Source organism: Roseobacter weihaiensis, from assembly GCF_020622345.1.
Taxonomy (GTDB): Bacteria; Pseudomonadota; Alphaproteobacteria; order Rhodobacterales; family Rhodobacteraceae; genus Roseobacter; species Roseobacter weihaiensis.
The window spans coordinates 1-54,080 of sequence record NZ_JACNMO010000029.1; the positions used below are offsets into that span (position 1 = coordinate 1).

Genomic DNA, 54,080 nt, shown 5'->3' on the forward strand with positions numbered 1-54,080 from the left:
GGGCGACAACGTGAGCTTTGGCGTTGAGCTGATCGCGCCGATTGCGATGGAGAACGGTCTGCGCTTTGCGATCCGCGAAGGCGGCCGCACGGTCGGCGCCGGCGTTGTCTCCAAGATCACCGAGTAAGGAGACCCGGGCGGACCTCAAACGTCGCCCGACCAACCCAAAGGCCGCAGCAAAACTGCGGCCTTTTTTGCGCCCAGATCCCGCATCGCCCCCTCAGGCAATACAAACAAACCGCCGGAAATCTGGGTGCCGCTTTTCCTTGAGCGCTTTCTTTCATGAGGGCAGATCGCCGATCGTCACTCGGGTTTTTCTATCGCAAAACCATCTGAATAATGCAGTGGTCTTTGCCGTTTGATCTTGCATCTCGACGGCGCTTTGGTTGCGTGGAAATGACAGTTTGGTTGCCAAAACTTCAGATTCTAGTATTGCCGCCGTCGGCCAGAATTCCCACCGGTGTTGCGCAAATGATCTGGCACTATGCGCTTTAATGCGTAGTATGGGCGCAATAAGAGTATAGAAAGAAACGTGTTTTCCGCGATGGCGACCTCAAGATTTTTCGTCGGCAATACGCCGCCCTGCAAAAAACCTAGATCTCGTGCTCCGGAAATCTACCGGGATAATTGCGATGACGACAAAAGAACGTCTGGCCTCAGATCAGGGTACATCTGCACGGCTGATTGGAAAGCGTGTGTTTTTTCTCCTGATCGGGGTCTTTGCCTTGGCGATGATCGCAGCAGTGCCTCAGGCTACCGCGTCCGATTTGATTCTAGGTATCGGCCAAGACAATATCGATAGCGATCAGTCCTCCGCGACGACTCTTCAGGTGGAATATCATGCAAACCCGTTGCGGGAATACACATGGGGGCAGGTTTCACCTTTGGCGGTCATCGACATTGACAGCGACGGCGATGGCTATGCGGGCATTGGGCTGGCGGCCTTGTGGAACACTTCTGAGAAATGGTTTGTCGAGGGAAGCGTTGCAGCAGGGTATTACGACAGGGGCAGTGACGGCGTGAATCTGGGCGGCAATCTGCAGTTCAGAACACTGGTGGGTTTTGGCTTTCGCACATCGGTGTCCTCACGGGTGTCCGTGGCGGTCGATCATTTGTCAAATGCCGGGCTGAACGACATCAACCCCGGACGAAATGCGATCACGGTTCGCTACGCCAGATCCTTTTGATCGCATTCCGCCGCCGGGCTCTATAAGACAGTGCAGCGGGGACAAAAAAACATAAACCCCATTGCCTTTTGTCGCGACTCCCCCTAAACGCACGACAGTTCTTGAAAGGGTGCGTCTCGGCGCGCCCTTATCAGTTCTTAAAAGACGCGATGAAGGTGTGCGATGAGCGTTCATCTTCCTCTCCGATCTGAGCCCTTACCAAGGGATGATGACATATGGCCGTACAAAGCCAAAACATCCGTATTCGCCTCAAGGCGTTTGACTATCGGGTGCTGGATGCCTCCACACAAGAAATCGTCAACACTGCCAAGCGCACCGGCGCGTCTGTTCGCGGCCCGATTCCGCTGCCGAACAAGATCGAGAAATTCACCGTTCTGCGTGGTCCTCACGTGGACAAGAAATCCCGTGACCAGTTCGAAATCCGCACGCACAAGCGTCTGCTGGACATCGTCGATCCGACCCCCCAGACCGTGGACGCGCTGATGAAGCTCGACCTGGCCGCTGGTGTGGACGTCGAGATCAAGCTGCAATCATAAGCTTCAGGAGGGTAATATCATGTTGCGCTCAGGCGTTATTGCAAAAAAGGTCGGGATGACCCGGCTGTTCATGGAAGACGGCAAGCAGATCCCTGTAACCGTTCTTCAACTCGACAAGCTGCAGGTCGTGGCCCAGCGGACCGTTGAAAAGGATGGCTACACAGCTGTTCAACTCGGTGCGGGTGTTGCCAAAGCCAAGCGGACATCTCAGGCCATGCGCGGTCACTTCGCTTCCGCGAAGGTGGAACCCAAGCGCAAGGTTGCGGAATTCCGCGTGGACGAAGAGAACCTGATCGGGGTCGGCGAAGAGATCATCGCGGATCACTACTTCGAAGGTCAGTTCGTTGATGTGGCCGGCACCTCCATCGGTAAGGGCTTTGCCGGTGCGATGAAGCGTCACAACTTCGGTGGCCTGCGCGCCTCGCACGGGGTGTCGATCTCTCACCGGTCGCACGGCTCCACCGGTCAGTGTCAGGATCCGGGCAAGGTTTTCAAAGGCAAGAAAATGGCCGGTCACATGGGCGCTGCCCGTGTCACCACGCAAAACCTGCAGGTTGTGCGCACGGATACAGACCGTGGTCTGATCATGGTGAAAGGCGCTGTCCCCGGCTCCAAAGGCGGTTGGGTGACGGTCAAGGATGCGGTAAAAAAGCCGTTTCCTGAGAATGCGATCCTGCCTGCAGCCCTGAAATCCGCAGCCGAAGAAGCCGCGAAAGCCGCTGAGGAAGCCGCCGCAGCGGCAGCCGCGGAAGCCGAAGCCGAAGCCAAGCGCCTGGCCGAAGAGCAAGCCGCGCAAGAAGCCGAGGCGCTGAAGGCAGCCGAAGCCGATATTGAAGCAGAAAAGTCTGATGACGCGCCTGCCGCGGAAGAAGACAAGAAAGAAGGTGACGCATGAAACTCGATGTCATCAAACTCGACGGCAAGAAGGCCGGTTCGGTAGATTTGGACGAAGCTCTGTTCGGTCTCGAACCCCGTGCCGACATCCTGCACCGCGTCGTGCGCTGGCAGCGCAACAACGCGCAGGCCGGCACGCATAAGGTCAAGACCCGGTCCGAGGTCAGCTATTCGACCAAGAAGATCTACCGCCAGAAAGGCACCGGTGGCGCACGCCATGGCGCACGTTCTGCCCCGATCTTCCGCGGCGGTGGCGTCTACAAGGGCCCGAAAGTCCGCAGCCACGGCCACGAGCTGACCAAGAAGTTCCGCAAGCTGGGCCTGTGCCATGCGCTCAGCGCCAAGATGAAAGCGGGCGAGCTGGTCATCATCGACGAGGCCTCCTCCGAAGGCAAAACCGCCGCTCTGGCCAAGCAGGTTGCAAACCTGGGCTGGAAACGCGCGCTGGTCATCGACGGGGCGTCCGTGGACGAGGGTTTCGCCCAGGCCGCGCGCAACATCGACGGTCTGGATATCCTGCCGACGATGGGCGCAAACGTATATGACATCCTCAAGCGTGACACCCTGGTGATCACGAAGGCGGGTGTCGAAGCACTGGAGGCTCGTTTGAAATGAACGCCAAGGCAGAACATTACGATGTGATCCGCAAGCCGATCATCACCGAGAAAGCCACCATGTCGTCCGAGAATGGCGCCGTGGTGTTCGAAGTGGCGATCGACAGCAACAAACCCCAGATCAAGGAAGCTGTCGAGGCGCTCTTTGGTGTGAAGGTCAAAGCGGTCAACACCACGATCACCAAAGGCAAAGTGAAGCGCTTCCGTGGCCAGCTTGGCAAACGGAAAGACGTCAAGAAAGCCTATGTGACGCTGGAAGCTGGCAACACGATTGACGTGTCCACCGGGCTTTGAACCGGAGGACCTGCGAACAAGGAAGGCTCTCGCGGAAGCGGGGGCCTTTTTAGTGGGATCTGACAAAATCCGTTGTCTTCTTTTGCGGTGGGCCAGAGAAATCCATATCTGGCGATACTCCGCAAACAGTCTTAGTGTGTCATATGCCGGATGTGATTGATCAGGGGACAGGACCGGTTGTGGTTTTTCTGCATGGTGCCGGAGTTGACAACAGGCTCTGGGATCCCCAGGTCGCCGCTTTTGAGCAGACCCACAGGGTCATTGTGCCGAATTTGCCGGGGCATGGTGGGGTTCCCGCGGTCACGGACGTGACCCAGATGGCAGATCATGTCAGAGCGGTGCTGAAGGACCTTGGGATTACGCGTTATGCTGTTGTCGGCCTATCCCTTGGGGGCATGGTCGCATTGGATATGGCGGGCCGATGGCCAGAGGAAGTGACCCATCTTGCCATGATCGAATCCGTTCCCATTGTGACGGACCATCCCGCGTTGCGTGCTTTTGGAAAGCTGGTGATCGGAATGTTTCGTTTCGTACCGCCCAAGCTTCTGGCCAAGCTGCCGGCTCGGCAGATGGGTGCTGAGTCAACCGATGCGGCCAGGTATCTCAAACAAGCGCTCTCCAAAGGCACCGCGCATAACACATACCAAGTATTGCGTGCTGCTCTGGCTTATGACGGGCGTGCGTATCTGCCAATGATCCAAATGCCAACGATGGTTCTCGTGGGTGAAAGGAACAAGGCCACGCATGCGCGGGCGCAGGGCATGTGTGATGTGATCGTGCATTCCGAGTTTTTCGTCGTGCCGGCTGCGGGGCATATTGCCAATCTTGACGCGCCGGAGTTTGTCACCACCCGCTTGAAAGTGCTGCTGACTTAAATCTGGCGTGACGGTGTTGTTGGGGGCTTTGCGTATTTCGCGCACTAGCGCCTTGACCCTCACCTATTGCTCCCCTAAACGAACGCATCGGTAAGGCCCCGGATTCGTCCGGGGCTTCGCCTTTGTCCATATGGACATCCAAGTCGGGCACCTACGGGGGCCTTTATACCATAGGCGTCGCGAGGCGCCGCACAGCAAAACGGAAGACAGACAACATGGCACTCAAGTCGTATAAACCGACGACGCCGGGCCAGCGTGGGCTGGTACTGATCGACCGTTCGGAGCTCTGGAAAGGCCGCCCGGTCAAAGCCCTCACGGAAGGCTTGACCAAGCATGGCGGACGGAACAACACCGGACGGATCACGATGCGCCGCAAAGGCGGCGGGGCCAAGCGCCTCTACCGGATCGTTGACTTCAAACGGAACAAGATGGATGTGACGGCCACGGTCGAGCGCATCGAATATGACCCCAACCGCACAGCTTTCATCGCCCTCGTGAAATACGAAGATGGCGAGCAGGCCTATATCCTGGCACCACAGCGTCTGGCCGTGGGTGACACAGTGATTGCGTCGCAAAAAGCGGACATCAAGCCCGGCAATGCGATGCCCTTCTCTGGCATGCCGATCGGGACGATTATCCACAACATCGAGATGAAGCCCGGCAAAGGCGGTCAGATCGCCCGTGCCGCCGGCACCTACGCCCAGTTTGTGGGCCGCGACGGGGGCTACGCTCAGATCCGTCTGAGCTCCGGCGAACTGCGTCTTGTGCGTCAGGAATGCATGGCCACTGTTGGTGCCGTGTCTAACCCCGACAACTCGAACCAGAACTACGGCAAAGCGGGCCGCATGCGCCACAAGGGCATCCGCCCGTCGGTGCGTGGTGTCGTGATGAACCCGATCGATCACCCGCACGGTGGTGGTGAAGGCCGGACCTCTGGTGGTCGTCATCCGGTGACCCCCTGGGGCAAGCCGACAAAGGGTGCAAAAACCCGTAACAAGAAAAAAGCGTCCAGCAAGCTCATACTGCGCTCGCGGCACGCCAAGAAGAAGGGGCGTTAATTTATGTCTCGTTCAGTATGGAAAGGTCCTTTTGTCGACAGCTACGTGTTGAAAAAGGCCGAAGCGTCTCGCGAGAGCGGCCGCAACGAAGTGATCAAGATCTGGTCACGCCGCTCGACGATCCTGCCCCAGTTCGTGGGCCTGACGTTTGGTGTGTACAACGGTCACAAGCACATCCCCGTGAACATTTCCGAGGACATGATCGGTCAGAAGTTCGGGGAATATTCGCCCACGCGGACCTACTATGGTCACGCCGCTGACAAGAAGGCGAAACGCAAATGAGCAAGGATAAGAATCCCCGCCGCGTGGCGGACAACGAAGCAATGGCAAAGCTGCGCATGCTTCGCACAAGCCCGCAGAAACTGAACCTCGTCGCCGCAATGATCCGCGGCAAGAAGGTGGACAAGGCCCTGACGGACCTGACCTTCTCCAAGAAACGGATCGCACTGGACGTGAAGAAATGCCTTCAGTCCGCGATTGCGAATGGCGAAAACAATCACAACCTGGACGTGGACGAGCTGGTCGTCGCAGAGGCTTACGTGGGTAAGAACCTGACAATGAAACGCGGTCGTCCACGGGCACGTGGCCGGTTCGGCAAGATCATCAAGCCGTTCTCGGAAATCACGATTGTCGTACGCCAAGTTGAGGAGCAAGCCTAATGGGTAACAAAGTCAATCCGATTGGCATGCGCCTGCAGGTGAACCGCACCTGGGACAGCCGCTGGTATGCCGACACGAAGGATTACGGGGACCTCCTGCTGGAAGACCTCGCGATCCGTGAATTCATCAAGAAAGAATGTCATCAGGCCGGTGTGGCCCGTGTGATCATCGAACGCCCGCACAAGAAGTGCCGCGTCACGATCCACACAGCCCGCCCCGGTGTCATCATCGGCAAGAAAGGTGCAGACATCGAAGGTCTGCGCCAGAAGATTGCCAAGATGACCGACAGCGAGCTGCACCTCAACATCGTTGAAGTGCGCAAGCCCGAACTGGACGCGGCATTGGTCGGTGAGAGCATTGCACAACAGCTGGAACGCCGGGTGTCTTTCCGCCGCGCCATGAAGCGTGCGGTGCAGAACGCCATGCGTATGGGGGCCCTGGGCATCCGTGTGAACGTCGCAGGCCGCCTTGGCGGTGCCGAGATCGCGCGGACCGAATGGTACCGTGAAGGCCGCGTGCCTTTGCACACGCTGCGCGCCGACATCGATTACGCACATGTGGAAGCCACGACCGCATACGGGATCATCGGGATCAAGACCTGGATCTTCAAAGGCGAGATCATGGAACACGACCCAGCCGCGCGGGATCGCAAAGCCCAGGAACTCCAGGATGGTCCGGCCCCACGTGGCGCCGGTGGCCGTCGCTAAGGGGGAATGACAGATGCTACAACCAAAACGCACGAAATTCCGCAAGCAGTTCAAGGGCTCGATCAAGGGTCTGGCGAAGGGCGGGTCTGACCTGAACTTCGGCACCTACGGTCTTAAGGCACTTGAGCCCGAGCGGGTCACGGCCCGTCAGATCGAAGCGGCACGCCGCGCGATGACCCGTCACATGAAACGTCAGGGCCGGGTCTGGATCCGAATTTTCCCGGACGTACCGGTGACGGCCAAGCCCATCGAAGTTCGAATGGGTAAAGGCAAAGGCTCCGTCGACCGTTGGGCGGCGAAGGTCAAGCCGGGCCGTGTGATGTTCGAGATCGACGGCGTCGGGGATGACGTTGCCCGCGAGGCTCTGCGTCTGGCGGCGATGAAACTGCCGATCAAGACACGCGTTGTTGTCCGCGAGGATTGGTAAGCAGCGGGATTTCTGTTGCTACGTGAGCAGATGACGAAGCCCCGATCCATCCAGGTCGGGGCTTTTTCTATGCAGCCGTTTCCATATCCCGCCCACCTACTGTCAGGTGCCGGCACTCAGAAGGGCGGAGTTGTGATCTGCACGGTCTCCTATCGCATAGGAGCTATGGGACACCTGCCAGCATTCGCCATTGAATTTGAGGATTGAAAACACGGCAAAAGGCGCCTGCGTGATGACATTCCTGCTGATGAGCCGTGTTTCATGGGTCGCAGCAACCGTGTTGGCGTCTTTGAAACGGGCCTCGACGCAATGTCGCGCCATGTCTGTGACCCCGCATCTGTCGTAATGCGCCAGAACTGCCTGAAAGACCTGCCGCAGCTCTTCAACCGTGTTGATTGTCCGATGCCCATCAAAGGTCTCCAACACCGTCGGCAGCGCGAAATGAGGCCGAAAACTCTCAAAATCCTTGGCCAGAAGAGCATCACCAGTCCGTTCGAGTAGATATTCAGAAACGTCTCGCGCGGTCTCGAAGTCGTATTTTGCTATATCATGCAGGACGCTCTCCGTCTCATGCCGTAGGTCTGGGCAACAACCTCCTTGGAAAAACCTTGCAAATCAAGTCTATGCTACAGATCGTGTGTCAAATCGGTCGAATATTGCCCGACTTTTCGCCCAGGTGGCGGTCTTGAGCCCGATCGCTGGCGACGATCCCGTCAGGCACATTAAGCCCAGGCGTAGTTGAAGCTGACGCTGATGCGTTCATCCTCGGCCATGTTGACGGGCACCTCATGGCGCAACCAGCTTTCCCACAGCAAGACATCGCCTGGTGCGGGTTGTTGGTAGTGAAAGCTCTGCAACTCTCTGCGGGCGCTCTTGAGCCGCGGCGGCGCAGCCATCATCATCTGCAGCCGGGGATCCTCGAACTTGATGGCACTGGCGCCATCCGGAACCGCCACATAGGTCGTACCGCTAATCACTGAATGGGGATGTATGTGGGAGGTATGCACACCGCCTGTGGGCAGGATGTTGATCCAGATGTCTTCTAACACCAGTTTGCGACCGTCGAGGTCAAGCTCCAGATCCTTGGCGAAGATCCTGACGTGTTTGTTCAGCACCTTCACCAGATCTTTGAAGATCGGGAACCGGTAGGGCAGGTCGGTCAGCGAAGCGTAGCTGGTATATCCAGGGTAGCCGTTTTCATCGCACCAGTTCTGACCCGCTTCATCGTCTTGGGCGATGGACCAGCAAGAGGCTTCAAGATCGGAGGTATCCATTGGCTTGCCTTGTTCCGCCAAGGCCGCGCGATAGATCCGGGTGACAAAGAGGGATTCGATACTGGACATGGGATTGTCTTACCGGAGCCATCGGATCAACGCGAGGCCTGTCTTTCGATCCGATACAGTCGATGTGGCTAGGCTGCTGCTGTCCATACTCTTGAACAAATGGAACCGAAAACGGGGGATTTCTTGACTCTGAGCGTGTCAACGTTAACAATTATTAATATTTGGTTAACAGGTGATAGTTTAATGCGCTACCTTTTCCCGTCTTTATTGATGATTTTCGTTTTTGTAGGTGCGACTGCTGTAACAGCCGCAACTTACACTTATAAATATACTGGTCAGGCTTTCAGCACGGAGGGATTGAAGCCCTGGGAGATTGCCTTTCTGAACAACGCGTACACCGGCGATGGTCCGACGGCGGGGCGCCTGTCGTTTGAGATCGAAGTGAACTGTGGCGATAATGATATTCTTTGCTCGAATACCACAATGGATAGCGGGTGGACCGACAACTATGACTACACCGACCTCAGGGCGGTGAATTTTTTAGATTCCGGTGGCTTCTGGCCGGGTCAGACAGATGTATATCTGTCTTTTGACCGCCACGGCATGATCAAGTCATGGGGCCTGACAGGCCACGAGGCCGGGTTTCTGGGAGACTATGCCTCGTCCACTTCCGGTGACAGCTTTTCGTGGTTCGAGTTTGCGGTGGATGATTGGGATAGCACCCGCGCCTTCTATTGCCATCACGTCTTTGGCGAGCGTCTCTACGGCAACAGTGGCGGCGGGTCAGGTCGCACCTGCGAGAATGGTGAGGTGGCCGAGTATTTTCGCGGGCAAGGCGGCTTGCTTTCTGTTGAAACGGGTCCGGGGTCTTGGGCGCGATATGACGAGAATGGGGTGCTGAGCCAACCGCTCCCGTCGGTGCCGCTCCCGGCTTCGGGCTTGTTGCTGGTGTTTGGGTTTGCCGTTTTTGGCTATGTCGGGAAGGGTATAAGGCCCCGGAACGAGCCTTTGGCTATTTCTCTAAAGGAAAGAGGCCAAATTCGATGTCGCTGTCACGTCGGTGCTTGCGGAGGTGCTTGAGTGGATTTGCGGGTTACGAGGGCATGCGGCGGGAAAGATTGATGAGGGGTGAATATTTGACACCGAAGTATGGGGTCCATTCGGAAGATCGTTTATGCTGCCAAACGCGGAACGCCTCCTCTGGAGGCCAAGCCGCAGCTGAATGATGTCATGGATTCGCGAACCCTGTTAACCAAGTCAAACAGACATCACGCTGATCGTCGGCTCCGCACTTGCAATCTGCAAGCGCGGGCACCATCGTCAGTCCAATTGATAAGATAGATTTGCAGGTTATTCTATGTGCGCGCATTTGGTACGACTTTCGTTGGTTTTGTGTTTTGCTATGGCGGTCAATCCCGCCGCAGCACAAAGGTTAAGTTCCCTTCAAATCGACGACAGCTTCGTGGTCACCCCGTTTGGCCCAGGCGATAAAGCCGGGGGACAACAGACTTACGTCATGCTTGCACTGCATAAAGTCGTTAATTTTGATGGCCGGACTTTTGTTTGCGGCGGCCTTTACGGGACAGCACTCCTGAATAAAAAATTCATCCAGCAGGCACAAATCATTGCCTCAGACGGTACGAGGATCAAGCAAGGCCTGACCCGCTTGTCGAGGCTTTCGCAAACAAATGAACAGAGGGCGGAAGTGCAACGTGGCGTCAGACCAACTGGGTCGCTGACAGATATTCTCATGAGACCTATCACGCCCGGCGCGAACCAGTTTTCTGGCCAAGAGGCAAAGTGCATAAGGAGCTGGAAGTCTTGGCGCGCTGTTTTTGGCGATGGGAAGTCGGTATTCACCATGCCGTCCAGAGTTCTTGTCAGGGTACCAGATTGACGTAACCGCTGGAGCACTTCTTATCGAAAGCCCCAAATTTAGTCTTCCGACTGTTCCGTTCTTTGTCGAGGCCGTGCTTTTTTGAGGATGGCTCCCGTCCGGGCGAAAAAATCTTCGATGAAGTCCGAAACACTCGTCTTCGTCAGTCCGCGGGCATCGCGCCGACACGGCAAAGATGGTTCCGGCGCGGGTCGGTGTCCGGAGGATTTGGCAAAGTTTCCGGGCGGAAGCTTTTCCCAAAGGAATAAGGGCTTGCCATAGGCCGGTAACCCTCCTATACGGCCCCTTCATCATGGACTCCACGAGAATCAGGGTGACGCATTTGCTGCGGCCTACTCGTGATGTTGAAAGGAATAGGGCGATGGACGCCAAGGAATTGCATGACAAAACGCCGGACCAGCTGCGTGAAGAGCTGGCCAATCTGAAGAAAACCTCCTTTAACCTGCGTTTTCAACAAGCGACAGGCCAGTTGGAGAACCCTGCACAGATCCGCAAGGCGCGCCGGGATGCGGCGCGTGTGAAAACTGTGTTGAACCAAAAAGCAGCCCAAGCTGCTGCGTCCGAGTAAGGAGAGCCCCCATGCCAAAGCGTATTCTGTCCGGCGTCGTGACCTCCGATGCTAACGCTCAAACCGTGACCGTCAGCGTTGAGCGCCGTTTCACGCACCCGGTTCTGAAAAAGACCATCCGTAAGTCCAAGAAGTACCGGGCACACGATGAGAAGAACACGTTCAAAGTGGGCGACAGCGTCCGCATCATTGAATGTGCACCGAAGTCCAAGACCAAACGTTGGGAAGTGCTGGAAGCCGCTGAGGCCTAAGCACCAACCGCTTAATCGAAACCCTGGGGATATGGCCACGCATCGGTCCCCCAAAGGTCGGGAGAAACCAAATGATCCAGATGCAGACCAACCTGGATGTTGCTGACAACAGCGGCGCACGCCGTGTTCAGTGCATCAAGGTCCTGGGTGGTTCCAAGCGTAAATACGCCTCCGTCGGCGACGTCATCGTCGTGTCGGTCAAGGAAGCCATCCCCCGCGGTCGTGTGAAGAAAGGGGACGTGCGCAAGGCCGTCGTCGTTCGCACCGCCAAGGAAGTGCGCCGTGAAGACGGCACCGCGATCCGCTTTGATCGCAACGCTGCCGTCATCCTCAACAACAACAACGAGCCGATCGGGACACGTATCTTTGGCCCGGTTGTGCGTGAGCTGCGCGCCAAGAACTTCATGAAAATCATCTCGCTCGCGCCGGAGGTGCTGTAATCATGGCTGCTAAGCTGAAAAAAGGTGACAAGGTCATCGTACTGGCCGGCAAGGACAAGGGTAAGACAGGGACAATCTCCTCTGTTGATCCGCAGGCCCGCAAGGCGATTGTGGAGGGTGTGAACATCTCGATCCGCGCCACGCGCCAGTCTCAGACAACCCAGGGCGGCCGCATTCCCAAGGCGATGCCGATTGACCTGAGCAATCTTGCCTATGTGGATGCCAACGGCAAAGCCACGCGGGTTGGGTTCAAAATGGAAGGCGACAAGAAAGTGCGCTTTGCCAAGACGACAGGGGACGTGATCGATGCTTGATAGTGCAACCTACACCCCCCGCCTCAAGACCGCGTATAAGGATACGATCCGCCCCGCGCTGAAAGAAGAGTTCGGCTACAAGAACGACATGCAGATCCCGCGTCTGGACAAGATCGTCCTGAACATCGGCTGCGGTGCCGAGGCCGTGCGCGACAGCAAGAAGGCGAAATCAGCGGTCGAAGATCTGACGCTGATTGCAGGTCAGAAGGCGTTGACCACAACAGCCAAGAAATCCATCGCGGGTTTCCGTGTACGTGAAGAAATGCCATTGGGGGCCAAGGTGACCCTGCGTGGTGACCGCATGTATGAATTCCTCGACCGTCTTATCACGATTGCGATGCCTCGTATCCGCGACTTCCGCGGTGTTTCAGGGCAAAGCTTTGATGGTCGTGGCAACTATGCCATGGGCCTCAAAGAGCATCTCGTGTTCCCCGAGATCGACTTCGACAAGATCGATGAGAACTGGGGAATGGATATTGTGATCGCCACAACGGCGCAAACCGACGCTGAAGCAAAGAGCCTGTTGAAAGCCTTCAACATGCCTTTCAATTCATAAGCGCGGGAAGGATTTAGATATGGCTAAGAAATCTATGATCGCACGTGAGAAGAAGCGCGAACGTCTGGTGGCGAAATATGCCGCCAAGCGCGCCGAACTCAAAGCAATCGTGAACGACCAGGAAAAGCCGATGGAAGAGCGTTTCCGCGCCTCCCTGAAGCTGGCGAAACTGCCGCGCAACTCCAGCGCTGTGCGTCTGCACAACCGCTGCCAGCTGACCGGTCGTCCGCATGCTTATTATCGTAAACTCAAAATTTCGCGGATCGCGCTACGGGATCTTGGCTCGAACGGCCAGATCCCCGGCATGGTCAAGTCGAGCTGGTAAAAGGAGCGCATCACATGAACGATCCCATCGCAGATATGCTGACACGCATCCGGAACTCGCAACTGCGCGGCAAATCCACCGTCATGACCCCGGCGTCGAAGCTGCGGGCATGGGTGCTGGATGTGCTGGCGGACGAGGGCTACATCCGCGGCTATGAGAAGGTCACGGGCGCTGACGGGCACCCAGGCCTGGAGATCAGCCTGAAGTATTACGAAGGCGAACCTGTCATTCGCGAGCTCAAGCGGGTCTCCAAGCCCGGGCGCCGCGTCTACATGGGCGTCAATGACATTCCGGTGGTCCGTCAGGGCCTCGGTGTGTCGATAGTCTCCACCCCCAAGGGTGTGATGTCGGACCAAGCAGCACGCAGCGCCAACGTTGGTGGCGAAGTGCTCTGCACCGTCTTCTAAGGAGGGGCTTATGTCTCGTATTGGTAAAAAACCGGTCGACCTGCCCAGCGGTGTTTCCGCCTCCGTGAGCGGTCAGACCATCGAAGTGAAGGGCCCCAAGGGCACCCGCAGCTTCAAGGCCACGGATGACGTGACCCTGAAGGTCGAGGACAACGTGATCAACATCGAGCCGCGTGGCAAATCCAAGCGCGCGCGCCAGCAGTGGGGCATGTCCCGCACACAGGTGCAAAACTGCGTGACCGGCGTGACGACAGGCTTCAAGAAAGAGCTGGAGATTCAGGGTGTGGGCTACCGGGCGCAGATGCAGGGTAATACGCTCAAGCTGAACCTCGGTTTGTCCCATGACGTGGACTACACTGCGCCCGAGGGTGTGACTGTGACCGCGCCGAAACAGACCGAGATTGTGGTGGAAGGCATCGACGAACAGCTTGTTGGTCAGGTTGCCGCGAACATTCGCGCTTGGCGCAAGCCCGAGCCCTACAAGGGCAAAGGCATCCGCTACAAGGGCGAGTTCATCTTCCGCAAAGAAGGCAAGAAGAAATAGGAACGCGACAATGGCAAACAGCAAAAGACAACTGTTCATCAAACGCCGCTTGCGCGTTCGGAACAAACTGCGCCGCACCAATGCAGGCCGTATGCGCCTGAGCGTGCACCGCTCCAACAAGAACATCTCCGTTCAGCTGATCGACGATGTGGCGGGCAAAACCTTGGCATCGGCGTCTTCGCTCGAAAAAGCTTTGGGCGTCGTGGGCAAAAACAACATCGAAGCGGCCACAAAAGTGGGTGCAGCCATCGCGGAACGCGCGAAAAAGGCCGGTGTTGAAACCGCCTATTTCGACCGGGGCGGTTTCCTCTTTCACGGCAAGGTGAAGGCTGTTGCCGACGCCGCGCGTGAAGGCGGTTTGAAGATCTAAGACTTGTAGGTCGCCCGGACTGGGCGACCTCGATGATCCGGGGGCGCGTCCAAAGATCGGGCGGCCCACCTGGATTGAAATAACCGGGCGTCCTGTTCCAAATCGGGCCCAAAAACAGAGGATGTTCTCAATGGCAGAACGTGAAAACCGTCGCGGCCCCCGCCGTGACCGTGACGAAGCACCGGAATTCGCCGACCGTCTGGTCGCGATCAACCGCGTGTCCAAGACCGTTAAAGGTGGTAAGCGCTTTGGCTTTGCAGCTCTTGTGGTTGTGGGGGATCAGAAGGGCCGTGTGGGCTTTGGCAAGGGCAAGGCGAAAGAGGTGCCCGAGGCCATTCGCAAAGCCACTGAGCAGGCCAAGCGCCAGATGATCCGCGTGCAGCTGCGCGAAGGTCGGACGCTGCACCACGACATGGAAGGCCGTCACGGCGCTGGTAAAGTGGTCATGCGCACAGCGCCTGAAGGGACGGGGATCATCGCCGGTGGTCCGATGCGGGCCGTCTTCGAGATGCTGGGCGTCAAGGACGTTGTGTCCAAATCCATCGGCTCGCAGAACCCCTACAACATGATCCGCGCCACCATGGATGGGTTGCGCAAAGAGTCGAGCCCGCGGTCTGTTGCGCAACGTCGCGGCAAGAAAGTGGCCGACATCCTGCCCAAGCGTGAGGATGCTGTCGATACATCCGCACAAGTGGCTGAGGAGGCTTGAGCATGGCCAAGACACTCGTGATCAAGCAGATCGGCTCCCCGATCCGTCGCCCCGCCAAGCAGCGCGCTACGCTGATCGGCCTGGGCCTGAACAAGATGCACAAGACCCGCGAGCTGGAAGACACACCTTCCGTGCGAGGCATGATCAACTCCATCCCACATATGGTGGAGATCGTGGAAGAGCGCGACTGAGCGTTCCCCGAATATTTTTGAGAGCGCCCTGCAGGAAATTGTGGGGCGTTTTTGTTAGAAAAGGCGGCTCTGATCAGTAAAGACCTCAATCGAGTTGAAAGAGCCCAGAACGATTTCTAGTTCCTCGGAACTCAACTCTTCCGATAGAGTTTCATCGTTGAATTCTAGCACCCTCAAAACACGGCGGTTCTTGGGACGGCCATTTGAAATTTGATAAGCCCACTGAACTTTTAGGCGATCTAGAACATTTACGCTTAGGTCATTGTCGCGGACGTGACTCCAGAATTTGTCGTCTTCAATAATGAAGTAACAATCCTTACGAATTGAATCCTTTCCTTTCCAATGTCGGGCCAGTTGATCATTTTTGTCCCAGTTTGGTGATGTGACATAGATGTTCTCGACATCTATAATCCAGGGTTGCTCTTTCTCTTCATCGATTTTTCGGGTGCCCCGAATTGCCCTTTCAGGAAAACGGTTTCTCGGTATTGGAAAATCATGTTCGGGGGCGAAACCGACGCCTCTTACATCCGAATCTTGCATGCAAGCTTCGTAAAACTCGCTCCTCGCGTCTAGAGCATCGTCTGGACCGATATTCTGTAGCCCGGTACTTTCCAAGTCATCGCGACTAATTTCAAGAAGCCCCTTGGTCATTTGAATCACTAGCTGCGAACAAATTTTGTTTTCTGTTGGGTCCCGAGCGCTCATGCCCTTCAGATTAACATCTTCGAGATACTCCGCATGGCTTTCCCCGATCTGTTCCGTCCATTGTGAAGGATCTTGACCTGTAAGTCCGCGAAAGTAGGCTTTTCCCATATCGCTTTCTAGGAAGGCAAAGACGGATACGACTCCCCCCGACGCCCACAAAGCGAGCTTCTTTAGGAAACTCCCTTCCTCCGATGCCAGAACAACCAACTCATAATGCAGTTCGCCGTCGAATAACTCGTGATTTAACGCTGCAATGATTTTCTGAGCACTGGCCGCGGAGGCCAAAAAGGTTTGGAGTCTGATGTGGTGCTCAGGAACGTCAAAGTGAATATACAGAATGTCCGAATCCGCCTCAGACAAAATCAACTCTGATACGTCCATGCTACCCCCTATGAAAAATAGAGGTAGCATAGAACCAAAGGAGAGCGATACTCAATGAATTGTGCGGGTATCAGACAGCACTTGATCCAAACTAGACTCCCGTCTATACGCCAACGGTCACCTCATGAGGTGACAGAATCGAAATGCCGTGTTTGCCCGCTCCCGTCGCTGGGGGGTACATCCGGCCAAAGGAGAAGCGACAATGAAACTGAATGAACTGTCTGACAACGCAGGCGCCACCAAGAAACGCAAGCGCGTGGGTCGTGGCCCCGGTTCCGGCACCGGTAAGATGGGTGGCCGTGGGATCAAAGGTCAGAAATCCCGCTCGGGCGTGGCGATCAACGGGTATGAAGGCGGGCAGATGCCGCTCTACCAACGTCTGCCGAAGCGGGGCTTCAACAAGCCGAACCGCAAGCAATATGCCGTCGTGAACCTCGGGTTGATCCAGAAATTCATCGACGCCAAGAAGATCGACGCCAAAAAAGCGATCACCGAAGATGTGCTGGTCGAAAGCGGCCTTGTGCGCCGCAAGCGGGACGGCATCCGCATCCTGGCCAAGGGCGAGGTGACGGGCAAACTCACCCTTGAGGTCACAGGGGCGTCGAAATCTGCTATTGAAGCGGTCGAAAAAGCGGGTGGGTCATTGACCGTGGCGGCACCCGTCGCGGAAACGTCAGAGGCCTAGGCCCAAGATCAGGCTTGTGGGCGGCGGCTGCGCCGCTTACATACGTCTACAAGTTTTCCATGACGCCGCCCCGCCGGAAAACGGCTCGGGCGGCGCATTTTGTTACGAAAGAGAGCCCTTCATGGTTTCTGCTGTCGAGAGCATGGCTGCCAACACCAGCTGGTCTGCGCTGGGTAAAGCCACCGACCTGCGCAATCGCATCCTTTTCACGCTTGGCCTGTTGATCGTCTACCGGCTGGGGACATTCATCCCCGTGCCGGGCATCGACGGTGTCGCGCTGCGCCAGTTCATGGAGCAGGCGGGGCAGGGCATCGGCGGGATGGTCAGCATGTTCACCGGCGGTGCCTTGGGGCGGATGGGTATCTTTGCCCTGGGGATCATGCCGTACATCTCGGCTTCGATCATCGTGCAGCTGATGACGGCCATGGTGCCCAAGCTTGAGCAACTCAAGAAAGAGGGCGAGCAGGGTCGCAAGAAGATCAACCAATACACGCGCTATGGTACGGTTTTCCTCGCGACGCTGCAGGCGTATGGTCTGGCTGTTAGCCTTGAGGCGGGCGATATCGTCACCGATCCGGGGATGTTCTTCCGGGCGTCCTGCGTGATTACTCTGGTGGGCGGCACGATGTTCCTGATGTGGCTGGGCGAGCAGATCACGGCCCGCGGCATTGGTAACGGCATCTCGCTCATCATCTTTGTGGGCATTATCGCCGAAGTGCCGGCCGCGATGGCGCAATTCTTTGCCTCCGGCCGCTCCGGCGCGATCAGCCCCGCGGTCATCATCGCCGTGATCGTGATGGTCATCGCGACGATCATGTTCGTGGTCTTTATGGAACGGGCGCTGCGCAAGATCCACATCCAGTATCCGCGCCGTCAGGTCGGCATGAAGGTCTATGACGGGGGCTCCAGCCACCTGCCGGTCAAGGTCAACCCCGCAGGCGTGATCCCGGCGATCTTTGCCTCCTCGCTCTTGCTGCTGCCGGTGACGATCAGCACCTTTTCGGGGAATTCAACCAATCCGGTCATGTCTTGGCTGCTGGCGAACTTTGGCCCCGGTCAGCCGCTCTATCTGGCCTTCTTCACCACGATGATCGTGTTCTTCACGTATTTCTACACCTTCAACGTCAGCTTCAAGCCAGACGATGTGGCAGATAATCTCAAGAACCAGAACGGGTTCATCCCGGGAATTCGTCCGGGCAAGAAAACATCTGAGTATCTTGAATATGTGGTCAATCGCGTGCTGGTGCTGGGCTCTGCCTATCTTGCGGCGGTTTGTCTGCTGCCCGAGATCCTGCGCGGCGAATTTGCCATTCCGTTCTACTTCGGCGGCACGTCGGTCCTGATTGTGGTCTCGGTGACCATGGATACGATCCAGCAAGTGCAAAGCCATCTTTTGGCCCACCAATACGAAGGTCTGCTTGAAAAGTCTCAGTTGCGCGGTAAAAGCGGTAAGGGTCGGAAGAAACGGAGCCCCGTGCGTCGATGAATATAATACTTTTGGGGCCACCCGGTGCCGGGAAAGGCACTCAGGCCCGCATGCTGGTTGAAAAACGCGGCATGGTGCAGCTGAGCACGGGCGACATGCTGCGTGAAGCCAAGGACAGCGGAACCGAAATGGGCCAGATCGTCGCGGATGTGATGGCACGCGGGGCGCTGGTCACAGACGAGATCGTGATTGGCCTCATCAAGGAAAAGCTTGAGACGGTCAAAGCCAACGGTTTTATCTTTGACGGGTTTCCGCGGACGCTGGCGCAGGCGGATGCGTTGGGCGACCTGCTCGAGGCGGAGGGGCAGACCCTGGACAAGGTTGTCGAGATGCGCGTGGATGACGAGGCGCTCGTGGCACGGATCACTGCCCGGTCCACCTGCGCGGCCTGCGGTGAGGTCTATAACGATCAGACAAAACCGATCCCGGCAGACGGCAAATGCAGTAACTGTGGTGCGACGGAGTTCAAACGCCGGGCGGATGACAACGAGGAGAGCCTCAAGACCCGCCTGATGGAATACTACAAACAGACGTCACCGCTGATCGGGTATTATTACGCCAAGGGCGTGCTGTCCCGCGTCGACGGTCTGGGCGCGATCGCGGCTGTGCAGGGCGAGATCAAGGCCGTTCTGGAGACCTAATCATCGTCAGTCGTAGTATTTGACCTCGTCGGCGTTGCGCAGAAGCGGTGCGAGATGGTTCAGGTGCCGTACCACAAAGTTGTAGAACATCTGGTTGCGCGCTCGCACATCCGCAATATCGCTGACCAGCTTGACGCCCTGTCGCAGTTTCAACATATCCGCATTGGTGATGCGCATTTGTGTACCGATGCCGCGCGACGGGTGTGTGCTCGTCACCTGACCCGCCTGATTGACCATGATCTCGAACAGTTTGACCTGTGTGTTGGCCGTATCCGTTTCCTCAGGTGCGGCATCAGTGGGGGTGTGGATCACCGTGATCCAGGCGGGCAGGGTCGCGGGTGTGCTATTGGCGAGGGTTTCCACCAGAAAGCGTTTGTAGGTGGACCAAAGCTGGTCCCGGGGGACGGTGCCGCGTGGATGGGCGACCTCAAATGCGACCTCGGCCTGATCGTGATCGATATTGAGCTGTAACGTCCGGCCCGGGTCGTGCCGTTCTTCGGTGGGGCCGCCGCCATGGGTGGTGCGCACCCGGCCGCCATCGAAATAGATGCTGCCGATCTTGCCATCGACCATGCTGACCATCACCGTTTTTTCGGCCTGAAGAAATTCCTGCACCGCCCAGAGGCGCGGGCCATTCGCCGGGTCGCGCGCGTCGCGTGCCGTTGTTGGTGTGGTGAAATCGCGATTCAACAGCGGTGTTCTGTCCACAGCGCCGGTTTTGCCTTTACCGGATTTGTAGTCGTCCTTGGCCCAATCCGCTACGCCTGTCCTGTCCTTTTTCTCCCAACCAGCCTTTTCGTCTTGTGCATAGTCTGGCAGGAATGGGCTGGTGGAGGTGTCGATCTCGCGCTGGACCACACCAATGGCGCGCCGTTGCAGGGCGTCCAGCGCGCCGGTGGCGGGGCTTTGATCAGCCTTGGCCTGCAGTGCGCTCGATGCAGGACTGGTTTTGCCGCCTGTCTGGATGGGCCGGGGTGCCGTGTTTTTTCTACGCTCAGAAGGAGTACGGGCGGTGGCGAATTTTGACATCGGGTTCCCTTATTGGCAAACGGGCACACTACAACCTAGCCAGGAGATATTGTGGGGTCTATACCCGCGTGGGCTGTTGTCACCCGGCGAAGTTTGGCCGCCTGAAATGACATCGCATCGGCGGGTTGACGCCTGCGCCAAAACCCCATAACACGCGCTATCTCTAACGAGAATCAATTTGTCTCAACGGTCGCTCCCGCGAGGCAAGATCACCTGATCAGCTGACGCCCGATGCCGTGAAACGCTTCGGGCTTACGTTGTGAAAAAAGGGTCTGGCATTACGGATCCGCAACGAAAAGGAAATGCACACGTGGCACGTATTGCCGGCGTCAATATCCCGACTGCAAAGCGGGTTCCCATCGCCCTCACATATATCACCGGTATCGGCAACTCTTCGGCGCAGGCCATCTGCGAAGCGGTCGGCATCGATGCGGCCCGCCGGGTCAATGAATTGTCCGACGCAGAGGTGCTTGCCGTACGCGAGCACATCGACGCCAACTACACCGTCGAAGGGGATCTGCGCCGCGAAGTGCAGATGAACGTCAAGCGCCTGATGGACCTGGGCTGCTACCGTGGCCTGCGTCACCGTCGTAACCTGCCGGTCCGCGGTCAGCGCACCCACACCAATGCTCGTACCCGCAAAGGCCCCGCAAAGGCCATTGCCGGTAAGAAGAAGTAAGGGAGGGTCTGACAGATGGCACGTGACAAGACACGCACGAAACGTAAGGTCTCCAAGAACATCGCGGCAGGCGTTGCCCATGTGAATTCGTCCTTCAACAACACCAAGATCCTGATCTCGGATGTGCAGGGCAATGCGATCTCCTGGTCGTCTGCGGGCACCATGGGCTTCAAGGGCTCGCGGAAATCCACGCCCTATGCCGCGCAGATGGCTGCCGAGGATGCGGGTCGCAAGGCACAGGAGCACGGTGTGAAAACGCTGGAAGTTGAAGTCCAGGGTCCCGGATCCGGCCGTGAGAGCGCGCTGCGCGCTCTGGCCGCTGCGGGGTTCAACATCACATCGATCCGCGACGTGACGCCGATGGCGCACAACGGATGCCGCCCGCCAAAGCGTCGCCGCGTCTAACGCTTTTTACCTTTGCGGGGTTGCGTGTTTTCGCGCGGCCCCCATCCGCCTTTTAGAAACCTCGAGCGTCTGCACCTTTCGGACATGGGGCGCAGACAAGAATGGAGGGACGCATGATCCACAAGAATTGGGCTGAATTGATTAAGCCTCAGCAACTAGACGTCAAACCCGGCAACGATCCTGCCCGCCAGGCCACGGTGACCGCCGAGCCGCTGGAGCGCGGTTTTGGTCTGACCATGGGCAACGCGCTGCGCCGTGTGCTGATGTCTTCGCTGCAAGGCGGGGCAATCACCTCCGTGCAGATCGACAATGTGTTGCACGAGTTCTCATCCGTGGCTGGTGTGCGCGAAGACGTGACCGATATCATCCTGAACCTCAAGGGTGTGTCGATCCGCATGGAAGTCGAAGGACCTAAGCGGTTGTCGATCTCTGCCAAGGGACCAGGCGTTGTGACGGCAGGCGATATCTCTGAATCCGCCGGGATCGAGGTTCTGAACCGCGATCATGTGATCTGCCACCTTGATGACGGGGCGGACGTCTACATGGAACTGACTGTCAATCAGGGCAAAGGTTACGTCTCGGCTGAGAAGAACAAACCCGAAGATGCGCCTATTGGTCTGATTCCGATCGACGCGATCTATTCGCCGGTCAAGAAGGTCAGCTATGACGTACAACCGACCCGTGAAGGTCAGGTGCTCGATTATGACAAGCTGACCATGAAGGTCGAAACCGACGGCTCCATTACGCCGGATGACGCCGTGGCTTTTGCCGCACGCATCCTGCAGGATCAGTTGGGTATCTTCGTGAACTTCGACGAGCCCGAGTCCGCCTCTCGCGCGGATGAAGACGATGGTCTTGAGTTCAACCCGCTTCTGCTCAAGAAAGTGGACGAGCTGGAGCTCTCCGTGCGGTCTGCCAACTGTCTGAAAAACGACAATATTGTCTACATCGGCGATCTGATTCAGAAAACCGAAGCGGAGATGCTGCGCACGCCGAACTTTGGCCGCAAATCGCTCAACGAGATCAAGGAAGTGCTGTCGGGCATGGGTCTGCACCTCGGGATGGACGTGGAAGACTGGCCGCCAGACAACATCGAGGATCTGGCCAAGAAATTCGAAGACTCCTTCTAAGGGGGTCTTCAGACATGCCCGCACCTGGCGGGGACGATCCGGGCCTCACGGCCCCAAGGAGAGCCGGGTGACACGCATCACCCGGTCAGACAAAGCAAAACCGCCCGTAGAGGGCAACTTAGGAGAAGATAAATGCGTCACGCACGTGGATACCGCCGCCTGAACCGCACACATGAGCACCGCAAGGCGCTCTGGGCGAATATGGCGGGCTCGCTCATCGAGCATGAGCAGATCAAGACGACCCTTCCAAAAGCGAAGGAATTGCGCCCGATCATCGAGAAGATGATCACGCTCGCAAAACGTGGCGACTTGCATGCGCGCCGTCAGGCGGCATCGAAGCTGAAGCAGGATCAATATGTCGCCAAGCTCTTTGACGTGCTGGGTCCGCGCTACAAGGACCGCCAGGGCGGTTACGTGCGCGTGCTGAAGGCGGGCTTCCGCTATGGCGATATGGCTCCGATGGCGATCATCGAATTCGTCGATCGCGACCGCGATGCCAAAGGGGCCGCTGACAAGACGCGCCTGGCTGCGGAAGAAGAGGCCGGCGCAGAATAAGTCTGAGCGATCAGACCCGAAATTTGACCCCTCGCTGGAGATCGGCGGGGGGTTTTCTTTTGCGCCGCATGCCCCTTGGCACCACGAATTGCTGAAACCGGGTGACACTTGCAATCAAACCCCGTGCGCGGCATGTCAGGAGGCGCGACGCGTCGCAGGGGCCGGGAGAGCCGCAGGGATGACAGATCTTTTTGATGACATCGAAAAAGACGCGACACCAGGTGGTCATCGACCCTTGGCCGACAGGTTGCGCCCCAAGACCTTGCAGGAGGTGATCGGACAGGTGCAGGTTCTCGGCCCGGACGCGCCCTTGGGCACCATGCTGGCGTCGGGGACTTTGGGATCTTTGATCTTTTGGGGGCCGCCGGGGGTGGGCAAAACCACCATTGCGCGGCTCCTGGCGCAGGAAACCGACTTGCATTTCGTGCAGATCAGCGCGATCTTTACCGGGGTACCTGACCTGCGCAAGGTCTTTGAAGGCGCAAAAATCCGACGTCAGAACGGGCAGGGCACGTTGCTTTTCGTGGATGAAATCCACCGCTTCAACAAGGCCCAGCAGGATGGGTTTCTGCCACATATGGAAGATGGCACGATCCTTTTGGTGGGGGCGACCACCGAAAACCCGTCATTTGAACTGAACGCGGCGGTGTTGAGCAGGGCGCAGGTGCTGGTGTTGGAGCGGTTGCCGCTCAGCGATCTGGAGCGATTGGCGCAGCGGGCCGAGACCGAGTTGGGGCGACCCCTGCCGCTGGACGGGACTGCGCGGGAAGCCCTGCTTGAGATGGCGGATGGTGATGGTCGGGCGCTGCTCAACCTGATCGAGCAGGTGATGGCATGGACCATCGATGGCAAGCTGGATGCGACCGCCCTGGGCGCGCGGCTGATGAAGCGGGCGGCGCAATACGACAAATCGGGCGACGCGCATTACAACCTGATTTCGGCGCTGCATAAATCGGTGCGCGGGTCTGACCCGGATGCGGCTCTTTACTGGTTTGCCCGCATGCTGGAAGGGGGCGAAGACCCGCGTTATCTCGCCCGGCGCCTCACGCGCATGGCGGTCGAGGACATTGGCCTTGCCGATCCACAGGCGCAGGCCGTCTGCCTGCAAAGCTGGGAAACCTTCGAAAGGCTGGGCAGCCCGGAGGGCGAGTTGGCGCTGGCGCAGGCGGTGAGCTATCTGGCGCTCGCCCCGAAATCCAACGCAGCCTATGTCGCCTATAAGGCGGCCCGTGCGGCGGCAAAACAGACCGGGTCCGAACCGCCGCCCAAGCATATCCTGAATGCGCCCACGTCAATGATGAAAGAGCAGGGCTACGGCGCGGATTATGCCTATGACCATGATGCCGAAGACGGGTTTTCGGGCCAGAACTATTTCCCGGAGGGCATGGCGAGGGCCACGTTTTATCAGCCGGTAGAGCGCGGCTTCGAGCGGGACCTGAAAAAGCGGCTGGCGTATTTCACCCGCCTCAGGGCCAAGCGCGAAACTTGACATTGCCCGCCCGACGCGTGAGAGACCGCGCATGATGAAGTCATTGATCCTTGTGGCCTGCGGTGGGGCTCTGGGCGCGTCGCTGCGCTATCTGTGGAGTGCTTGGGTGTACCGCCTGACCGGCGGCCCGTCCGAGTTTCCGGTGGCGATCATGGGGGCCAATATCCTCGGTTCCTTCCTGATGGGGGCCTTTGTGGTTCTGGCCGCACAGCGTGGGCTGACGGACATGAGCCCCTTCGTGATGACCGGGCTTTTGGGCGGCTTTACGACCTTTTCCGCCTTCTCGCTCGAGACCGTGACCCTGATTGAGCGTGGCGAGCTCTGGCAGGCCGGGGCGTATATTGTGCTGTCGGTGGTGCTGTCCGTGTTGGGCTTGATGGCAGGTCTTTGGCTGATGAGAGGTGTTCTGATATGAGCCGCGTACAAATGGTGACGGTTGCCGTCGATGATGCCGACCAGCGCCTCGACCGCTGGTTCAAGCGGCAGTTTCCGCAGATCAGCCAGGGCCGGATCGATAAGATGTGCCGCAAGGGCGAAATCCGTGTCGACGGCGGCCGTGTAAAGGGGGCGACCCGGCTTGAGGCGGGCCAGCAGGTCAGGGTGCCGCCGCTGCCCGATACCCAAGCGCCCGCGCCAAGCGCCCGGCCCAAGGTGTCGGCGGCGGATGCCAGGCTTATCCAGTCCTGTGTGCTCTACCGCGACGATCATGTTATCGCGATCAACAAGCCTGCGGGGCTGCCGACGCAGGGCGGATCGGGTCAGACACGCCATGTGGACGGCTTGGCAGAAGCACTCAAGTTCGGATTTGAAGAAAAGCCGCGCCTTGTGCACCGGCTGGACAAGGACACATCAGGCGTCTTGCTGCTGGCGCGAACCCGCCTCGCGGCCAAGGCGCTGACAGCCTCGATGCGGCACAAGGAAACCCGCAAGATTTACTGGGCATTGGTGGCAGGTGTGCCCACCCCCTATCTGGGGGAGATCAGATACGCTCTGGTCAAGGCGGCAGGCCGGGGCAGCGGCGGCGAAGGCGAAAAGATGATCGCCATACCGCCGCGCGAGGTGGACGAGACGCCGGGCGCCAAACGTGCCCATACGCTTTACGCGACGCTCTTTCGCGTTGGATCGCGGGCCGCCTGGGTCGCGATGGAGCCCATCACGGGACGCACCCACCAGTTGCGCGCCCACATGGCCGAGATTGGTCATCCCATCATCGGGGACGGCAAATACGGCGGGTCCGGTCAGGAAAACCTCGGTGATGGTTGGGGCGCGCAACTGGGGGGGATCATTTCCAAGAAACTGCACCTGCATGCGCGGATGATGCGGTTTGAACATCCTGACACGCGCAAGGAAATCACCGTCACCGCGGAGCTGCCGGATCACATGTCGCAAAGCTGGGAGACCTTTGGCTGGACAGACGATCTGGCTGCCGAAGACCCGTTCGAGGTCCTGTGATGGGCGGGCCGCTCCGGTTGGTGATCTTTGACGTGGATGGCACGCTGGTGGACAGTCAGCGCGATATCGTGGCCGCCATGACCCGAGCGTTCGAGGGCGACGGTCTACAGGCTCCCGCAGCCTCTGACATCCTTGGGATCGTGGGGCTGTCGCTTCCCGTGGCGATGGAACGGCTGCTGCCCGATGCCCCGGCGACCCTGCGAACCCGCCTCGTGGAGGGCTATAAATCCGCCTATATCGGCATGCGCGCGGAAGTCGGCGCGGCACAATCCAGCCCGCTCTACCCCGGCGCGCGGGATATCCTGGAGGAATTGCATGCCGTACCGGATCTCCTGCTTGGTGTGGCCACGGGTAAATCCAAACGTGGCCTCGACAAGCTGATGGAAGCCCACAGGCTGGATCATTTCTTTTTTACGCAGCAGGTTGCGGATTTCCATCCCTCCAAACCGCATCCTTCCATGCTGTTGCAGGCGATGGCGGAAGCCGGGGTCGATGCGGGCGACACCGTGATGATCGGTGACACCAGTTTTGACATGGAGATGGCGGAGGCCGCCGGAGTGCATGCAGTCGGTGTGGACTGGGGCTATCACCCTGTCTCTGCCCTCGGTCAAGCGGCGCATGTCCTCGATGATTTTGCCGGGCTGCCGGGGGTGTTTGACAAGCTTTGGGGCAGCTAGACCATGAGTGAGTGGACTGCAAAAAGGTTCTGGACCGAGGTGAGCCTGCGCGATGAGCCTGCAGGATTTGGCATATCGCTTGACAGCCGCCCGATCAAAACACCGGCAAAGCAGCCGTTGATTGCACCGACACGGGCGTTTGCAGAGGCGATTGCCGCTGAATGGGAGTCGCAATCAGACAAGATCGATCCGGCCTCGATGCCCTTTACGCGTAGTGCAAATGCCGCGCTGGATAAGGTGGTGCGGCAACACAGGGAGGTTGCAGATATGCTCGCAGCTTATGGGGACAGCGATCTTTTGTGCTACCGGGCCGACCGTCCGCAGTCGCTGGTTGACAGGCAGGCGGCACAATGGAATCCGTTTCTGGAGTGGGGGGCAGAGGTGCTGGAGGCCCGCCTGGAACCACGCACCGGTGTCATGCATGTGCCACAGGCCGAGCCTGCTCTGGCAACACTCCGCGCCCGTGTTCACGCGATGTCACCCTTCGAGCTGGCGGGCTTTCATGATCTTGTCTCTCTGTCGGGTTCACTGATTCTCGGCTTTGCCGCAACCTTTGATTTACGGACCCCCAAAGCGATTTGGGATATTTCGCGACTGGATGAAATCTGGCAGGCTGAAGAGTGGGGGGCGGATGAAGACGCCGAAGCGGCCGCCCTGGTCAAGGAGCACGCATTCATTCACGCAAAGCAGGTGTTTGATCTATCACGGAATAGTGAGATGCCTTTGGTTTGAGCGTGCAGGCCTGCGGTGAAAAACTTGTACCGATTTTGGCAAACCTGCCCTTGACCTCAATGGGGTATTCCTAACAGTATTGGTGCCACTTGAGGCACGTAAGTGCTTTAACATTACTACCGGTTAGAAAATCCGGTCGAACCGCTTAAAAGCGGAAAATCAGGAAGAGGTAAAAAATGAAAAAATCAGTACTCCTCGGTGCGCTGACGATTGCTGGCCTATCGGCTGGTGCGGCGGCAGCCAGTACTTTGGAAGACGTAAAAGCACGCGGCACGCTGAACTGCGGTGTGGTAACAGGTCTGGTTGGCTTTGGTGCGCCGGACGCGAACGGCGAATGGGTTGGCTTCGACGTTTCTGTCTGCCGCGCTGTTGCAGCAGCGGTTCTCGGCGACGCGAACGCTGTGGAGTTCGTGCCGACCACGGGTAAGACCCGTTTTACGGCTCTGGCCTCCGGCGAGATCGACATGCTGGCGCGCAACACCACTTGGACGTTCTCGCGTGATGTGGACCTCAAGTTCACGTTCGTTGGGGTGAATTATTACGATGGCCAGGGCTTCCTTGTGCCAAAAGCGCTGGGCGTCTCTTCGGCCAAGGAACTGGATGGTGCGACTGTATGTATTCAGACCGGGACAACCACAGAGCTGAACCTTGCGGATTTCTTCCGGTCGAACAACATCAGCTACGAACCTGTGCCCGTTGAAACAAATGCGGAAGGTCAGCAACAATATCTCGCAGGGGCCTGCGATGTGTATACAACCGATGCGTCCGGTCTTGCCGCAACACGCGCTGCATTCGAAAATCCGAGCGATCACGTTCTGTTGCCTGAGATCATCTCTAAAGAGCCACTCGGCCCGCTTGTCCGTCATGGCGACGACGAATGGAGTGATGTCGTACGGTGGACGCTGAATGCGTTGATCACGGCTGAAGAACTGGGTGTCACATCCGCGAATGTCGCCTCTCTCGCGGCAGAGCCCAACCCGGAAACACCGGAGATCAACCGCCTGCTGGGCACCGAAGGCAACCTGGGCGAAATGCTTGGGCTTGATGCCGACTGGGCACAAAGAGCGATTGCCAGCCAGGGCAACTACGGCGAGATCTTTGCCAAGAACATCGGGGAAGAAACACCGATCGGTCTGGCGCGCGGTCTGAACGCACAATGGACAAACGGCGGTCTGATCTACTCGCCTCCGTTCCGCTAAGGACCACATCGCAAGGGCGCAGGGTACAACCTGCGCCCTTCGATCTTTGAACGACAAAACCATTTCCCGGCCCACAGAGTCGCTGAAGCGTCCGTTTAAACAAAGGCCGGAACCACGGGGAACACACTCATGACAGTAATGACGGACCCGCCACGGGGGTCGTTCCGGCTATCCATGCTGATAAACGACACGCGCTATCGGTCGATGACCTTTCAGGCGATAGCGCTTCTGATGCTCATTATCGCCATTGCCTATCTTGCCAATAACCTGCTGACGAACCTCGCCGCACAGGGTCTCAACATCGCTTATGACTTCCTGGGAGATCCTGCAGGCTATGACATTAACCAACGCCTGGTGGAGTACAACAGCCAGTCGAGCCACGCGCGGGCATCCCTTGTCGGTATCCTCAACACGCTGCTGGTGGCCTTTCTCGCCTGCATCACAGCCACGTTTTTTGGGGTGATTGCCGGTGTCCTGCGGCTGTCAAACAACTGGCTTGTCGCCAGGCTGATGTCCTTTTACGTCGAGATCTTCCGCAACATCCCCGTGCTGATCTGGATCATCATCATCTTCACGATCATGACTGCCGTGATGCCTGCGCCCCGCGCCTTTCGCGGGGATGAACCTGATGCCACAATGCTTCTTGGGGCCTTCGCCTTTACGAACCGGGGGGTCTATATTCCCGCGCCGATCTGGGGGCCGGGATCCATCGTCGTGGTGCTGACGTTCCTTGCGTCCGTTGTTGGTGTCATCGCCTACCGGCGCTATGCGACTAACCTGCTTTACGCGACGGGTAAGCTGCTGCCCACCGGCTGGCCCAGCCTTGCGATCTTCTTCCTGCCGACGATCTTGATGTTTTTCATCATGGGGCGTCCGATCAGCCTGGACTATCCGGAGCTGGGTGGATTTAACTTCAGAGGCGGTATCCAGATCGGGGCTCCGCTGATCGCTTTGTGGTTTGCCCTGTCCATCTATACCGGCGCCTTCATCGCAGAGAACGTGCGCGCCGGTATTCAGGCGGTTTCCAAAGGCCAGACAGAGGCGGCCTCGGCCCTTGGTCTGCGCCCCAACCGGGTCATGAATCTCGTCGTCCTGCCGCAGGCCCTGCGGGTCATCATCCCGCCACTGATTTCCCAATATCTCAACATCACCAAGAACTCTTCTTTGGCGATTGCCGTGGGCTATGCGGACATCACCGCGACGCTGGGGGGGATCACGCTGAACCAGACCGGCCGCGCAATCGAATGCGTGCTCCTGCTGATGCTGTTCTACCTCACCATCTCGCTGTCGATTTCCGCGGTGATGAATGTCTACAACAAATCCGTAGCCCTGAAGGAGCGCTGATCCATGTCAGATACACATGAACATTCCGTCTCTTTCGTGCGTACCGAAAGCATCGCTGAGCGGGACCCCCCCTATGCCGCATCCGGACCGGTCAAATGGATGCGCGACAACCTCTTTGCGACGCCTGCAAACAGCGTGCTCACACTCGTGTCGCTGTACTTCATCTATCTGATTCTGACCGCGACGCTGCCCTGGATTCTGAATGGGCTGTGGAACACCAGCAGTCTGGCAGAGTGCCGTCAGGTGCTTGATGGCGCTGTCGGCGCCTGTTTTTCTGTCCTGACCGAACGCTGGAACCAGCTTCTCTTTGGTTTTCAATACCCGAACGAGCTTTACTGGCGTCCGACGCTGGCGCTGGTTCTGTTCTTTGTCGCCGCAGCCCCGGTGCTGTTTTTCGACCTGCCGCGCAAGCTGCTGATCTTTACCGCGCTTTACCCGTTTATCGCTTACTATCTCATCTGGGGAGGGGCGCTGGCGGTGCCCTTTGTGGCGCTGGGAGGCTGCATCGCCGGTGGTTTTATCTACCAGCGTTTCGTGGCGGGCAGCTTCGCACTGGGTTTTTTCGGTGGTGTCGTTGCAGCCTTGGTTTTCTGGTACGTGGGCGGCATGCTGATCCCCGAAAACGCCAATGGTACGGCCATGATGACGGCGGTCCCGAGCCGGGATCTCGGGGGCTTCATGCTCAACATGATGCTGGGGGTCACCTGTGTGTCGCTGTCAATCCCATTGGGCATCGCCCTGGCGCTGGGGCGTCAGTCCAGCATGCCGCTCATCAAGTGGATCTGCGTCGTCTTCATCGAGTTCATTCGCGGGGTGCCGCTGATCACGCTGCTGTTCGTGGCGTCGGTGATGCTGGCCTATTTCTTCCCGCCGGAATCGCAGGTGGATCTTTTCCTGCGCGTGGTCATCATGATAACGATGTTCTCGGCGGCCTATATCGCCGAGGTGATCCGCGGTGGTCTGGCAGCCTTGCCCAAGGGGCAGTACGAGGCGGCCGACAGCCTGGGGCTCGATTACCCGCAGGCGATGCGGCTCATCATCCTGCCGCAGGCGCTCAAGATATCCATTCCGGGGATCGTGAACGTCGCCGTGGGTCTTTTCAAGGACACCACGCTGGTGTCGGTGATCTCGATGTTCGATCTCGTTGGCATGATCCGGGGTCCGATCCTCGCCTCGACCGAATGGAACGGCGTCTACTGGGAGCTGCTGGGCTTTGCGGCACTGCTTTTCTTTGTCGTCTGTTACGGCATCTCACAATACTCGCAATGGCTCGAGCGTCGTCTCGCAACCGATCATCGATAACATACCCTCAAGCCGCGAACGCGATAGGGTATAGGAAGGAGCCTGACCATGGCTGAACAAGCAACTCAAATGCAGATCTCGGACGAGATCGCGATCACCATCAACAAGATGAACAAGTGGTACGGGGCCTTTCACGTGCTGCGGGACATCGACCTGACCGTGAACCGGGGTGAGCGGATCGTGATCTGCGGGCCTTCGGGGTCAGGAAAATCCACGCTCATCCGCTGCATCAATGCGCTGGAAGAGCACCAGCAAGGCTCCATCGAGGTGGATGGCACGCTGTTGTCCTCGGACCTCAAGAATATCGACAAGGTCCGGTCGGAGGTTGGCATGTGCTTTCAGCACTTCAATCTGTTCCCGCATCTGACGATCCTTGAGAACTGCACGCTGGCGCCGATCTGGGTGCGCAAGACACCCAAGAAAGAAGCTGAAGAGACAGCGATGCATTTCCTGGAGAAGGTCAAGATCCCCGAGCAGGCCGACAAATATCCCGGTCAGCTGTCAGGCGGACAGCAGCAGCGGGTGGCGATTGCCCGGTCGCTCTGTATGCGCCCGCGTATCATGCTCTTTGACGAGCCGACCTCGGCGCTCGATCCGGAGATGATCGCAGAGGTGCTGGACACGATGATCCAGCTTGCCGAAGAGGGCATGACCATGCTCTGTGTAACCCATGAAATGGGATTTGCGCGCAAAGTGGCAAACCGCGTGATCTTTATGGATGAAGGCCAGATCGTGGAGCAGAACGAACCTGAGGCGTTTTTCAACAACCCGCAGTCCCCTCGGACCAAGCTGTTCCTGAGCCAGATCCTCGATCACTGAATACCGTTTCTTTTGACGTCAGGAGTCGCCCTTGCCGGGTGGCGCCTTTCTCGTTGACACGGTCAGGACTGCAGCTCGCGTGGGACAACGAAATCAACAACCCGGCCTTGGGCCCAGTCCACATCCATCCAGGTCGACGTGTCGAAATCACAGACCAGCGTCGCCCCCGTCGGGTAGTCGTGGAACCGGTCGTGAGCGGGGGGCTTATCCACCAGCCGGTTGGCCAGTTCGCAGATGCCCGGGTTATGACCAAGTATCAGAACGCAGGGTGTGGTTGCCCGGTTGAGCACTTCCAGGATGACCCGTGCCTCGGCAAGATAGAGTGTTCGTGTGAAAGAGGTCCGCGGTGCGGGTGTCAACGCCAGTCCCCGCAGCGTTTGCCTCGTGCGTTCGGCAGAAGAGCAGAGCACCTCCTCCGGCGCATGGTCGTTGTGTCGCAACCAGTTGCCCAAGACCTCGGCAGCACCGCGCCCGCGCTTGTTCAGAGGGCGGTCGTGATCTGTCAGACCAGTATGGCTCCAATCAGATTTGGCATGCCTCATCAGGATCAACCGGCGCATGGGATCAGCCTTTGAAAATAGTCATGTGATAGGCCGATTGCGCGACGGTGCGCGGATGGCGGGTCGACACCGGGCAGGCCCGCCTTGCCCGGCACCCTTCGGTCATGCAGTCCTGTCCCGCCTCTGTGTCGAGATAGCTTTTGCATGCGGGGACATCATAGTTTTTCCCGTCCAGCGCACCCACCGGGCAGGCGCTGCGACAGGGCTGCGCCGGGCATGTCAGACAGGGGTTGTCAGGAGGGGTAGGCAGGTCGATGTAGGTTTGCAGCGCGAGCGCCCCGCGAAAAGAAACAAAGAGCCCGGCGCTGTCGTGCACCAGCAACATGATCGGAGAGGCATGAATGCGTCCCGTCCGCTGAGCCCATGAAAAGAACGGCAAGAATGGCGGCCCTCCAAACGGATAGAGGGCCTGGGCCTGCAGGCTGTCCGCCCAAGCACCGATCACCCGCGTTGACCAGCGATCCATCGGGTCAGGCTGCCCGTCCTGCCATTCAGGCGTGGCGGTGAACGCGGGCCAAAAGCTCGGCTCAAACGGCCCCAGCAGAAGCAACGTTTTGCAGGCCTTTGGGGCTTGATCCTCCGGTCCGGGGTGGAAACCGCCGAGGATCGTCAGATGGCGCGCTTCGGCCTGGGTTTGCAATTCGGCATAGGTCACTTGCGCGAAAAGGGCAGGGCGAGCGACCACCCCAGTTTGCTTGGCCGGGTGTCCTGCCATTCGAGCCCGACCAGCATGTCGTCATGTCCGGCCTTTGGTTGCGCGATATAGGTACCGAACATCTTGTCCCAGATTGACAGCGAAAAGCCGTAGTTGCTGTCGTGCTCGTGGCGATGCACGGAATGATGGACCCGGTGCATGTCAGGGGTGACCAGAACCAGCCGGACGATGCGATCAAGCCATGCGGGCAGGGCAAGGTTCGAGTGGTTGAACATCGCCGTGCCATTCAGGATGATCTCAAACAAAACCACCGCGATGGCGGCGGGCCCCAAAAGATACACCAGCCCGATTTTCAGCAGCATCGACAGCGCGATCTCTACCGGGTGGAAGCGGATTGCCGTGGTCACATCCATATCCACATCCGCGTGGTGCACCCGGTGCAACCGCCAGAGCAGCGGCACCTTATGTGTCACAAGATGCTGGAGCCAGATCGCAAAATCCATGATGAGGACAACGATCACCACCTCGAGCCAGAGCGGTAGCGCAATCGCATTAAAAAGCCCCCAACCCTGCGCCTCTGCATCCAATGCGGCCCCCACGGCGAGCAGCGGCAAGGCAAAGGCCAACGCCCGAAGCGTAAGGGTGTTCACAACCGTCACGCTCCAGTTTGTCACCCAGCGGGTGCTGCGCGGCTGGCTGCGCGCCCGTCTCGGGGCCAGCGCTTCGAGCGTGGCCAAAAGCGCAAAGAGACCCAGGAACACGCCAAAACGGATGATCGTTTCATTTTCCATATCTGTAACCTAGACCAGCGCGCTGTCAGCACAAGCGGCAGCATGACACATCTACGTTAGTCTGCGCGGATGATCGATCCGGCCCCATGTTCGGTAAAAAGCTCCAGCAGGCAGGCATTTGGCGCGCGCCCGTCCAGGATCACGGCGGCCCGGACACCGCCCTCCAGCGCCTTGAGCGCTGTTTCGGTTTTGGGGATCATACCGCCTGCGATTGTCCCGTCAGCGGTCATATCGCGAATCTGCGCAGCGCTGAGTTCTGTGAGCACCTCCCCTGCGGCATTCTTCACCCCTGCGACATCCGTGAGCAACAGCAACCGGTCTGCCTTCAGCGCCGCAGCAACGGCCCCTGCGGCCGTGTCACCGTTGATGTTGAAAGTTTCACCGGCAGCGCCCGACCCCAAAGGGGCGATGACGGGGATGTATTCCTTTTCAGCCAGATCGCGCAGCAGACGTGGGTTGATCTTTTCCGGTGTGCCGACAAACCCAAGGTCCGGGTTCGTCTGCGTGCAGCGTATCAGCCCCGCATCTTTGCCGGAAATCCCGACGGCACATCCGCCCTGACCATTGATGGCCTGCACGATGCGCTTGTTGACCAGCCCGCTGAGCACCATCTCGACAACTTCCACGGTGGCGGGGTCTGTCACGCGTTTGCCATCTACGAACTCAGAGGTGATCTGCAGCTTGTCCAGCATCGCGTTGATCATGGGGCCACCGCCATGCACGATCACCGGATTGACACCAACCTGCCGCATCAACACGACATCGCGGGCAAATTCGTCCATCGTCTCATCGCTGCCCATGGCGTGGCCGCCCAGCTTTATCACAACGGTCGCATTTGCATAGCGTTGCAAAAACGGGAGCGCTTTGTTCAGGGTGCTTGCTGTCGAGATCCAGTCGCGGTTCATATCTTGGGTCTTCACTCGGGGGCCGGTGGGTTGGGGAAAGCAGGTCAAAGGGACCTGCGTTATTCAAGTGTCGCTATTATGGCGCGCAACGCCGCGATGCCCCAGCCCTTTTCGCTGGAGGTGACGACAAGTTCGGGAAAGGCGGCGGGGTGCTTGGACAGGGCCCCCCGCACTTGATCGAGAACCTTGGCGCGGTCGGTTTCCTTTACCTTATCCGCCTTGGTCAGAACAACCTGGAAGGTGACAGCGGCACTGTCGAGCAGGGCAAGGATCTCTTCATCCACCTTTTTCACGCCGTGGCGTGCATCGATCAGCACAAAGGCGCGGCGCAGGGTCTGGCGGCCGGAGAGATACTGTTTCAGCAGGCGTTGCCATTTTTCGACAACCGGCACCGGTGCATTGGCATAGCCATAGCCGGGCAAGTCCACGAGATAGTGATCGTCGCCTGCGGTGAAGTAATTGATCTCCTGCGTGCGGCCCGGCGTGTTGGACGCGCGCGCGAGGCCCTTGCGGCCTGTCAGCGCATTGATGAGGGATGATTTACCGACATTCGACCGCCCGGCGAAACACACCTCCAGCCGGCCGGCCGGCGGCAAGCCGGACATCGCCACGACGCCTTTGACAAACTCCGTCTCCCCGGCAAAGAGCAGACGGCCCTCTTCAAGCATCTCGGGGGCAGGGTCCTCAGCGATGGGAAAGGGCAGTTGCATCACAACAGTTCCACCCCATCGCCAAGACACACCGGGCCCCCGGTCTTGACCTCTGCCCGGACGGAGAAATCCTGATGTCCCCAGCTTTCCAGCACCGAAAGCGTGTCGGCATCGCGTTGGCCGGTTTCCGGGTTGGCCGTGGTGGCGAGACAGCGGTCCGTGCGTTCCCGCAGGGTCAGGACACATCCGCCAACGCGTACATCCCGGCCCATCCAGTCAAACTCCACCCAGGGCAGATCGCTGTCGAACCAGATGTTTCCCCGCCAGCGGTGGATCGACAGTTTACGCCGCATCTTTTCCTCAACCGCCCGGTGGGAGGCCATGTTGCAAAGTGTGACGGAGGGAAAATCACTGTCCGTGAACCCTCGTCCGGCCAGTTTGACAATCCTGTCCGGCAAGGCCCTGTTCTGAGGCACCAGTGGTGTCACCCACTGCAGAAACGCTTTGACATCCGTGTCGGGATCAAAGGTCAGATCGGCTTTCGCCGGATGGGAGAGCGTCAATTGCCCGGTTTCACTGTCATACCGGGATGATATTGCCATCAGCGCCGGTGCCTTGGAGACCCGGCTGAAATTCACGCAAGGTACCCAGATGGAGCCATCGGCGGTCGAGGCATCATGGGCCACGGCCCAAATCCGATCAAACGGCATCGCCTCGCCTGCAATCAGGTCGACCTGCTCCAATGCTTCCCGCCCGTGACTCTTGAGCGGATAGCGCAGGATCCGGGTGACGCGTGTCATTTTGCGTCCGGCTTTGACTTTTTCGAGAAGCTGCCGAGGATATTGCCGAACACATCCGGTTTATACCCCTGGCTGCGCATGATCATATACTGCTGCATGAAAGTGATCGTGTTGTTGGCAATCCAGTATACGACAAGCCCGCTGGCAAATCCGCCGAGCATGAACATGAACACCCACGGCATCCAGGCAAAGATCATTTGCTGGGTCGGATCAGTAGGGGCGGGGTTCAGTTTCTGCTGGAGCCACATGGAAATGCCCAAGAGCAGTGGCAAAATCCCGATAAAGATCAGCGCCATGATCGAGCCCGGTTCGGGGCTATCGAAGGGCAGCAGACCAAACAGGTTGATGAAGGAGGTCGGATCAGGCGCGCTGAGGTCCTGGAACGGACCAAAGAACGGCGCATGACGCAATTCGATTGTGACAAAGATCACCTTGTAGAGCGAAAAGAAGATCGGAATCTGTAATAGGATCGGCAGGCAGCCTGCCGCTGGGTTGACCTTTTCCCGCTTGTAAAGCTCCATCATCCCTTGTTGCAGTTTCTGACGGTCGTCGCCGGCCTCTTCCTTGAGCTTTTCCATTTGCGGCTGAAGCTCTTTCATTTTTGCCATCGAGACGTATGACTTGAAGGCCAACGGCAGCAGGATGGCTTTGATGATCAACGTCAGGCCAATGATCGCCCATCCCATGTTGCCAATAATCTGGTTGAGGTAATGCAGCAGCCAGAAGATCGGCTTGGTCAGGAAGAAGAACCAGCCCCAGTCGATGCTGTCGATGAAGCGGTCCACGCCACCAGACTGATAGTTGCGGATCGTTTCCCATTCTTTGGCCCCTGCAAAAAGCTGTGTCGTGGCGGTGATGGTTGTCCCCGGCGCAACTGTTTGCGCAGGCAGCACTGTTTCTGCTTGGTAGATGTCGCGGCGTTCGTCGTATTTCGCAACGGATTTGAACGCGCTGCCGGGGGCCGGGATCAGCGTCGACATCCAGAAATGATCTGTGAACCCGATCCAGCCGTTCTGTTCGACTTGGGTCACCTCTGCGCGGGCGCCCTCGCGTTCGGAAAAGACAAAGTCGGGCATGTCATCCCAATTCGTTTCCGTCAGTTCGCCATCTGCCATTGCGACCACACCTTCATGCAGGATGAAGAAGTTCTTGAGGTCTGTGGGTTCGCCGTGGCGGGCCAGAATGCCGTAAGGCGCCATGCTCACCGTTGCATTCGACGTGTTGGCCACCGATTGAGTGATTGAGAACATGTAGTTCTCGTCGATTTCGATCTGCCGCGTAAAGGACAGGCCTGCACCGTTGTCCCAGGAAAGGGTTATGGGCGCGCCGACACCGAGAACGCTGCCGTTGGTCAATGACCATTCGGTGTTCGGGCCGGGGACAGCCGTTGGGTCGACGCCTGCCCCGGCGGCCCAGCCGTAAAGCGCGTAATAGGCTTCGGGACTTCCGACAGGTGAAAGCATTGTTACGATTTCGGCGTCTTCCTCTTGTGTTTCGCGGTACCCCTTAAGGGACAGATCATCAATCCGGCCGCCCAGCAAAGAGATAGAGCCGCTCACGCGGTCAGTGGAAATTTCGACGCGCGGTGCGGCCTCCAGCGCGGCTTCACGGGTATTGGTATCTGTGGTGACTGCATCCGGTACATCAGACGTCACCGAAGGCAGGCTACCGGTGGTCGCGCCCGGTGTCAGCTCAGCGGAGCTGTCTGTATCCAGTTGGACTTCAGGTTCAGGCGGTGGAAAAAGAACAAACCACACCAAGATGACGATGAAGCTGAGTGCTGTTGCAAGAATAAGGTTCTTGTTCTGATCGTCCATCGGGACAGCCACCTGATCTGTTGATTATCAGCGTGGTTCAACAGAGTGTGGCGCCAAAGGTCAAGTGGAATCGGGGTTTTCAGGCGTTTCTGCTTCCCTTGGTCGCTTTTGTCCGATCGCGTTCATGTCGGAGCGTTTTCAAGCGGTTTCCTTCAAGCCTGGACGACACCGTTCAGGAGAACTTGTTACCCAGTATGCGAGGAGTAGCCTGCAGTTTTGCGTTGTGCTTGGTGATCCAATCGAGCGTCTGATCGAAAGGCATTGGTTTGCCAATGCCGAACCCTTGAACATGGTCGCAACCGAGCTGTGCCAGCAGAGCATGCTCTCCAACGCTTTCCACACCTTCTGCAAGTGTTTCTACCTGCAGGCGTTCCGCCATCGTCAGAATGGCGCTGATCATCTTTTGTTGTTCTGGATCCCGATCTGATTTGATGACAAAAGAGCGATCAATCTTGATCCGGCTGACGGCAAATCGGCGGATAGACGAAATTGATGCATGTCCGGTGCCAAAGTCGTCAAGGTCGATCCTGCATCCCAGTTTTCCCAACCCGTTGATATTTCTTGTGATCGTATCATCCGGCGCCCCCGCAACAACGGTTTCCAGCACTTCTACGGCAAGGCGGTCCGGCGACAGCGAAAAGCGGTCAAGTTCCCATTTTACTTTGTCGACAAGACGTGGGTTGCTCAATTCTGGCCCCGCAAAATTCACGCCCACCTGCGGGACTGATACGCCGGCGCTATCCCAGGCCTTCAGGGCGGTGAAGGCATGATACATCATCACCTCCGCGAGGCGTTCCAGCATCCCGGCCTGTTCAATGGCGGGCAGGAATGCACTCGGTGAGACCATACCGCGGTTGGGGTGGTTCCAGCGTGCCAGTGCCTCAAACCCGGTAACGAGACCTGTATCCGTCGATATCTGCGGTTGGAACCAAGGCTGAATCTGGCCTTTCTCAAGCGCTGTCGCAACCTCTTCACGCAACTCAGCGCGCGTTTCTGACTTGCGTCGCATTTCATCAGAATAGGCGCGGATCGCATTTGGGCCGTTGTGTTGCGCCTCCCGCAGGGCATGACCTGCGGCGTCCATCCAAGCCTCGCCGTTTTTCGTGATCATGCGCGTTTGCTGGCAAAACCCTACACAACTGGTGACATAGACAGAGATACCATCGATGGCGATTGGTTCTTCCAGGGCGGCCTGCATCCGACCGGCGAGTTGAATGCACAACTCAAGGTCCAATTGTCTGATTGGGGAAAGGCAAATTGAAAACCGAAAGTCGCCGGTTTGTGCCACAGCATCCCCATCGCGCATGACAGCAACCAGCCGTTCGCCAGTCACCGCCACAACACGATCCGCAGCGGCCTGACCATGTTGTTCAATCAGGTCGGCGTGATGGTCGATCTCTATCTGAAAGGCAACAGACTTCAATCCACTTTCGCGCGCGTCCTTGAACACCTCCTGTACGATTTCCTTGAACCCATCGCGCTGCATCATCCCAATCACGGCATCGCGGGAAATCGCTTTCATCGGGCGCGGCCCGCCTGCACCCAGTAGGAGATAAAGACCGGGAAAGACAAGCGCAGTGGCGACAAGAGCGGTCTGGCCCCAAGCCAAGTAAAACCCAAGACAAATGGCGGGTATCAGGGCCAGGCACATCGGGCTTTTCAGGCAGGCTACCGCGAAGATCCGTGATCTGATCCAGCCCTCAGCCATTTTCTTAAACATCACGGTTCCCTCGTAAGCACATCGCTGGCAGAAACTACCACGCAAAAACTAGTCTCTAAGAGGTGATGTCTCGGTTAACGGCCAGAAGATTTCTTGCTCTGACTTAGATAAAACTTGAACTATTTGAGCGACAGAGCCGCAAAATCGAAAAGCTTGGGGTCCAGAAGATGCGAGGGCCGTGCGTTTGTTAAGGCCCGGAACATAACCTGTCTGCGACCGGGGCTGTTTTTCTCCCAGGCGTCCAGGATCGCCTTGACTTGCTGACGTTGTAACCCGTCCTGACTGCCGCAGAGATCGCAGGGAATGATGGGATACTCCATTGCTTGCGCAAACTTTTCGCAATCAATCTCAGCGACATGTGCCAAGGGACGGTACAAAAACAAATCCCCCTCTTCATTGACCAGCTTAGGTGGCATCGTGGACAGCCGACCGCCATGAAACAGATTCATGAAAAAAGTTTCCAGAATGTCATCACGGTGATGGCCCAGCACCACCGCAGAGCAGCCTTCCTCGCGGGCGATGCGGTAGAGATGTCCGCGCCGCAGACGTGAGCAGAGCGCGCAAAAAGTCCGCCCCTGCGGGATCTTATCCATGACGATTGAATAGGTGTCCTGATATTCGATCCGGTGCGGGACCTGCATCTTCTGCAGAAACGCCGGCAGCACTTTTCCGGGAAAACCGGGTTGACCCTGGTCCAGATTGCACGCCAGCAGATCGACGGGGAGCAACCCGCGCCATTTCAATTCGTACAAAACCGCCAGCAGGGTGTAGCTGTCTTTGCCCCCCGACAGACACACCAGCCAGCGTGCGTCCCTTTCGATCATGCCGTAGTGCTCAATGGCTTCGCGCACTGATCGCACGATGCGTTTGCGCAGCTTGCGAAACTCGGTTGTTTTTGGCGCACCGGAAAAGAGCGGGTGAATGTCGTCGTTGGAATCCAGCATGATCGGGTCCTGCGATAGAGTTGCCTCTCTATAGTCCCAGATGATGTGAACCAAAAGCCCGATGCCCGCGTATCTTTCCCAAAAAGGGAATTGAAGGACATGCGTTTCGTGGTGGCGGTTTTGGTGGGGTTTGTTCTGGCGGGATGCGTTGGCAAACCGTCGCTTGACGACCCAAAGTTGTCTGATCGCGAATTCAATCTGGAGGAGTTCTTTGAAGGGCAGATTGTCGCCACCGGTCAGTTCCAAGATGTATTTGGCACGGTCAGGCGTCGGTTTGATGTGGTGATCGAGGGGACCTGGGACGGCGAGACGTTGCGGTTGGTCGAGGATTTTTCTTATGCGGACGGGACATTCGAGCAACGCATCTGGACGTTGCAGAAAACAGGGCCGCAAAGCTGGCGCGGAACGGCCCCTGGTGTGATCGGTGAGGCTGAGGGTGTTGAGGACGGGGATAGTTTCAACTGGAAATACCAGATTGATTTGCCGGTACCCGATGGCACGTTGCGCGTCCGTTTCGACGACTGGATGTGGCAGTTGAACGACACGCAGGTGTTGAACCGTGCCTATATGAAAAAGTTCGGTGTCGATATCGGTGAAGTCATCATTCTGTTTGACAAGAAGTCCTGATCGCCGAACTAGACCCTAGTCTGGAGGGAGCCGGTCGGGCACCGGGTCATACCCGCTGTTGCCCCATGGATGACATCGGCAGAGACGACGGACCGTGAGCCATCCGCCGCGCCACGCCCCATGCTTTTCCAGCGCTTCCAGCGCATAGACACTGCAGGTCGGCTGGTAGCGGCAATTATGTCCGACCCAGGGGCTGAAGAGCACACGGTAGAGGCGGACGGGCAGGGCCAGCAGGTGGGCCAGAGGCGTCATTGGGTCCGATCATGGAGTTTTGCGAGCGACCGTATCAGGTCAGCGCGCAGATCACAAAAAGCGCGAGAGGCCGTGACCTTTGCACGACCGATCAGCACATAGTCCATGCCCTCGCGCCCATGTTCTGGCAGCACCAGCCGGGCGATTTCGCGCAGACGGCGTTTTGCCCGATTGCGCGCGACCGCGTTGCCAACCTTCTTTGAGCAGGTAACGCCGATGCGAATGCCCTCTGCCTCGCCAGCAGACCGCGCCCGCATTTGCAGAACGAAACCGGGTGTTACAACGCGCGGCGCGCGGGCGGCGCGCAAAAAGTCGACGCGTTTGGTAAGCGTGCTTAAACACAAAGAAGCCGCAGCAGGCGGGGTCCCGTCGGCAGCGGTGCCGTTGGGAAGAGCTTGCGGCGGCGTCATGTCTGGCAGACCACGGGGGGTCAGCTTACGCGCTGAGGGATTTCCGGCCCTGCGCGCGGCGTGCATTGATGATCTTGCGGCCCGCTTTTGTGGCCATGCGCGCGCGGAAACCGTGACGCCGCTTGCGCACGAGGTTCGAGGGTTGATAGGTGCGTTTCATCGCTCCGTCTCCATACTGGGCTTCGGACAAAGGCGGAATCGGCCGATGTCCGGTCATATTCGAAGCCCGTGCTCTAAAGCGCATCCCGCCGCAAGTCAAACCCCCTTGGGCCGCAAAATGCACTGTTTTGCAATATTTGCCGCATAATCTCCCGGTGGATGTTTCAGGAACCGCCCGGACATAGGGTAAAAGCCAGCCTTTGCGTCACAGGCGTTCAAGGGCGCGTGATCCCCCTATCGCGCGCACCGCGCAGCCGTCATGTAATGTGTCAATTGCAACCCCTGCCCGGAAAGGCGACAGTGATGTCAGACATGACCCAAACCGAAAAACCAGGCTGGATGCGCCGGCTGCCTCTTTTTGTCATTCTGGCGGTCGCGGCCATCGGGGCCTTCGCGCTCAAGGATTACTTTACCTTTGAAGCCTTGCGCGACAATCGCGAAACCCTGATTTCCTTACGTGACAACAATCTGATCTTGGCAGTGTCGGTTTTTGTCCTGGCCTATATCGTGATCGTTGCGTTTTCCCTGCCGGGCGCGCTGATTGCAACGCTCACGGGGGGGTTCTTGTTCGGAACCCTCGGGGGCTCGCTGCTCAGCGTGACAGCGGCCACCATCGGGGCCACGGTGATCTTTCTCGCCGCGCGTCACGGGTTCGGCGAACGGTTGAAGGAGCGGATGGATGCCTCTGCCGGGACCGTCGGCAAGATCAAAAAGGGGATCGATGAAAACCAGTGGTCGATGCTGTTTTTCATGCGGCTCGTGCCTGTTGTCCCGTTCTTTGTCGCGAACCTTGTGCCCGCGTTCCTTGCGGTGCCTGTGTACCGCTATGTGGTCTCAACCTTCCTCGGGATCATTCCCGGCTCGCTTGTCTATTCTTCGGTCGGGGCGGGCCTGGGGGAGGTTTTCGCCCGCGGTGAGACGCCGAACCTTGGCCTGATCTTTGAACCTCACATCCTGCTGCCGATCCTGGGGCTGAGCCTGCTGTCGGTGATGCCGGTCCTCGTCAAAGCCATCACCGGCAAGAAAGACCTGTAACATGAAACGTTTGAAAACAGATGTCCTGATCCTTGGTGCGGGATCGGGCGGATTATCGGTGGCCGCAGGCGCGGCACAGATGGGGGCGGATGTGGTCCTACTTGAAGGCCACAAAATGGGCGGTGACTGTCTGAACTACGGCTGCGTTCCCTCCAAGGCGCTGATTGCAAGTGGCAAGGCGGCCTACGCCCAACAGCATGCCGGTCAATACGGCGTGGCGGATGCGCCCGGTGCCGCGGATTACGCCGCCGCCAAGGATCACGTGCAGGAGGTGATTGCCCAGATTGCACCCGTTGACAGTCAGGAACGCTTCGAGGGTTTTGGCGTCACGGTGATCCGGGAATTCGGTCACTTTATCTCTCCGACCGAAGTGCAGGCTGGCAAGACCGTCATCACCGCCCGACGGATCGTGATCGCCACGGGCTCCTCGCCGCTTGTCCCGCCGATCCCCGGTCTCGATCAAGTCCCGTTCGAGACCAACGAGACACTGTTCGAACTGCGCGAAAAACCCGACCACCTGCTGATCGTCGGCGGCGGACCCATCGGGATGGAGATGGCGCAGGCGCATATTCGCCTCGGCTCCAAGGTGACGGTGATCGAAGGCGCCAAGGCGCTTGGCAAGGATGACCCGGAACTGGCCACAGTGGTGCTGGACAGCCTGCGCGACGAAGGCGTTGTCATCGAGGAAGATGCCAAGGCCGCCGAGATCAAGGGCAAAGCGGGCGCGATCGAAGTGCTGACCGAGGACGGCCGGTCGATCAAGGGCTCGCATCTGCTGATGGCGGTGGGGCGCAAGGCCAATATCGACAAGCTGGGGTTGGCGGCCGCAGGCGTCAAGACTAGGGGCAACGGGATCGAGGTGGATGCGGGCCTGCGGACAACCAATCGCAAGGTCTATGCCATCGGTGACGTCGCGGGGGGCCTGCAGTTCACCCATGTGGCGGGCTACCACGCCGGGGTGATTATCCGCTCCATGCTCTTTGGTCTGCCTTCCAAAGCCAGGACAGCCCATATTCCCTGGGCCACTTATACCGATCCGGAGCTGGCGCAGGTCGGCCTCACCGAGGCGCAGGCCAGGAAAGAGCATGGCATAAATCTGGAGGTTGTGCGCTTTCATTACGAACACAACGACCGCGCCATTGCCGAGCGCAAGACCAAGGGCTTCATCAAGGTGATGGTCTACAAAGGGCGGCCTGTCGGCGCGTCGATTGTCGGCTATCAGGCGGGTGAGCTTATCAACCTCTGGGCGCTGGCGCTGGCCAACAGAATGAAGATGAGCCAGATCGCCGCCATGGTCGCCCCTTACCCGACGATCGGAGAGGTTAACAAGCGCGCGGCAGGGGCCTATTTCAGCCCGCGGCTTTTTGAAAATCCGACCGTGAAAAGAGTTGTAGGGCTTGTCCAGCGCTTTGTCCCGTGAAACGCTGAGACATGTTTAATTCGCTTTCAGGTCGGCTGCTTATCCTGACAACCATCTTCGTGATGATTGCAGAGGTGCTGATCTTTGTGCCCTCCATCGCGCGGTTCCGCGAAGACTATCTGACCAACCGGCTGGAGCGGGCGCAGATTGCCTCGCTGGCGCTGCTGGCGGACGATATGATCGACAGCGACCTTGAAAACGAGCTGCTGGAGAACGCAGGCGTCTTCAACGTGGTTCTGCGACGCGACCAGGTCCGGCAACTTATGCTATCGTCCGAAATGCCGCAGCCTATCGCCGCGACCTATGACATGCGGGAGAACAACGCGGTCGTGCTTATTCGGGATGCGCTCAGCCGTCTTGTCTCGCCACAAAACGAGGTGATCCGGGTGATGGGTGCGCCAGTGCGTGACGCTGGATTGCTGATCGAGATCACCATGGAGACCGCCCCCTTGAGGATGGCGATGATCGACTATGGCATTCGCATTCTGATCCTGTCGGCGGTCATCTCGATCATCACGGCGGTGTTGCTGTTCATCGCGATCCGCGCCTTGTTGCTGAAGCCGATCAAGCGGGTGGTGGGGCACATGCAGAACTACGCCGCCGCCCCAGAGGACGCGCGCCGCATCATCACCCCGACGGCCAGTGTCACGGAGTTGCGCGAGGCCGAGGATGCGTTGCAAAAGCTTGAAACGGATCTGACGCAGGCGCTGCGGCAAAAGGATCGCCTGGCACAGCTTGGCAGTGCGGTCAGCAAGATCAGCCATGACTTGCGCAACATTCTGACCTCGGCGCAGCTGTTCACGGACCGGATCGAGATGAGCGAGGACCCCACCGTCAAGCGGATGGCCCCCAAGCTTGTCGGTTCCATCACCCGGGCGGTGCATCTTTGCGAAAGCACACTGGCGTTCGGCAAGGCCGAAGAACCGAGCCCCACGTTGACCATGGTGCAGTTGCGGGATCTTGCGGATGAGGTCATCGAGGGCGAGATTTTGGCGATTGGTGATTTCGAACTCGATATCAGTTGTGATGTGCCCTTGATGATGGCCGTGCGCGCCGACCCGGAACAGCTCTACCGCGTGATTGCCAATCTGGTGCGCAATGCCCGGCAGGCGATTGTGGCGACCGGACAACCCGGCGAGATTTGCCTGGCAGCTTTTGAAGATGAAGACGCGTGGTGGATCAGTATCAGCGACACTGGTCCTGGATTGCCACTGAAGGCGCGCGAGTTTTTGTTCACGCCGTTTCAGGGCGGGGCGCGAAAGGGGGGCTCTGGATTAGGGCTCGCGATCTCGGCCGAGCTGATCCGCGGGCATGGCGGAACGCTGGAACTGACGGAAACCGGCGACAACGGGACACGATTTACGATCTGCTTGCCCAAGGGCGATGGTACAATGCCCGCCCGGACAGGCGCTGCGGTCGCATAGGGCGCCTGTAGGGGGCATGCCGTCGCGATCCAGGACAGGCTGGCTGAGAGCCGTTTTCCTATTTCCCCGATAAATTCGCGTCTTTAGGCTTGCATAAGAAGCCTCTCAGCACTAAACCCCGGCGCAGTGGACCGATAGCTCAGCTGGATAGAGTACTTGACTACGAATCAAGGGGTCGGGGGTTCGAATCCTCCTCGGTCCGCCACTTAATCTCTGTCGAACGTCAGATGACTTTGACCTTTGCGTCATAAACTGACCTGATCCGCTGCCACGGCCCATTTGGGTTGTTTCGTTTGATCCCGTTTCCCAGCCGGAAAATCGGGGGCGATTTGAAGGTCAGACGGCGCAGCCGCCTGTTCCTGCAAATCTGCCACGTGGCGAACGCGGAAGGGGGCGAGACAGGACAAATCGACGAGGTTGGTGCGGCCCGCAGCGGAGCGAGGACACGGCCTTGTCTATTTGTCTTGTCCGAGGGGGAGGGCGGCGCCCTCACCCTGACGGCGCAGGGCGTTTGGCTTGCCCAAATCCCCTAAGCCAAAGAAAGAGAAGCGACGCGGGACTGGCCGCGTCTCAGTTCAGTGATCGGTGACGGATGAAGAGCCATCGTTGATGCGTCGCCCGACGACGGCGTCGGGAGAGCCCAATGACAGTGATGCGCAGATAGCGCCCTTTGCAAAGTCGCGGCATCTGCCAGTCGGATGGCATTCCAATGCTGCACGAGCAACGAATGGAGCAGACCTTCGCCGCAGGTGCAGCCACCAAACGTCCCCGAACTGGAAGTCGGCGGGACTCTGCTGCCCTGCGTGGGCTAAGCTCGAAGGTCTGCTATCCATCGGGAGGTCGGTTCGGCGAAGTCAATGAATCGTGGTTGCCAGCAAACGGCAGACTGCAGTTTCCGCGCCGACATTTGCTGATCGAGGGTCGGGCCTTTCGCCCACGTCCCGTTCTCTTTCACAGCCTCATCCACGGTCCGGATCACAGGTTCTGTTGGAGACCCGAAGGCTTCGGAGATGACGGAAGTGATCCTGCCAACGGTGACACCTTCTTCAGCAACCGCATTGAAGTACCCCACAAGGTCAGAGCGTTCCACGAGGTCGCAATAGGCTCGGGCTAAATCTGAGCTTTCGATGAGGGGCCAGCGCGTCGCCAGACTCCCCCAGATTTCAATTCTTTGACCGGTCTTCGCAGCGGACAAGAAGCGAAAGAACACTCCACCGTCTCGCGTGTCATATACCATCGCCGGATGGACAATCGCCGTGCGCAGTTGAGGCGCGTCGAGGAGCATCTGGGCATGCGTAACCATCCAAGAAAACGCGGGAAGAGGGTTAAATGGTCGGTCTTCCATTGCGATCTCGTCGCCAGTTTCACCGTAGAGCCAGCATCCCCCAGTATAGATTAGGCGGGTCGGGGCGCTCCGAGTTTCTGCCGCCTGCGCCAAGGCTTTCATCGCTTTGGCGTCCACATCGCCCATATCTTCACCAAACGTCGCAGCAGCCTGAATGATCGCGTCGGATGAGACAGCCACATCTGCCCAGCTATTAGGTTCTGTAAGGTTGCCTCTGAAAGGCGTCGCGCCAGCGGACATGAGTAGTTTGTCGGACTTTTCCGAGCGGCTTAAAGCCAAAACTTGATGGTTTCGGCTTACCAGTTCCGCAACGACAGCCGTTCCGATTGTACCTGTACCACCCAATATGAATACTTGCACCAATTGTCCTCCAACTCGAGACAAATCGAACGTTTACAACCTCAACCTAGGTTGAGATCAAGCACTAATTTTACAGAAACGGACCTTCGCGCGCGCCGCAGCATTCGGAGGTTTGGGCTCACTGCCGCCTTGCGGCGGTGCAGTAGCGGTGTTGCGGCGAAACCCGTGGAAGAGATCCCCGCCTGATGACACAGCCAGCCCAAACTCGACATTCATGCAAGGCTAAGCGAAGACTATGCTGCACGAGCGAAAGACTTCCCGGAAGCGGACCTTCGATTCTGTTCTACTGGCCAGCGTGACGCTGCGTCGCGTCAAAACGGGAGCGAAGCGCAGATAGAGAACTTTGCAAACTCGGACGGTTGACGCAACGAGCCATGGTTTTGTGCTGCGGCGCAGCCCGCCGTTCCTGCCGTTCGCTGCGACTGCGAGGCTCTGGAACCGGTAAACTTACACAGTGCGGGACATTGCTGCCGTTCGGTGCTTAATGTAAATCTACTCCATGACACTTGAAGAACAGATTCACAGGTCAGCTGTTGAACTTGCTGAACAGCGTTATCCGACTGGATGGGCTGGCGCAGCAGCGATTAGGCTAGAAAGCGGCGAAATTGTAACAAGTGTTGCGCCGGATACTGATTTAGATGCGTTGTCACTCTGTATGGAAGTCGGCGGCATGCTTGAAGCGCACAAGCAAAACAAGGCTGTTACGCACAGTCTTTGTGTATTTAGAGATGATGAGAAAGCGGCATTCAAGTTTCTGACACCGTGCGGGATTTGCCAAGAAAGACTACGCTATTGGGGGCGTGATGTATTGGTCGCTGTTACAAACATGAACAATGAACTTGTTTTCAAGCGGCTTGGAGAATTGCAGGAATTCCATTGGTCGATGGCCTACGAGAAACCAACTTGAGTAGTCTGCACTATTGGGCTCACTGCCGACTTGCGGCGGTGCGGCAACAGGATTGCAGCGGAACCGCGAGCCATGGCTGCCGCCAGATGACGCCAGCCGATAGTGATGTAAATCGCTTTTTAAAAGTATGTTGTTGTTCCAGTCGCCACCTGATGCAGCGGTTTCATCTCCGTCAGCACATATTGCAGATGGACTATCAGTCCTCAAGAAAATCGTGAACTCGACCGAGTGTTCCAACAAGTCCATCGAAAAAACCCGGAGCGGTGACGTTTACAAGACCCTCTGGTTCTGCCACGTCGCCCTCTTCAAAATAATGCTCACCCGGCTGCTTAATGTTAAATGGCAGATCGGTAGCGTTGCATAACTCTTCGTAGCTCCCTCCGCACCCATGTTTCAGCACATTTACCGCCAAGTAATAGTGCCAGATATCGTCCGCGAGTTCTGATTGACCTGAGCCCACCAGATGTTTCTTCAACTTTTTGAAAAACGAGCCGTTCTGAAAATGGTGCTTCATCCTCGCTTCGAAGAGAGAGAACACACCGACAGCAGCGATCTCTACCTGAACCGTTGCCATTCGTAGACCGTTAATAAAAACGGTTTGCCCGCCTTGTTTATCCATTAACTCGAGCAATTCAGAAACATGCTCGTCGAACCGTCGTGCTGATACCGCTGCCGCTGAGAGTAGCAACGGCACACCATCTATCGCTCCCATCGATTTTCTCCTGTAGTTTGCGGTGCTGAGACCATTGTCAATCTTGGAAAATACTCAAACACGAAAGGGCTCGAAATCGCCGTTAGGTGCTCATAGCCTGAAGGTTCGCTTTCAGGAATAGCCAGACTTTGCAAAGATCGCTTACTGCGTATGATTGCCCCTCGTGTAAAGCGCAGCATCAGCAAAGGCTGCGGCGTGCCGTTGAATGGCTGCTTCCGGGAAAATAACTTAAACTCTTCGCACACGCAGCGGAGCGGGATTTGCACCCTATACGAATGTCGGCTTTGGGCTCAAAACCGTCATTCTCTGCCTAAACGACGAATGGCCACTTTATAGGCTGGGTCAGAAATGCTTGACGTTTGGGTCAGAATTGCGTGACATAGTTCGTCTGTTTCCTCAGGCTTTCGAGATCAATTGAGTCAAAGATTTGTGACGTTCCACAATCTCTGTAAGGCGACACATAGTTCTTCCTTTTGCGACAGAACCTTTCCTTTGCCGACGCATAGCTTTGCTTTTGATGAGTAGGGGCTGGCGGGTCAGACTTCCCCTCTCAAAACAGGTTTTGAGCGAAGCCCTTCAGGGCGCTCGTCTCTAAAACCTGCTCCCGGCGAGGGTAGGGGGGTAGCAAGTGCAACTCAATTCGATAGGGTAGGTGCGGCCCGCAGGCAGAGCCGAGGACACGGCCCTGTCTAATTGAGTTGCAGGCGCGTGGGGACGAAGTCCCCTAGCCCTTCACTAATAAAAAGGCGGGCGTATTTCGTTGAAAAACTCGCCCTTGATCGGCGGGTAAGTCGCTGATTGAATTCTGTTAACGAGCGGGAGAATTGGCGATGATGGGACCTAGGCAGGAAGCTCAGGCGGCGCTGTTTTACGAGTTCTCGCTCGATGACCACGTCCCTCAGGATCACCTGCTGCGGTCGATTGATCGGTTCGTCGATCTCGACGGTATTCGCACCCATCTTGCCCACTTCTACAGCCACACAGGGCGACCCTCGACCGATCCCGAACTGCTGATCCGTATGCTAATCGTCGGCTACTGCTTCGGCATCCGGTCCGAGCGTCGGCTCTGCGAGGAGGTGCACTTGAACCTCGCATATCGATGGTTCTGTCGGCTCGACTTGGCCGACCGCGTTCCCGACCATTCCACCTTTTCCAAGAACCGGCATGGGCGTTTCCGCGAGAGCGAACTGCTGCGCCATCTCTTTGAGACCACTGTCGCGCGGTGCATCGCGGAGGGTCTCGTCAGCGGTCAGCGCCTTGCGGTGGACGCCAGCCTGATCGAGGCGGACGCGAACAGGCAGTACTCGGCACCGAAAGAGGACTGGGACGTCGCGCGGATTGATGCGGACGCGGCCCCGCGCGCGGTTCGCGAGTATCTCGACACGCTGGACGAGGCCGCATTCGGAGCGGCGACACCGGTCGAACCGAAGTTCACGTCCTATTCCGATCCGGCCAGCCAGTGGACGGCTGCCAGGAAAGGCCCTGCGTTCTTTGCCTATTCCGACAACTACCTGATCGACACGGATCACGGCGTGATCCTCGACGTGGAAGCGACGCGCTCTATCCGTCAGGCCGAGGTCGGATCGACGAAGACGATGCTGAACAGGGTCAGAGAGAAGTTCGAACTGCGCCCGGAACGGTTGATCGCCGACACGGCCTATGGGTCGGGTCCGATGCTCGGATGGTTGGTCGACGAAAAGATCGCGCCGCACATCCCAGTGATCGACAAGGCCGGCCGCACCGACGGCACCTGGTCCAGGGCAGACTTCGAATGGGACGCCGAGAACAACCAGTACATCTGCCCGGAAGGGGAAGCTCTGAAGCAGTTCCGCCGAAACTACTCGGACCCCAATCGCGGCCCAACCGGCAAGGGCGTGGCCAAGTACCAGGCGCTGAAGAACACCTGCCAAACCTGTCCGTCCAAGCCGAAGTGCTGCCCGAACGCCGATGCCCGAAAGATCACCCGTGAGCAACATGAGGATGCTCGCGACATCGCTCGCGCGATCGCCAAAACGCCGCAATACAAAATCTCGATGAAGCTCAGAAAGAAGGTCGAGATGCTCTTCGCGCACCTCAAGCGCATTCTCGGTCTGGGACGGCTCCGATTACGCGGTCCATGCGGCGCCAACGACGAATTCCTCCTCGCCGCCACCGCCCAGAACCTCCGCAAACTGGCGAAGCTCTTTCCTGCACCGCAGCATTCGCGAAAAGCGTGACGGAAGAACGGCTTGTAGCCCTCCAAAGTCTGCGACCAGGCACCGTCCAACGCGTTGTTTTTACACAGAATCGGCGGAGAGCTGACTTTAGCTGCGGTGCTTAGATCGCTTGCGTGACGAACTAAAGCGGACATTCGAGGTTCCAATCGAACTCACCGTCAGCAGGACTTCAAGTCACTGACCTCCCGAGGCAGCTTCAACCTGCGCTTCGTACAACCCCATCAGAAAGTGGCCGCGCAGCCAGCCGGCGACGTAGCTGGTCACATCTGGATCATCAGCCCAACGGGTAAAAGAGTTCACTATATCTTTGAGTTGAACATTATCAAAACGGATCAAGTTTCTGAGTATCTGGCCGGTGGCTGTTGACGCTTTTTGGTGCATATGCCTTCTGGAAAACGCCAATGACGCGAACGCTGCCGCAGTCTTGACGTGGCTCCTGACATCTCCGCCAGTCCGTCCGAAGTATTCCGCTACCTGAGCGAAGCGGATCAACCCCTCACTCTCGTCAATCTCAAGCATTTTAACCAACGTTGGCGCGGTGAGGCCGATGTAAGAGTGCCGCAATTCAGCAAGAGTAAGCAGGGCTTCGGCTTTTTCTTCGTCTGTGATCAAGCAATGTTCAAGTAGATGCTCCAATAGGGCGTCCAAACCGAACGCATCTGTTTCCATCACTCCCACTGCAATTTGCCTTAGGCGCAAGTCCGCACTGAGCAAAGACGCACCCTCACGGCGTGCCACGCTTAACGTATCAAACTGCGTTCCGAGAAATTCAGATAACTGCCTGATCTCGGTGGATACATCGTCTGAAGCCTCGATTCCGACAACCGAAGCGTTTTTTCTGATGTCCGCAACAACGTCCGAAAAATCTGCCACGTAAGCATCAATGACCTCGGCGGATTGATGAATAGGTACCAGCTCATCACCCTCAGAACTTGCGGTGATACGCCCATCCTCGTGTTTCCTCAGGTCTTCAATCTTCGCAGCGAGTTCATCCAAAAGTGATGCTGGTGCGATCACGCGTTGAAAGGCCTGTGCGGTTGCGCCAAGAAGCCGGAGCTTGCTAAGAACCCACGCCGTATAAGTATCTAAAACCACCCCCTTTTCTGCGGCCTGCTTTGCACGAGCCATCTCAACACTTGCATCCTGGGTAAGGCCGGTTGCGCTGAATACCTGTTGCCCGCTTTGCGCCATATGTAACGCGAAATCGATTGCGTCCCCACCTCCTGTCGAGGCAACAGCTGCGAGCGGCATCGGGTTCTCTCGATAGAGCTTTTCGACCCTCTCAACTTCTGCGCGACGCGCCTTAACAGTCTCAAGAATTGGCGTAAGGTCGTTGTCCACAATCGTTAGGGAATAGAATGAGCCGTTCTCTGGGAAACGATCTTGAATCGAGCGCGACAGATCATGAAACAGGTGCAGGTATTTGGACTTAACCTCTTCAACGCGCCAGCGAAAACGGCTTGGACCGCTTTCCGTTTCGAACTCATCGCCGACCTGCAATCCGAGCGTTCTAGATACAATCTGGTGATCTTCAGCAAGGTGACTTGGCAGATCTTGCGATTCAGAATCGATGACAAACTGCATGGGGTCACCGCTCTCACGGGACAGGCGAACGAAGCTATCAGGCACGACCGTCACACTTTCGGGCATAGGCGGTGCTTTGGAGCCGAAAGCGTCGCCTAGGAGCAGCCCAACATAGGACAGGCAAACCCCTAGGTCGTGCTGATTGCGGACAGCGATTTCATAGGCGTGGTCCAAAGCGTCACTTCGGCCACTGCGCCACATCAACTGCGCGAGATCCATCTGGTCCCTGAGCCCGCCTGTCAGCTGACTCAGGACCACATCTGAAAGTAGACTCTCCGCTTGCGCGACCTTGCCGGCTCTGGAAAGTGCCTGCCAGAGTGCAAGATACGTTTGCGCCCGTTTCGGGTCGGCCGCGATCGCGCGGCGGAACCACGGTACTGCCTCGTCCGGTCTACGCCGATTCAAATGGAAGTGTCCACCAGCCCTTTGAATTTCTTCATCCGCGTTCGCCGCCTTCCGAACTTCACTGAAGAAGTTCACGCCGGTCGCGAGCGGCACTGAAGTGCTGGCATAGGCAAGGGCGAGAGCTCGCCGTTCAGATGTGGCTGTGCGGGTGTCGACATGGCCCTCCAAAAGCTCCACCGCGCGTTCTGGTATGTCACGGTTCATGCATTCAAAAGCAAGCCGGATCCTCGCATCGTGATCGTTCGCGAGATCCGCTGTTAGTGCCCGTTCGAAGGCTCTTTCTGAAGCCGCCTCTTCTCCGACACTTCGGGCAAGTCGGCTTAGGACAAGATCTGCGTGCGCATCAGGATCGGTATTATGCAGGACTTTAGCAAAAGCATCGTCGCGCTTGTCGTCTGGTTCAAGCGCTGCACGCAGCATTTCTGCCATGTAGTCCGAAGCAATTCTGCTTTGCCCCTCGAGTTGATCACCATCCAACTCAAGGATTTCCAAAGCTTCGACCCAGCTTTCGGACCGCAGCGCGTTTTCTAACCTTGGAGCCGAGTCTCCAGGAAACCGATCCGCCA

General features: G+C 57.9%; 66 protein-coding genes and 1 tRNA gene (1 of these 67 running past the window's edge). 48 read left to right on the forward strand and 19 right to left on the reverse strand.

The genetic code is table 11. The features are described from left to right. From H7847_RS22385 to rplP, 12 genes are all read left to right on the forward strand, one after another. A partial coding sequence (locus tag H7847_RS22385) for an EF-Tu C-terminal domain-related protein (protein ID WP_455115535.1) occupies positions 1-127 on the forward strand: 127 nt, incomplete at its 5' end. A 505-nt stretch (positions 128-632) separates the two neighbouring features. Then, positions 633-1,187, forward strand: coding sequence for an acyloxyacyl hydrolase (locus H7847_RS22390; RefSeq protein ID WP_227271721.1), 555 nt, complete (start codon positions 633-635; stop codon positions 1,185-1,187). A gap of 215 nt (positions 1,188-1,402) precedes the next feature. Further along, complete coding sequence (rpsJ, locus tag H7847_RS22395) at positions 1,403-1,723, forward strand: 30S ribosomal protein S10 (RefSeq protein ID WP_195819727.1); 321 nt, start codon at positions 1,403-1,405, stop codon at positions 1,721-1,723. A 19-nt stretch (positions 1,724-1,742) separates the two neighbouring features. Continuing rightward, entirely contained in the window at positions 1,743-2,618 is an 876-nt protein-coding gene (gene rplC, locus H7847_RS22400) for a 50S ribosomal protein L3 (RefSeq protein ID WP_227271722.1), read from the forward strand. Next, positions 2,615-3,232, forward strand: coding sequence for a 50S ribosomal protein L4 (rplD, locus tag H7847_RS22405; protein ID WP_227271723.1), 618 nt, complete (start codon positions 2,615-2,617; stop codon positions 3,230-3,232). The genes rplC and rplD overlap by 4 nt, the downstream gene beginning before the upstream one ends. Continuing rightward, positions 3,229-3,525, forward strand: a complete 297-nt coding sequence (locus tag H7847_RS22410) for a 50S ribosomal protein L23 (protein WP_219499974.1) — start codon at positions 3,229-3,231, stop codon at positions 3,523-3,525. The genes rplD and H7847_RS22410 overlap by 4 nt, the downstream gene beginning before the upstream one ends. 143 nt (positions 3,526-3,668) lie before the next feature. After that, the gene (locus tag H7847_RS22415) at positions 3,669-4,400 is read left to right on the forward strand and encodes an alpha/beta fold hydrolase (protein WP_227271724.1); all 732 of its coding nucleotides are present in this window, start codon (positions 3,669-3,671) and stop codon (positions 4,398-4,400) included. Positions 4,401-4,615: 215 nt separating this feature from the next. Continuing rightward, the gene (rplB, locus tag H7847_RS22420) at positions 4,616-5,458 is read left to right on the forward strand and encodes a 50S ribosomal protein L2 (RefSeq protein ID WP_227271725.1); all 843 of its coding nucleotides are present in this window, start codon (positions 4,616-4,618) and stop codon (positions 5,456-5,458) included. Positions 5,459-5,461: 3 nt separating this feature from the next. Beyond that, complete coding sequence (gene rpsS, locus H7847_RS22425; RefSeq protein ID WP_227271726.1) at positions 5,462-5,740, forward strand: 30S ribosomal protein S19; 279 nt, start codon at positions 5,462-5,464, stop codon at positions 5,738-5,740. Then, positions 5,737-6,117, forward strand: a complete 381-nt coding sequence (gene rplV, locus H7847_RS22430; RefSeq protein WP_227271727.1) for a 50S ribosomal protein L22 — start codon at positions 5,737-5,739, stop codon at positions 6,115-6,117. Before rpsS ends, rplV begins: the two co-directional genes overlap by 4 nt. Further along, positions 6,117-6,824, forward strand: coding sequence for a 30S ribosomal protein S3 (gene rpsC, locus H7847_RS22435; RefSeq protein ID WP_195819735.1), 708 nt, complete (start codon positions 6,117-6,119; stop codon positions 6,822-6,824). Before rplV ends, rpsC begins: the two co-directional genes overlap by 1 nt. Positions 6,825-6,837: 13 nt before the next feature. After that, complete coding sequence (rplP, locus tag H7847_RS22440) at positions 6,838-7,251, forward strand: 50S ribosomal protein L16 (protein WP_227271728.1); 414 nt, start codon at positions 6,838-6,840, stop codon at positions 7,249-7,251. Between the two features lie 102 nt (positions 7,252-7,353). On the opposite strand, the gene H7847_RS22445 is transcribed toward rplP, so the two are convergent. Both H7847_RS22445 and H7847_RS22450 read right to left on the reverse strand, forming a co-directional pair. After that, a complete protein-coding gene (locus H7847_RS22445) occupies positions 7,354-7,674 on the reverse strand; it encodes a hypothetical protein (RefSeq protein ID WP_227271729.1) in 321 nt (106 codons plus the stop codon). Between the two features lie 299 nt (positions 7,675-7,973). Next, positions 7,974-8,594 (reverse strand): 2OG-Fe(II) oxygenase family protein, encoded by a 621-nt coding sequence (locus H7847_RS22450; protein ID WP_227271730.1) that lies wholly within the window; start codon positions 8,592-8,594, stop codon positions 7,974-7,976. 183 nt (positions 8,595-8,777) lie between these two features. On the opposite strand from H7847_RS22450, the gene H7847_RS22455 reads away from it, so the two are divergent. From H7847_RS22455 to rpmD, 13 genes are all read left to right on the forward strand, one after another. Continuing rightward, entirely contained in the window at positions 8,778-9,614 is an 837-nt protein-coding gene (locus H7847_RS22455; protein ID WP_227271731.1) for a hypothetical protein, read from the forward strand. A gap of 322 nt (positions 9,615-9,936) precedes the next feature. Then, positions 9,937-10,431, forward strand: a complete 495-nt coding sequence (locus tag H7847_RS22460; RefSeq protein WP_227271732.1) for a hypothetical protein — start codon at positions 9,937-9,939, stop codon at positions 10,429-10,431. Between the two features lie 361 nt (positions 10,432-10,792). Next, positions 10,793-10,999 carry a 50S ribosomal protein L29 gene (gene rpmC, locus H7847_RS22465; RefSeq protein ID WP_227271733.1) on the forward strand — a complete coding sequence of 69 codons (207 nt, stop codon included), beginning with the start codon at positions 10,793-10,795 and terminating at the stop codon, positions 10,997-10,999. A gap of 11 nt (positions 11,000-11,010) precedes the next feature. Further along, on the forward strand, positions 11,011-11,250 hold the full coding sequence (gene rpsQ, locus H7847_RS22470; protein WP_195819740.1) for a 30S ribosomal protein S17: 240 nt from the start codon (positions 11,011-11,013) through the stop codon (positions 11,248-11,250). Positions 11,251-11,321: 71 nt separating this feature from the next. Further along, positions 11,322-11,690 (forward strand): 50S ribosomal protein L14, encoded by a 369-nt coding sequence (gene rplN, locus H7847_RS22475; RefSeq protein ID WP_121899038.1) that lies wholly within the window; start codon positions 11,322-11,324, stop codon positions 11,688-11,690. A gap of 2 nt (positions 11,691-11,692) precedes the next feature. Next, positions 11,693-12,004, forward strand: coding sequence for a 50S ribosomal protein L24 (rplX, locus tag H7847_RS22480; protein WP_227271734.1), 312 nt, complete (start codon positions 11,693-11,695; stop codon positions 12,002-12,004). Then, on the forward strand, positions 11,997-12,560 hold the full coding sequence (gene rplE / locus H7847_RS22485) for a 50S ribosomal protein L5 (protein WP_227271735.1): 564 nt from the start codon (positions 11,997-11,999) through the stop codon (positions 12,558-12,560). The genes rplX and rplE overlap by 8 nt, the downstream gene beginning before the upstream one ends. 19 nt (positions 12,561-12,579) lie before the next feature. After that, positions 12,580-12,885 (forward strand): 30S ribosomal protein S14, encoded by a 306-nt coding sequence (rpsN, locus tag H7847_RS22490; RefSeq protein ID WP_227271736.1) that lies wholly within the window; start codon positions 12,580-12,582, stop codon positions 12,883-12,885. 14 nt (positions 12,886-12,899) lie between these two features. Beyond that, a complete protein-coding gene (gene rpsH / locus H7847_RS22495; RefSeq protein ID WP_227271737.1) occupies positions 12,900-13,292 on the forward strand; it encodes a 30S ribosomal protein S8 in 393 nt (130 codons plus the stop codon). Positions 13,293-13,302: 10 nt separating this feature from the next. Then, on the forward strand, positions 13,303-13,836 hold the full coding sequence (gene rplF / locus H7847_RS22500) for a 50S ribosomal protein L6 (protein ID WP_227271738.1): 534 nt from the start codon (positions 13,303-13,305) through the stop codon (positions 13,834-13,836). 10 nt (positions 13,837-13,846) lie between these two features. Continuing rightward, a complete protein-coding gene (rplR, locus tag H7847_RS22505; protein ID WP_227271739.1) occupies positions 13,847-14,206 on the forward strand; it encodes a 50S ribosomal protein L18 in 360 nt (119 codons plus the stop codon). Between the two features lie 130 nt (positions 14,207-14,336). After that, positions 14,337-14,915, forward strand: coding sequence for a 30S ribosomal protein S5 (rpsE, locus tag H7847_RS22510; RefSeq protein WP_227271740.1), 579 nt, complete (start codon positions 14,337-14,339; stop codon positions 14,913-14,915). A 2-nt stretch (positions 14,916-14,917) separates the two neighbouring features. Beyond that, complete coding sequence (rpmD, locus tag H7847_RS22515) at positions 14,918-15,106, forward strand: 50S ribosomal protein L30 (RefSeq protein WP_227271741.1); 189 nt, start codon at positions 14,918-14,920, stop codon at positions 15,104-15,106. 54 nt (positions 15,107-15,160) lie between these two features. Here the strand turns inward: rpmD and H7847_RS22520 are convergent, their stop codons facing one another. After that, positions 15,161-16,192 carry a hypothetical protein gene (locus H7847_RS22520; protein ID WP_227271742.1) on the reverse strand — a complete coding sequence of 344 codons (1,032 nt, stop codon included), beginning with the start codon at positions 16,190-16,192 and terminating at the stop codon, positions 15,161-15,163. Positions 16,193-16,394: 202 nt separating this feature from the next. Here H7847_RS22520 and rplO point away from each other — a divergent pair, with 202 nt between their 5' ends. The 3 genes from rplO (at position 16,395) to H7847_RS22535 (ending at position 19,004) form a co-directional block, all read left to right on the forward strand. Then, positions 16,395-16,877, forward strand: a complete 483-nt coding sequence (rplO, locus tag H7847_RS22525; RefSeq protein ID WP_227271743.1) for a 50S ribosomal protein L15 — start codon at positions 16,395-16,397, stop codon at positions 16,875-16,877. 121 nt (positions 16,878-16,998) lie between these two features. Next, the gene (secY, locus tag H7847_RS22530) at positions 16,999-18,363 is read left to right on the forward strand and encodes a preprotein translocase subunit SecY (protein ID WP_227271744.1); all 1,365 of its coding nucleotides are present in this window, start codon (positions 16,999-17,001) and stop codon (positions 18,361-18,363) included. Then, positions 18,360-19,004 (forward strand): adenylate kinase, encoded by a 645-nt coding sequence (locus H7847_RS22535; RefSeq protein WP_227271745.1) that lies wholly within the window; start codon positions 18,360-18,362, stop codon positions 19,002-19,004. The genes secY and H7847_RS22535 overlap by 4 nt, the downstream gene beginning before the upstream one ends. A 6-nt stretch (positions 19,005-19,010) precedes the next feature. On the opposite strand, the gene H7847_RS22540 is transcribed toward H7847_RS22535, so the two are convergent. Next, entirely contained in the window at positions 19,011-20,033 is a 1,023-nt protein-coding gene (locus H7847_RS22540) for a hypothetical protein (RefSeq protein ID WP_227271746.1), read from the reverse strand. A gap of 310 nt (positions 20,034-20,343) precedes the next feature. Here H7847_RS22540 and rpsM point away from each other — a divergent pair, with 310 nt between their 5' ends. From rpsM to H7847_RS22605, 13 genes are all read left to right on the forward strand, one after another. Next, positions 20,344-20,712, forward strand: a complete 369-nt coding sequence (gene rpsM, locus H7847_RS22545; protein ID WP_227271747.1) for a 30S ribosomal protein S13 — start codon at positions 20,344-20,346, stop codon at positions 20,710-20,712. Between the two features lie 15 nt (positions 20,713-20,727). Then, the gene (gene rpsK / locus H7847_RS22550; RefSeq protein WP_227271748.1) at positions 20,728-21,117 is read left to right on the forward strand and encodes a 30S ribosomal protein S11; all 390 of its coding nucleotides are present in this window, start codon (positions 20,728-20,730) and stop codon (positions 21,115-21,117) included. Between the two features lie 113 nt (positions 21,118-21,230). Beyond that, a complete protein-coding gene (locus H7847_RS22555; RefSeq protein WP_227271749.1) occupies positions 21,231-22,247 on the forward strand; it encodes a DNA-directed RNA polymerase subunit alpha in 1,017 nt (338 codons plus the stop codon). Positions 22,248-22,379: 132 nt separating this feature from the next. Next, complete coding sequence (gene rplQ, locus H7847_RS22560; RefSeq protein ID WP_227271750.1) at positions 22,380-22,802, forward strand: 50S ribosomal protein L17; 423 nt, start codon at positions 22,380-22,382, stop codon at positions 22,800-22,802. A 178-nt stretch (positions 22,803-22,980) separates the two neighbouring features. Beyond that, positions 22,981-24,291: a replication-associated recombination protein A gene (locus H7847_RS22565; protein ID WP_227271751.1), complete on the forward strand. Its 1,311-nt coding sequence runs from the start codon at positions 22,981-22,983 to the stop codon at positions 24,289-24,291. A gap of 31 nt (positions 24,292-24,322) precedes the next feature. After that, positions 24,323-24,706: a fluoride efflux transporter CrcB gene (crcB, locus tag H7847_RS22570; protein WP_227271752.1), complete on the forward strand. Its 384-nt coding sequence runs from the start codon at positions 24,323-24,325 to the stop codon at positions 24,704-24,706. Further along, complete coding sequence (locus H7847_RS22575; RefSeq protein ID WP_227271753.1) at positions 24,703-25,743, forward strand: RluA family pseudouridine synthase; 1,041 nt, start codon at positions 24,703-24,705, stop codon at positions 25,741-25,743. The genes crcB and H7847_RS22575 overlap by 4 nt, the downstream gene beginning before the upstream one ends. Further along, entirely contained in the window at positions 25,743-26,420 is a 678-nt protein-coding gene (locus tag H7847_RS22580; RefSeq protein WP_227271754.1) for an HAD-IA family hydrolase, read from the forward strand. Before H7847_RS22575 ends, H7847_RS22580 begins: the two co-directional genes overlap by 1 nt. A 3-nt stretch (positions 26,421-26,423) precedes the next feature. Beyond that, positions 26,424-27,152, forward strand: coding sequence for an ATP12 family chaperone protein (locus H7847_RS22585; RefSeq protein ID WP_227271755.1), 729 nt, complete (start codon positions 26,424-26,426; stop codon positions 27,150-27,152). 176 nt (positions 27,153-27,328) lie between these two features. After that, positions 27,329-28,351 (forward strand): amino acid ABC transporter substrate-binding protein, encoded by a 1,023-nt coding sequence (locus H7847_RS22590; protein ID WP_227271756.1) that lies wholly within the window; start codon positions 27,329-27,331, stop codon positions 28,349-28,351. Positions 28,352-28,480: 129 nt separating this feature from the next. Next, positions 28,481-29,695 (forward strand): amino acid ABC transporter permease, encoded by a 1,215-nt coding sequence (locus tag H7847_RS22595; protein ID WP_227271757.1) that lies wholly within the window; start codon positions 28,481-28,483, stop codon positions 29,693-29,695. Between the two features lie 3 nt (positions 29,696-29,698). Next, positions 29,699-30,997 carry an amino acid ABC transporter permease gene (locus tag H7847_RS22600; protein WP_227271758.1) on the forward strand — a complete coding sequence of 433 codons (1,299 nt, stop codon included), beginning with the start codon at positions 29,699-29,701 and terminating at the stop codon, positions 30,995-30,997. 48 nt (positions 30,998-31,045) lie between these two features. Beyond that, on the forward strand, positions 31,046-31,816 hold the full coding sequence (locus tag H7847_RS22605) for an amino acid ABC transporter ATP-binding protein (protein WP_227271759.1): 771 nt from the start codon (positions 31,046-31,048) through the stop codon (positions 31,814-31,816). Between the two features lie 62 nt (positions 31,817-31,878). On the opposite strand, the gene H7847_RS22610 is transcribed toward H7847_RS22605, so the two are convergent. From H7847_RS22610 to ttcA, 9 genes are all read right to left on the reverse strand, one after another. Then, on the reverse strand, positions 31,879-32,376 hold the full coding sequence (locus H7847_RS22610; protein WP_227271760.1) for a SixA phosphatase family protein: 498 nt from the start codon (positions 32,374-32,376) through the stop codon (positions 31,879-31,881). Between the two features lie 4 nt (positions 32,377-32,380). Further along, positions 32,381-33,031 (reverse strand): ferredoxin, encoded by a 651-nt coding sequence (locus H7847_RS22615; RefSeq protein ID WP_227271788.1) that lies wholly within the window; start codon positions 33,029-33,031, stop codon positions 32,381-32,383. Beyond that, positions 33,028-33,822, reverse strand: a complete 795-nt coding sequence (locus H7847_RS22620; RefSeq protein WP_227271761.1) for a sterol desaturase family protein — start codon at positions 33,820-33,822, stop codon at positions 33,028-33,030. Before H7847_RS22620 ends, H7847_RS22615 begins: the two co-directional genes overlap by 4 nt. Positions 33,823-33,878: 56 nt before the next feature. Beyond that, positions 33,879-34,727 (reverse strand): acetylglutamate kinase, encoded by an 849-nt coding sequence (argB, locus tag H7847_RS22625; RefSeq protein WP_227271762.1) that lies wholly within the window; start codon positions 34,725-34,727, stop codon positions 33,879-33,881. A 59-nt stretch (positions 34,728-34,786) separates the two neighbouring features. Beyond that, positions 34,787-35,437: a ribosome biogenesis GTP-binding protein YihA/YsxC gene (gene yihA, locus H7847_RS22630; protein WP_227271763.1), complete on the reverse strand. Its 651-nt coding sequence runs from the start codon at positions 35,435-35,437 to the stop codon at positions 34,787-34,789. Next, entirely contained in the window at positions 35,437-36,177 is a 741-nt protein-coding gene (locus H7847_RS22635) for an MOSC domain-containing protein (RefSeq protein WP_227271764.1), read from the reverse strand. The genes yihA and H7847_RS22635 overlap by 1 nt, the downstream gene beginning before the upstream one ends. Then, complete coding sequence (gene yidC / locus H7847_RS22640; RefSeq protein WP_227271765.1) at positions 36,174-37,994, reverse strand: membrane protein insertase YidC; 1,821 nt, start codon at positions 37,992-37,994, stop codon at positions 36,174-36,176. The genes H7847_RS22635 and yidC overlap by 4 nt, the downstream gene beginning before the upstream one ends. 172 nt (positions 37,995-38,166) lie before the next feature. Beyond that, positions 38,167-39,714 (reverse strand): putative bifunctional diguanylate cyclase/phosphodiesterase, encoded by a 1,548-nt coding sequence (locus H7847_RS22645; RefSeq protein WP_227271766.1) that lies wholly within the window; start codon positions 39,712-39,714, stop codon positions 38,167-38,169. Between the two features lie 119 nt (positions 39,715-39,833). Further along, positions 39,834-40,658, reverse strand: a complete 825-nt coding sequence (gene ttcA / locus H7847_RS22650) for a tRNA 2-thiocytidine(32) synthetase TtcA (protein WP_227271767.1) — start codon at positions 40,656-40,658, stop codon at positions 39,834-39,836. A gap of 99 nt (positions 40,659-40,757) precedes the next feature. On the opposite strand from ttcA, the gene H7847_RS22655 reads away from it, so the two are divergent. Next, entirely contained in the window at positions 40,758-41,285 is a 528-nt protein-coding gene (locus H7847_RS22655; protein ID WP_227271768.1) for a DUF3833 domain-containing protein, read from the forward strand. Between the two features lie 15 nt (positions 41,286-41,300). On the opposite strand, the gene yidD is transcribed toward H7847_RS22655, so the two are convergent. From yidD to rpmH, 3 genes are read right to left on the reverse strand one after another with little or no spacing between them, the layout of a single operon-like run. Then, positions 41,301-41,537 carry a membrane protein insertion efficiency factor YidD gene (yidD, locus tag H7847_RS22660; protein WP_227271769.1) on the reverse strand — a complete coding sequence of 79 codons (237 nt, stop codon included), beginning with the start codon at positions 41,535-41,537 and terminating at the stop codon, positions 41,301-41,303. Continuing rightward, positions 41,534-41,947 (reverse strand): ribonuclease P protein component, encoded by a 414-nt coding sequence (gene rnpA / locus H7847_RS22665; RefSeq protein WP_227271770.1) that lies wholly within the window; start codon positions 41,945-41,947, stop codon positions 41,534-41,536. The genes yidD and rnpA overlap by 4 nt, the downstream gene beginning before the upstream one ends. Before the next feature lie 25 nt (positions 41,948-41,972). Next, the gene (gene rpmH / locus H7847_RS22670) at positions 41,973-42,107 is read right to left on the reverse strand and encodes a 50S ribosomal protein L34 (protein ID WP_037911188.1); all 135 of its coding nucleotides are present in this window, start codon (positions 42,105-42,107) and stop codon (positions 41,973-41,975) included. A gap of 302 nt (positions 42,108-42,409) precedes the next feature. Between rpmH and H7847_RS22675 the strand changes: the two genes are divergently transcribed. From H7847_RS22675 to H7847_RS22690, 4 genes are all read left to right on the forward strand, one after another. Next, positions 42,410-43,141, forward strand: coding sequence for a TVP38/TMEM64 family protein (locus H7847_RS22675; RefSeq protein WP_227271771.1), 732 nt, complete (start codon positions 42,410-42,412; stop codon positions 43,139-43,141). Between the two features lies 1 nt (position 43,142). Continuing rightward, on the forward strand, positions 43,143-44,561 hold the full coding sequence (locus H7847_RS22680; protein WP_227271772.1) for a dihydrolipoyl dehydrogenase family protein: 1,419 nt from the start codon (positions 43,143-43,145) through the stop codon (positions 44,559-44,561). Between the two features lie 11 nt (positions 44,562-44,572). Further along, entirely contained in the window at positions 44,573-45,985 is a 1,413-nt protein-coding gene (locus H7847_RS22685) for a sensor histidine kinase (protein ID WP_227271773.1), read from the forward strand. A 128-nt stretch (positions 45,986-46,113) separates the two neighbouring features. Further along, positions 46,114-46,190: transfer RNA gene (locus H7847_RS22690), tRNA-Arg, on the forward strand. 603 nt (positions 46,191-46,793) lie between these two features. Here the strand turns inward: H7847_RS22690 and H7847_RS22695 are convergent. After that, positions 46,794-47,690 carry an NAD-dependent epimerase/dehydratase family protein gene (locus tag H7847_RS22695; protein WP_227271774.1) on the reverse strand — a complete coding sequence of 299 codons (897 nt, stop codon included), beginning with the start codon at positions 47,688-47,690 and terminating at the stop codon, positions 46,794-46,796. A gap of 499 nt (positions 47,691-48,189) precedes the next feature. On the opposite strand from H7847_RS22695, the gene H7847_RS22700 reads away from it, so the two are divergent. After that, positions 48,190-48,597 (forward strand): cytidine deaminase, encoded by a 408-nt coding sequence (locus H7847_RS22700; protein ID WP_227271775.1) that lies wholly within the window; start codon positions 48,190-48,192, stop codon positions 48,595-48,597. A gap of 196 nt (positions 48,598-48,793) precedes the next feature. Here the strand turns inward: H7847_RS22700 and H7847_RS22705 are convergent, their stop codons facing one another. Then, the gene (locus H7847_RS22705; RefSeq protein WP_227271776.1) at positions 48,794-49,309 is read right to left on the reverse strand and encodes a hypothetical protein; all 516 of its coding nucleotides are present in this window, start codon (positions 49,307-49,309) and stop codon (positions 48,794-48,796) included. Positions 49,310-50,139: 830 nt separating this feature from the next. On the opposite strand from H7847_RS22705, the gene H7847_RS22710 reads away from it, so the two are divergent. Continuing rightward, positions 50,140-51,525: an IS1182 family transposase gene (locus H7847_RS22710; RefSeq protein WP_227271777.1), complete on the forward strand. Its 1,386-nt coding sequence runs from the start codon at positions 50,140-50,142 to the stop codon at positions 51,523-51,525. A gap of 174 nt (positions 51,526-51,699) precedes the next feature. Here the strand turns inward: H7847_RS22710 and H7847_RS22715 are convergent, their stop codons facing one another. Continuing rightward, positions 51,700-54,080, reverse strand: partial view of a tetratricopeptide repeat protein gene (locus H7847_RS22715; RefSeq protein ID WP_406676034.1) — the 3' portion only. The gene runs 1,330 nt beyond the window's last position; the window shows 2,381 of its 3,711 coding nt (coding positions 1,331-3,711); its start codon lies off the right edge, out of view; it ends in the stop codon at positions 51,700-51,702.

Bases quoted from the DNA above. Each gene is read 5' to 3' on its own strand.
- H7847_RS22585 (WP_227271755.1), top strand. From the start codon at position 26,424: ATGAGTGAGTGGACTGCAAAAAGGTTCTGGACCGAGGTGAGCCTGCGC.
- rplC (WP_227271722.1), top strand. From the start codon at position 1,743: ATGTTGCGCTCAGGCGTTATTGCAAAAAAGGTCGGGATGACCCGGCTG.
- H7847_RS22610 (WP_227271760.1), bottom strand. From the start codon at position 32,376: ATGCGCCGGTTGATCCTGATGAGGCATGCCAAATCTGATTGGAGCCAT.
- rplE (WP_227271735.1), top strand. From the start codon at position 11,997: ATGCTTGATAGTGCAACCTACACCCCCCGCCTCAAGACCGCGTATAAG.
- H7847_RS22535 (WP_227271745.1), top strand. From the start codon at position 18,360: ATGAATATAATACTTTTGGGGCCACCCGGTGCCGGGAAAGGCACTCAG.
- rpmH (WP_037911188.1), bottom strand. From the start codon at position 42,107: ATGAAACGCACCTATCAACCCTCGAACCTCGTGCGCAAGCGGCGTCAC.
- H7847_RS22675 (WP_227271771.1), top strand. From the start codon at position 42,410: ATGTCAGACATGACCCAAACCGAAAAACCAGGCTGGATGCGCCGGCTG.
- H7847_RS22685 (WP_227271773.1), top strand. From the start codon at position 44,573: ATGTTTAATTCGCTTTCAGGTCGGCTGCTTATCCTGACAACCATCTTC.
- rpsN (WP_227271736.1), top strand. From the start codon at position 12,580: ATGGCTAAGAAATCTATGATCGCACGTGAGAAGAAGCGCGAACGTCTG.
- H7847_RS22565 (WP_227271751.1), top strand. From the start codon at position 22,981: ATGACAGATCTTTTTGATGACATCGAAAAAGACGCGACACCAGGTGGT.
- H7847_RS22710 (WP_227271777.1), top strand. From the start codon at position 50,140: ATGATGGGACCTAGGCAGGAAGCTCAGGCGGCGCTGTTTTACGAGTTC.
- rpsQ (WP_195819740.1), top strand. From the start codon at position 11,011: ATGCCAAAGCGTATTCTGTCCGGCGTCGTGACCTCCGATGCTAACGCT.
- H7847_RS22415 (WP_227271724.1), top strand. From the start codon at position 3,669: ATGCCGGATGTGATTGATCAGGGGACAGGACCGGTTGTGGTTTTTCTG.
- rplX (WP_227271734.1), top strand. From the start codon at position 11,693: ATGGCTGCTAAGCTGAAAAAAGGTGACAAGGTCATCGTACTGGCCGGC.
- secY (WP_227271744.1), top strand. From the start codon at position 16,999: ATGGTTTCTGCTGTCGAGAGCATGGCTGCCAACACCAGCTGGTCTGCG.
- H7847_RS22520 (WP_227271742.1), bottom strand. From the start codon at position 16,192: ATGGACGTATCAGAGTTGATTTTGTCTGAGGCGGATTCGGACATTCTG.
- rnpA (WP_227271770.1), bottom strand. From the start codon at position 41,947: ATGACGCCGCCGCAAGCTCTTCCCAACGGCACCGCTGCCGACGGGACC.
- H7847_RS22590 (WP_227271756.1), top strand. From the start codon at position 27,329: ATGAAAAAATCAGTACTCCTCGGTGCGCTGACGATTGCTGGCCTATCG.
- H7847_RS22620 (WP_227271761.1), bottom strand. From the start codon at position 33,822: ATGGAAAATGAAACGATCATCCGTTTTGGCGTGTTCCTGGGTCTCTTT.
- argB (WP_227271762.1), bottom strand. From the start codon at position 34,727: ATGAACCGCGACTGGATCTCGACAGCAAGCACCCTGAACAAAGCGCTC.
- rpsH (WP_227271737.1), top strand. From the start codon at position 12,900: ATGAACGATCCCATCGCAGATATGCTGACACGCATCCGGAACTCGCAA.
- H7847_RS22645 (WP_227271766.1), bottom strand. From the start codon at position 39,714: ATGTTTAAGAAAATGGCTGAGGGCTGGATCAGATCACGGATCTTCGCG.
- H7847_RS22460 (WP_227271732.1), top strand. From the start codon at position 9,937: ATGGCGGTCAATCCCGCCGCAGCACAAAGGTTAAGTTCCCTTCAAATC.
- rpsE (WP_227271740.1), top strand. From the start codon at position 14,337: ATGGCAGAACGTGAAAACCGTCGCGGCCCCCGCCGTGACCGTGACGAA.
- H7847_RS22410 (WP_219499974.1), top strand. From the start codon at position 3,229: ATGAACGCCAAGGCAGAACATTACGATGTGATCCGCAAGCCGATCATC.
- H7847_RS22450 (WP_227271730.1), bottom strand. From the start codon at position 8,594: ATGTCCAGTATCGAATCCCTCTTTGTCACCCGGATCTATCGCGCGGCC.
- rpsS (WP_227271726.1), top strand. From the start codon at position 5,462: ATGTCTCGTTCAGTATGGAAAGGTCCTTTTGTCGACAGCTACGTGTTG.
- rplO (WP_227271743.1), top strand. From the start codon at position 16,395: ATGAAACTGAATGAACTGTCTGACAACGCAGGCGCCACCAAGAAACGC.
- H7847_RS22390 (WP_227271721.1), top strand. From the start codon at position 633: ATGACGACAAAAGAACGTCTGGCCTCAGATCAGGGTACATCTGCACGG.
- H7847_RS22575 (WP_227271753.1), top strand. From the start codon at position 24,703: ATGAGCCGCGTACAAATGGTGACGGTTGCCGTCGATGATGCCGACCAG.
- rplD (WP_227271723.1), top strand. From the start codon at position 2,615: ATGAAACTCGATGTCATCAAACTCGACGGCAAGAAGGCCGGTTCGGTA.
- ttcA (WP_227271767.1), bottom strand. From the start codon at position 40,658: ATGCTGGATTCCAACGACGACATTCACCCGCTCTTTTCCGGTGCGCCA.
- rpsC (WP_195819735.1), top strand. From the start codon at position 6,117: ATGGGTAACAAAGTCAATCCGATTGGCATGCGCCTGCAGGTGAACCGC.
- H7847_RS22605 (WP_227271759.1), top strand. From the start codon at position 31,046: ATGGCTGAACAAGCAACTCAAATGCAGATCTCGGACGAGATCGCGATC.
- rpmD (WP_227271741.1), top strand. From the start codon at position 14,918: ATGGCCAAGACACTCGTGATCAAGCAGATCGGCTCCCCGATCCGTCGC.
- rplQ (WP_227271750.1), top strand. From the start codon at position 22,380: ATGCGTCACGCACGTGGATACCGCCGCCTGAACCGCACACATGAGCAC.
- H7847_RS22455 (WP_227271731.1), top strand. From the start codon at position 8,778: ATGCGCTACCTTTTCCCGTCTTTATTGATGATTTTCGTTTTTGTAGGT.
- rplN (WP_121899038.1), top strand. From the start codon at position 11,322: ATGATCCAGATGCAGACCAACCTGGATGTTGCTGACAACAGCGGCGCA.
- H7847_RS22595 (WP_227271757.1), top strand. From the start codon at position 28,481: ATGACAGTAATGACGGACCCGCCACGGGGGTCGTTCCGGCTATCCATG.
- H7847_RS22600 (WP_227271758.1), top strand. From the start codon at position 29,699: ATGTCAGATACACATGAACATTCCGTCTCTTTCGTGCGTACCGAAAGC.
- H7847_RS22680 (WP_227271772.1), top strand. From the start codon at position 43,143: ATGAAACGTTTGAAAACAGATGTCCTGATCCTTGGTGCGGGATCGGGC.
- rpsK (WP_227271748.1), top strand. From the start codon at position 20,728: ATGGCACGTGACAAGACACGCACGAAACGTAAGGTCTCCAAGAACATC.
- H7847_RS22635 (WP_227271764.1), bottom strand. From the start codon at position 36,177: ATGACACGCGTCACCCGGATCCTGCGCTATCCGCTCAAGAGTCACGGG.
- H7847_RS22555 (WP_227271749.1), top strand. From the start codon at position 21,231: ATGATCCACAAGAATTGGGCTGAATTGATTAAGCCTCAGCAACTAGAC.
- rplR (WP_227271739.1), top strand. From the start codon at position 13,847: ATGGCAAACAGCAAAAGACAACTGTTCATCAAACGCCGCTTGCGCGTT.
- rpmC (WP_227271733.1), top strand. From the start codon at position 10,793: ATGGACGCCAAGGAATTGCATGACAAAACGCCGGACCAGCTGCGTGAA.
- rplV (WP_227271727.1), top strand. From the start codon at position 5,737: ATGAGCAAGGATAAGAATCCCCGCCGCGTGGCGGACAACGAAGCAATG.
- rplB (WP_227271725.1), top strand. From the start codon at position 4,616: ATGGCACTCAAGTCGTATAAACCGACGACGCCGGGCCAGCGTGGGCTG.
- rpsJ (WP_195819727.1), top strand. From the start codon at position 1,403: ATGGCCGTACAAAGCCAAAACATCCGTATTCGCCTCAAGGCGTTTGAC.
- H7847_RS22540 (WP_227271746.1), bottom strand. From the start codon at position 20,033: ATGTCAAAATTCGCCACCGCCCGTACTCCTTCTGAGCGTAGAAAAAAC.
- yihA (WP_227271763.1), bottom strand. From the start codon at position 35,437: ATGCAACTGCCCTTTCCCATCGCTGAGGACCCTGCCCCCGAGATGCTT.
- H7847_RS22580 (WP_227271754.1), top strand. From the start codon at position 25,743: ATGGGCGGGCCGCTCCGGTTGGTGATCTTTGACGTGGATGGCACGCTG.
- H7847_RS22655 (WP_227271768.1), top strand. From the start codon at position 40,758: ATGCGTTTCGTGGTGGCGGTTTTGGTGGGGTTTGTTCTGGCGGGATGC.
- H7847_RS22705 (WP_227271776.1), bottom strand. From the start codon at position 49,309: ATGGGAGCGATAGATGGTGTGCCGTTGCTACTCTCAGCGGCAGCGGTA.
- rplP (WP_227271728.1), top strand. From the start codon at position 6,838: ATGCTACAACCAAAACGCACGAAATTCCGCAAGCAGTTCAAGGGCTCG.
- H7847_RS22700 (WP_227271775.1), top strand. From the start codon at position 48,190: ATGACACTTGAAGAACAGATTCACAGGTCAGCTGTTGAACTTGCTGAA.
- rplF (WP_227271738.1), top strand. From the start codon at position 13,303: ATGTCTCGTATTGGTAAAAAACCGGTCGACCTGCCCAGCGGTGTTTCC.
- yidD (WP_227271769.1), bottom strand. From the start codon at position 41,537: ATGACGCCTCTGGCCCACCTGCTGGCCCTGCCCGTCCGCCTCTACCGT.
- crcB (WP_227271752.1), top strand. From the start codon at position 24,323: ATGATGAAGTCATTGATCCTTGTGGCCTGCGGTGGGGCTCTGGGCGCG.
- yidC (WP_227271765.1), bottom strand. From the start codon at position 37,994: ATGGACGATCAGAACAAGAACCTTATTCTTGCAACAGCACTCAGCTTC.